Annotated in this window: 55 protein-coding genes (2 of these 55 only partly in view); 36 read left to right on the forward strand and 19 right to left on the reverse strand. The window is 59.1% G+C overall.

Going from position 1 to position 55,812, the window contains the following annotated elements; all coding sequences use genetic code 11:
* The 12 genes in view from ACO06L_RS14635 to nuoN are tightly spaced (at most 49 nt apart) and all read left to right on the forward strand, a layout consistent with a single transcriptional unit that may run on beyond the window.
* Positions 1 to 41 carry the end of a NuoB/complex I 20 kDa subunit family protein gene (locus ACO06L_RS14635; protein WP_202346311.1) on the forward strand. The gene continues 637 nt to the left of window position 1, outside the view, so the window shows 41 of its 678 coding nt (coding positions 638–678); the start codon falls outside the window, past its left edge; the stop codon is at positions 39 to 41.
* 49 nt (positions 42 to 90) lie between these two features.
* Positions 91 to 1,851 (forward strand): NADH-quinone oxidoreductase subunit C/D, encoded by a 1,761-nt coding sequence (nuoC, locus tag ACO06L_RS14640; RefSeq protein ID WP_202346312.1) that lies wholly within the window; start codon positions 91 to 93, stop codon positions 1,849 to 1,851.
* On the forward strand, positions 1,848 to 2,363 hold the full coding sequence (gene nuoE / locus ACO06L_RS14645; RefSeq protein ID WP_202346313.1) for an NADH-quinone oxidoreductase subunit NuoE: 516 nt from the start codon (positions 1,848 to 1,850) through the stop codon (positions 2,361 to 2,363). Before nuoC ends, nuoE begins: the two co-directional genes overlap by 4 nt.
* Positions 2,360 to 3,760 (forward strand): NADH-quinone oxidoreductase subunit NuoF, encoded by a 1,401-nt coding sequence (nuoF, locus tag ACO06L_RS14650; RefSeq protein ID WP_202346314.1) that lies wholly within the window; start codon positions 2,360 to 2,362, stop codon positions 3,758 to 3,760. Before nuoE ends, nuoF begins: the two co-directional genes overlap by 4 nt.
* A 9-nt stretch (positions 3,761 to 3,769) precedes the next feature.
* Positions 3,770 to 6,562 carry an NADH-quinone oxidoreductase subunit NuoG gene (gene nuoG, locus ACO06L_RS14655; protein ID WP_202346315.1) on the forward strand — a complete coding sequence of 931 codons (2,793 nt, stop codon included), beginning with the start codon at positions 3,770 to 3,772 and terminating at the stop codon, positions 6,560 to 6,562.
* Positions 6,559 to 7,542 carry an NADH-quinone oxidoreductase subunit NuoH gene (gene nuoH, locus ACO06L_RS14660; RefSeq protein WP_064229351.1) on the forward strand — a complete coding sequence of 328 codons (984 nt, stop codon included), beginning with the start codon at positions 6,559 to 6,561 and terminating at the stop codon, positions 7,540 to 7,542. The genes nuoG and nuoH overlap by 4 nt, the downstream gene beginning before the upstream one ends.
* A 13-nt stretch (positions 7,543 to 7,555) precedes the next feature.
* Positions 7,556 to 8,125, forward strand: coding sequence for an NADH-quinone oxidoreductase subunit NuoI (nuoI, locus tag ACO06L_RS14665; protein ID WP_064229350.1), 570 nt, complete (start codon positions 7,556 to 7,558; stop codon positions 8,123 to 8,125).
* 18 nt (positions 8,126 to 8,143) lie between these two features.
* Positions 8,144 to 8,662 carry an NADH-quinone oxidoreductase subunit J gene (gene nuoJ, locus ACO06L_RS14670; RefSeq protein ID WP_202346316.1) on the forward strand — a complete coding sequence of 173 codons (519 nt, stop codon included), beginning with the start codon at positions 8,144 to 8,146 and terminating at the stop codon, positions 8,660 to 8,662.
* Complete coding sequence (gene nuoK / locus ACO06L_RS14675) at positions 8,662 to 8,970, forward strand: NADH-quinone oxidoreductase subunit NuoK (RefSeq protein ID WP_202346317.1); 309 nt, start codon at positions 8,662 to 8,664, stop codon at positions 8,968 to 8,970. Before nuoJ ends, nuoK begins: the two co-directional genes overlap by 1 nt.
* On the forward strand, positions 8,967 to 10,841 hold the full coding sequence (gene nuoL, locus ACO06L_RS14680) for an NADH-quinone oxidoreductase subunit L (RefSeq protein WP_413816170.1): 1,875 nt from the start codon (positions 8,967 to 8,969) through the stop codon (positions 10,839 to 10,841). The genes nuoK and nuoL overlap by 4 nt, the downstream gene beginning before the upstream one ends.
* Entirely contained in the window at positions 10,838 to 12,373 is a 1,536-nt protein-coding gene (gene nuoM / locus ACO06L_RS14685; protein ID WP_202346318.1) for an NADH-quinone oxidoreductase subunit M, read from the forward strand. Before nuoL ends, nuoM begins: the two co-directional genes overlap by 4 nt.
* Complete coding sequence (gene nuoN, locus ACO06L_RS14690) at positions 12,370 to 13,830, forward strand: NADH-quinone oxidoreductase subunit NuoN (RefSeq protein WP_413816171.1); 1,461 nt, start codon at positions 12,370 to 12,372, stop codon at positions 13,828 to 13,830. The genes nuoM and nuoN overlap by 4 nt, the downstream gene beginning before the upstream one ends.
* On the opposite strand, the gene ACO06L_RS14695 is transcribed toward nuoN, so the two are convergent.
* Positions 13,793 to 15,103, reverse strand: coding sequence for an NAD(P)/FAD-dependent oxidoreductase (locus ACO06L_RS14695; protein WP_202346320.1), 1,311 nt, complete (start codon positions 15,101 to 15,103; stop codon positions 13,793 to 13,795). The genes nuoN and ACO06L_RS14695 overlap by 38 nt on opposite strands.
* Before the next feature lie 228 nt (positions 15,104 to 15,331).
* Positions 15,332 to 15,937 carry a TetR/AcrR family transcriptional regulator gene (locus ACO06L_RS14700; RefSeq protein ID WP_202346321.1) on the reverse strand — a complete coding sequence of 202 codons (606 nt, stop codon included), beginning with the start codon at positions 15,935 to 15,937 and terminating at the stop codon, positions 15,332 to 15,334.
* Positions 15,938 to 16,054: 117 nt separating this feature from the next.
* On the opposite strand from ACO06L_RS14700, the gene ACO06L_RS14705 reads away from it, so the two are divergent.
* Positions 16,055 to 16,609: a carboxymuconolactone decarboxylase family protein gene (locus ACO06L_RS14705; RefSeq protein WP_202346322.1), complete on the forward strand. Its 555-nt coding sequence runs from the start codon at positions 16,055 to 16,057 to the stop codon at positions 16,607 to 16,609.
* Positions 16,610 to 16,635: 26 nt separating this feature from the next.
* Here the strand turns inward: ACO06L_RS14705 and ACO06L_RS14710 are convergent, their stop codons facing one another.
* Positions 16,636 to 18,744: a NosR/NirI family protein gene (locus tag ACO06L_RS14710; RefSeq protein ID WP_202346323.1), complete on the reverse strand. Its 2,109-nt coding sequence runs from the start codon at positions 18,742 to 18,744 to the stop codon at positions 16,636 to 16,638.
* 109 nt (positions 18,745 to 18,853) lie between these two features.
* Between ACO06L_RS14710 and yghU the strand changes: the two genes are divergently transcribed.
* Together yghU and ACO06L_RS14720 are read left to right on the forward strand one after the other, a co-directional pair.
* Positions 18,854 to 19,726, forward strand: a complete 873-nt coding sequence (yghU, locus tag ACO06L_RS14715) for a glutathione-dependent disulfide-bond oxidoreductase (protein ID WP_202346324.1) — start codon at positions 18,854 to 18,856, stop codon at positions 19,724 to 19,726.
* Entirely contained in the window at positions 19,723 to 20,283 is a 561-nt protein-coding gene (locus ACO06L_RS14720; protein ID WP_202346325.1) for a TIGR00730 family Rossman fold protein, read from the forward strand. Before yghU ends, ACO06L_RS14720 begins: the two co-directional genes overlap by 4 nt.
* 28 nt (positions 20,284 to 20,311) lie before the next feature.
* Here the strand turns inward: ACO06L_RS14720 and ACO06L_RS14725 are convergent, their stop codons facing one another.
* The 3 genes from ACO06L_RS14725 to ACO06L_RS14735 form a co-directional block, all read right to left on the reverse strand.
* On the reverse strand, positions 20,312 to 20,488 hold the full coding sequence (locus ACO06L_RS14725; protein WP_162841252.1) for a hypothetical protein: 177 nt from the start codon (positions 20,486 to 20,488) through the stop codon (positions 20,312 to 20,314).
* A gap of 102 nt (positions 20,489 to 20,590) precedes the next feature.
* Entirely contained in the window at positions 20,591 to 21,334 is a 744-nt protein-coding gene (locus tag ACO06L_RS14730) for a spermidine synthase (RefSeq protein ID WP_202346327.1), read from the reverse strand.
* A gap of 6 nt (positions 21,335 to 21,340) precedes the next feature.
* Positions 21,341 to 21,673, reverse strand: a complete 333-nt coding sequence (locus ACO06L_RS14735; protein WP_202346328.1) for an ankyrin repeat domain-containing protein — start codon at positions 21,671 to 21,673, stop codon at positions 21,341 to 21,343.
* A 115-nt stretch (positions 21,674 to 21,788) separates the two neighbouring features.
* Between ACO06L_RS14735 and ACO06L_RS14740 the strand changes: the two genes are divergently transcribed.
* The 3 genes from ACO06L_RS14740 (at position 21,789) to ACO06L_RS14750 (ending at position 24,212) form a co-directional block, all read left to right on the forward strand.
* A complete protein-coding gene (locus tag ACO06L_RS14740; RefSeq protein WP_202346329.1) occupies positions 21,789 to 22,412 on the forward strand; it encodes a YbhB/YbcL family Raf kinase inhibitor-like protein in 624 nt (207 codons plus the stop codon).
* Positions 22,413 to 22,591: 179 nt separating this feature from the next.
* Positions 22,592 to 23,443, forward strand: coding sequence for a UDP-2,3-diacylglucosamine diphosphatase (locus tag ACO06L_RS14745; RefSeq protein WP_202346330.1), 852 nt, complete (start codon positions 22,592 to 22,594; stop codon positions 23,441 to 23,443).
* Positions 23,444 to 23,519: 76 nt separating this feature from the next.
* Positions 23,520 to 24,212 (forward strand): TVP38/TMEM64 family protein, encoded by a 693-nt coding sequence (locus ACO06L_RS14750; RefSeq protein WP_202346331.1) that lies wholly within the window; start codon positions 23,520 to 23,522, stop codon positions 24,210 to 24,212.
* A 16-nt stretch (positions 24,213 to 24,228) separates the two neighbouring features.
* Here the strand turns inward: ACO06L_RS14750 and ACO06L_RS14755 are convergent, their stop codons facing one another.
* Positions 24,229 to 25,401, reverse strand: a complete 1,173-nt coding sequence (locus tag ACO06L_RS14755; RefSeq protein ID WP_064229334.1) for an ADP-ribosylglycohydrolase family protein — start codon at positions 25,399 to 25,401, stop codon at positions 24,229 to 24,231.
* A gap of 764 nt (positions 25,402 to 26,165) precedes the next feature.
* Between ACO06L_RS14755 and ACO06L_RS14760 the strand changes: the two genes are divergently transcribed.
* Together ACO06L_RS14760 and ACO06L_RS14765 are read left to right on the forward strand one after the other, a co-directional pair.
* Entirely contained in the window at positions 26,166 to 26,615 is a 450-nt protein-coding gene (locus ACO06L_RS14760) for a cytochrome-c peroxidase (protein ID WP_227716659.1), read from the forward strand.
* Between the two features lie 104 nt (positions 26,616 to 26,719).
* Positions 26,720 to 27,418 carry a DUF6969 family protein gene (locus ACO06L_RS14765; protein WP_082905149.1) on the forward strand — a complete coding sequence of 233 codons (699 nt, stop codon included), beginning with the start codon at positions 26,720 to 26,722 and terminating at the stop codon, positions 27,416 to 27,418.
* A gap of 6 nt (positions 27,419 to 27,424) precedes the next feature.
* On the opposite strand, the gene ACO06L_RS14770 is transcribed toward ACO06L_RS14765, so the two are convergent.
* On the reverse strand, positions 27,425 to 27,691 hold the full coding sequence (locus tag ACO06L_RS14770) for a zf-HC2 domain-containing protein (protein WP_064229332.1): 267 nt from the start codon (positions 27,689 to 27,691) through the stop codon (positions 27,425 to 27,427).
* Positions 27,685 to 28,302 carry an RNA polymerase sigma factor gene (locus ACO06L_RS14775; protein ID WP_064229331.1) on the reverse strand — a complete coding sequence of 206 codons (618 nt, stop codon included), beginning with the start codon at positions 28,300 to 28,302 and terminating at the stop codon, positions 27,685 to 27,687. The genes ACO06L_RS14770 and ACO06L_RS14775 overlap by 7 nt, the downstream gene beginning before the upstream one ends.
* Before the next feature lie 254 nt (positions 28,303 to 28,556).
* Here ACO06L_RS14775 and ACO06L_RS14780 point away from each other — a divergent pair, with 254 nt between their 5' ends.
* From ACO06L_RS14780 to ACO06L_RS14815, 8 genes are all read left to right on the forward strand, one after another.
* Positions 28,557 to 30,746 (forward strand): FAD-dependent oxidoreductase, encoded by a 2,190-nt coding sequence (locus ACO06L_RS14780; RefSeq protein ID WP_202346332.1) that lies wholly within the window; start codon positions 28,557 to 28,559, stop codon positions 30,744 to 30,746.
* Entirely contained in the window at positions 30,733 to 31,704 is a 972-nt protein-coding gene (locus ACO06L_RS14785) for a radical SAM protein (protein ID WP_202346333.1), read from the forward strand. The genes ACO06L_RS14780 and ACO06L_RS14785 overlap by 14 nt, the downstream gene beginning before the upstream one ends.
* 444 nt (positions 31,705 to 32,148) lie before the next feature.
* The gene (locus ACO06L_RS14790) at positions 32,149 to 33,552 is read left to right on the forward strand and encodes a sodium:solute symporter family transporter (RefSeq protein ID WP_202346334.1); all 1,404 of its coding nucleotides are present in this window, start codon (positions 32,149 to 32,151) and stop codon (positions 33,550 to 33,552) included.
* A 4-nt stretch (positions 33,553 to 33,556) separates the two neighbouring features.
* On the forward strand, positions 33,557 to 34,507 hold the full coding sequence (locus tag ACO06L_RS14795; protein WP_202346335.1) for a hypothetical protein: 951 nt from the start codon (positions 33,557 to 33,559) through the stop codon (positions 34,505 to 34,507).
* Positions 34,508 to 34,656: 149 nt separating this feature from the next.
* Entirely contained in the window at positions 34,657 to 35,172 is a 516-nt protein-coding gene (ectA, locus tag ACO06L_RS14800) for a diaminobutyrate acetyltransferase (RefSeq protein ID WP_099618130.1), read from the forward strand.
* 207 nt (positions 35,173 to 35,379) lie between these two features.
* A complete protein-coding gene (gene ectB, locus ACO06L_RS14805; RefSeq protein ID WP_202346336.1) occupies positions 35,380 to 36,648 on the forward strand; it encodes a diaminobutyrate--2-oxoglutarate transaminase in 1,269 nt (422 codons plus the stop codon).
* A gap of 50 nt (positions 36,649 to 36,698) precedes the next feature.
* Positions 36,699 to 38,141, forward strand: a complete 1,443-nt coding sequence (locus ACO06L_RS14810) for an aspartate kinase (protein WP_202346337.1) — start codon at positions 36,699 to 36,701, stop codon at positions 38,139 to 38,141.
* A gap of 138 nt (positions 38,142 to 38,279) precedes the next feature.
* A complete protein-coding gene (locus ACO06L_RS14815) occupies positions 38,280 to 39,278 on the forward strand; it encodes a sigma-70 family RNA polymerase sigma factor (RefSeq protein WP_202346338.1) in 999 nt (332 codons plus the stop codon).
* Between the two features lie 33 nt (positions 39,279 to 39,311).
* Here the strand turns inward: ACO06L_RS14815 and ACO06L_RS14820 are convergent, their stop codons facing one another.
* From ACO06L_RS14820 to pdxH, 5 genes are read right to left on the reverse strand one after another with little or no spacing between them, the layout of a single operon-like run.
* Positions 39,312 to 39,770 (reverse strand): DUF3429 domain-containing protein, encoded by a 459-nt coding sequence (locus ACO06L_RS14820; protein ID WP_202346339.1) that lies wholly within the window; start codon positions 39,768 to 39,770, stop codon positions 39,312 to 39,314.
* A complete protein-coding gene (locus ACO06L_RS14825; protein ID WP_064229322.1) occupies positions 39,767 to 40,072 on the reverse strand; it encodes a DUF6482 family protein in 306 nt (101 codons plus the stop codon). The genes ACO06L_RS14820 and ACO06L_RS14825 overlap by 4 nt, the downstream gene beginning before the upstream one ends.
* 57 nt (positions 40,073 to 40,129) lie before the next feature.
* Entirely contained in the window at positions 40,130 to 40,711 is a 582-nt protein-coding gene (locus ACO06L_RS14830; protein WP_202346340.1) for a DNA-3-methyladenine glycosylase I, read from the reverse strand.
* 33 nt (positions 40,712 to 40,744) lie between these two features.
* A complete protein-coding gene (locus tag ACO06L_RS14835) occupies positions 40,745 to 41,503 on the reverse strand; it encodes a 4'-phosphopantetheinyl transferase family protein (protein ID WP_064229320.1) in 759 nt (252 codons plus the stop codon).
* Positions 41,472 to 42,107 (reverse strand): pyridoxamine 5'-phosphate oxidase, encoded by a 636-nt coding sequence (gene pdxH, locus ACO06L_RS14840; protein ID WP_064229319.1) that lies wholly within the window; start codon positions 42,105 to 42,107, stop codon positions 41,472 to 41,474. Before pdxH ends, ACO06L_RS14835 begins: the two co-directional genes overlap by 32 nt.
* A 165-nt stretch (positions 42,108 to 42,272) precedes the next feature.
* Between pdxH and ACO06L_RS14845 the strand changes: the two genes are divergently transcribed.
* Both ACO06L_RS14845 and ACO06L_RS14850 read left to right on the forward strand, forming a co-directional pair.
* On the forward strand, positions 42,273 to 43,628 hold the full coding sequence (locus tag ACO06L_RS14845) for an MHYT domain-containing protein (RefSeq protein ID WP_227715686.1): 1,356 nt from the start codon (positions 42,273 to 42,275) through the stop codon (positions 43,626 to 43,628).
* Between the two features lie 79 nt (positions 43,629 to 43,707).
* Entirely contained in the window at positions 43,708 to 46,533 is a 2,826-nt protein-coding gene (locus ACO06L_RS14850) for a DUF748 domain-containing protein (protein WP_202346565.1), read from the forward strand.
* A 2-nt stretch (positions 46,534 to 46,535) separates the two neighbouring features.
* Here the strand turns inward: ACO06L_RS14850 and ACO06L_RS14855 are convergent, their stop codons facing one another.
* Positions 46,536 to 47,360: a transporter substrate-binding domain-containing protein gene (locus tag ACO06L_RS14855; protein WP_320407617.1), complete on the reverse strand. Its 825-nt coding sequence runs from the start codon at positions 47,358 to 47,360 to the stop codon at positions 46,536 to 46,538.
* Between the two features lie 106 nt (positions 47,361 to 47,466).
* Between ACO06L_RS14855 and yfbR the strand changes: the two genes are divergently transcribed.
* The gene (gene yfbR / locus ACO06L_RS14860) at positions 47,467 to 48,060 is read left to right on the forward strand and encodes a 5'-deoxynucleotidase (protein ID WP_202346341.1); all 594 of its coding nucleotides are present in this window, start codon (positions 47,467 to 47,469) and stop codon (positions 48,058 to 48,060) included.
* Positions 48,061 to 48,073: 13 nt separating this feature from the next.
* Here the strand turns inward: yfbR and ACO06L_RS14865 are convergent, their stop codons facing one another.
* Entirely contained in the window at positions 48,074 to 49,108 is a 1,035-nt protein-coding gene (locus ACO06L_RS14865) for an SPFH domain-containing protein (RefSeq protein ID WP_202346342.1), read from the reverse strand.
* A 2-nt stretch (positions 49,109 to 49,110) separates the two neighbouring features.
* On the reverse strand, positions 49,111 to 49,569 hold the full coding sequence (locus ACO06L_RS14870) for an NfeD family protein (RefSeq protein WP_008176913.1): 459 nt from the start codon (positions 49,567 to 49,569) through the stop codon (positions 49,111 to 49,113).
* Positions 49,570 to 49,774: 205 nt separating this feature from the next.
* Between ACO06L_RS14870 and ACO06L_RS14875 the strand changes: the two genes are divergently transcribed.
* The 3 genes from ACO06L_RS14875 (at position 49,775) to ACO06L_RS14885 (ending at position 52,626) form a co-directional block, all read left to right on the forward strand.
* On the forward strand, positions 49,775 to 50,590 hold the full coding sequence (locus ACO06L_RS14875) for an SDR family NAD(P)-dependent oxidoreductase (RefSeq protein WP_202346343.1): 816 nt from the start codon (positions 49,775 to 49,777) through the stop codon (positions 50,588 to 50,590).
* A gap of 101 nt (positions 50,591 to 50,691) precedes the next feature.
* Complete coding sequence (locus tag ACO06L_RS14880) at positions 50,692 to 51,792, forward strand: GGDEF domain-containing protein (RefSeq protein ID WP_064229313.1); 1,101 nt, start codon at positions 50,692 to 50,694, stop codon at positions 51,790 to 51,792.
* 48 nt (positions 51,793 to 51,840) lie between these two features.
* Complete coding sequence (locus ACO06L_RS14885) at positions 51,841 to 52,626, forward strand: class II glutamine amidotransferase (protein WP_202346344.1); 786 nt, start codon at positions 51,841 to 51,843, stop codon at positions 52,624 to 52,626.
* Between the two features lie 128 nt (positions 52,627 to 52,754).
* On the opposite strand, the gene ACO06L_RS14890 is transcribed toward ACO06L_RS14885, so the two are convergent.
* Positions 52,755 to 53,660 (reverse strand): metal-dependent hydrolase, encoded by a 906-nt coding sequence (locus tag ACO06L_RS14890; RefSeq protein ID WP_202346345.1) that lies wholly within the window; start codon positions 53,658 to 53,660, stop codon positions 52,755 to 52,757.
* Between the two features lie 225 nt (positions 53,661 to 53,885).
* Between ACO06L_RS14890 and ACO06L_RS14895 the strand changes: the two genes are divergently transcribed.
* Positions 53,886 to 54,992: a helix-turn-helix domain-containing protein gene (locus ACO06L_RS14895; protein WP_202346346.1), complete on the forward strand. Its 1,107-nt coding sequence runs from the start codon at positions 53,886 to 53,888 to the stop codon at positions 54,990 to 54,992.
* A 368-nt stretch (positions 54,993 to 55,360) separates the two neighbouring features.
* Positions 55,361 to 55,768: an NINE protein gene (locus ACO06L_RS14900; protein ID WP_202346347.1), complete on the forward strand. Its 408-nt coding sequence runs from the start codon at positions 55,361 to 55,363 to the stop codon at positions 55,766 to 55,768.
* A 10-nt stretch (positions 55,769 to 55,778) separates the two neighbouring features.
* Here ACO06L_RS14900 and ACO06L_RS14905 read toward each other — a convergent pair whose 3' ends face one another.
* A protein-coding gene (locus ACO06L_RS14905; protein ID WP_202346348.1) for a WS/DGAT/MGAT family O-acyltransferase crosses the window boundary here: on the reverse strand, positions 55,779 to 55,812 show its 3' end. Its footprint extends 1,334 nt past the window's final position; the window shows 34 of its 1,368 coding nt (coding positions 1,335–1,368); its start codon lies off the right edge, out of view; the stop codon is at positions 55,779 to 55,781.

Here is a 55,812-nt window from a genome sequence, read left to right on the forward strand (position 1 = left end):
GAATCCAGGCCACGGAATTGAGGAGCCCAGACAAGCTTTAAAGTTGCTTGCCGTCGTTTACAACTGATTGTCAGGAGTCAAACCACGAGCATGAGCAGTAGCGCAGATAATGTCGATATTGAGCTGGTCGAAGCCCTGCAACGGGACTTCGGCGAGGCTGTGCTGTGCTGCCAGCAGACCCGTACCGGCATGCCTGTGCTCTGGGTGCTGCGTGCGGCACTGACCGATATTCTGGGTTACCTCAAGCAACTGGGTGCGCCTTACGATCTTTTGTACGACTTGTCGGCGACAGATGAGCGGCTGCGTGGCAATCGTCAGGGCTTGCCGGATTCGGATTTCACCGTTTTCTATCAGCTGATGTCCATTAACCGCAATCGGGACATCATGCTCAAAGTCGCTCTGGCCGAGGAAGACCTGAGCGTCCCCACCGCTACCGGGGTGTTTCCGGCGGCCAACTGGTATGAGCGGGAAGTCTGGGACATGTTCGGCATCAGCTTTTCCTGCCACCCGCATCTTGAACGCATTCTGATGCCGCCCACCTGGACGGGACACCCCCTGCGCAAGGATTACCCCGCCCGGGCAACGGAATTCGACCCCTACACGCTCACGTTGGAGGGCCAGGAGACCGAGCAGGACGCCCTCCAGTTCGTACCCGAAGCCTGGGGCATGGCCAGAGAGCGGGACGGCGCGGAGTTCATGTTCCTGAATCTTGGTCCCAACCACCCCTCCGCCCATGGTGCCTTCCGTATTGTGCTGCAACTGGATGGTGAGGAAATTATCGACTGCGTCCCGGATATCGGCTATCACCACCGGGGTGCGGAGAAAATGGCCGAGCGCCAGTCCTGGCACAGCTTCATCCCCTACACCGACCGCATTGATTACACGGGCGGGGTGATGAATAACCTGCCCTATGTGCTGGCGGCCGAAAAGCTGGCCGGCATCGAGGTGCCGGACCGGGTGAAGACGATTCGGGTGATGATGGCGGAAATGTTCCGCATTAACAGCCACCTGCTGTTTCTCGGGACCTACCTGCAGGACCTGGGTGCCATGACGCCGGTGTTCTACACCTTCAGCGACCGTCAGCGTGGCTACAAGGTGATTGAGGGAATCACCGGCTTCCGAATGCATCCGGCCTGGTACCGTATCGGCGGTGTGATGCAGGATCTGCCCCAGGGCTGGGAGAAACTGGTGCAGGAATTCCTCGACTGGATGCCCCCCCGTCTGCGGGAATACGAGCGGGCCATGATGGAAAACGCTCTGGTTCGGGACAGGACCCGCAACGTGGCCGCCTTTGATACCGTCCAGGCGCTGGCCTGGGGTGTCACCGGCCCGAATCTGCGGGCCACCGGGTGCAATTTCGATCTGCGCAAACAGCGCCCCTATTCCGGTTACGACAACTTCGAATTCGAGGTGCCCCTGGGTGACCGCGGTGATGTCTTCGACCGGGGCCAGCTCCGTATCGAGGAAATGCGCCAGAGCCTTCGGATTATCCAGCAATGCGTGGATCACATGCCGGCCGGGGACTATAAGGCGGACCACCCGCTGACCACACCGCCACCCCGTGAACGGATGCTGGAACACATTGAAACCCTGATCACCCACTTTCTGCAGGTGTCCTGGGGGCCGGTGCTCAAACCCCAGGAGTCGATGCAAATGGTGGAAGCCACCAAGGGCATCAACAGTTACTACCTGACCAGTGATGGCAACACCATGAGTTACCGGACCCGGATCCGGACACCCAGTTTCCCTCACCTTCAGCAGATTCCCAGCGTGATGCGCGGCGGCTTCGTGCCGGACCTGATCGCCCACCTGGGCAGCATCGATTTCGTAATGGCCGACGTGGACCGATGACGATGGAAACGACACCGACACTACAGACCATCACCACCGACGGCTTCCGGCTCCATCCGGAGGACGAAGCCGCCATGCGCGCGGAGGCCAGCCACTACGAGCAGCCCCAGGCCGCGTGCATTGAAGCGTTGAAGATCGTCCAGCGTCGCCATGGTTGGGTCCCTGATGATGCGATTCCTGCCATTGCCCGGGTGTTGGGCGTGGGGCCGGCCAGTGTCGAAGGCGTGGCCACCTTTTACAGCCTGATCTTCCGGCAGCCGGTTGGGCGTCATGTCATCCTGGTGTGTGACAGCAGCTCCTGTTTCCTGACCGGTTCCGACCAGCTGCGGGAGAAGCTGACGGACAGGCTCGGTATTGGCCTGGGCCAGACCACGCCCGACGGCCGCTTCACCCTGCTGCCGGTTTGCTGCCTGGGCGCCTGCGATGGCGGGCCAGCCATGATGATCGGCGACGATGTCTATGGCCCCGTGGATGAAGAGGATCTGGCGGACATTCTGGAGGGTTACCCGTGAACAGCCAGCGCCAGTCCCCACTGTACAGAAGCCGTCTGCTGCAACCGGGTGCCGATCGGTCGCCGGACACCCATCCGCTGACCTGGCGACTGCGGGATGATGGTCAGGTGGTGGGCCTGAAAGAGTACGAATCGAAAGAAGGCTATCGGGCAGTCTCTCAGGTTCTGAACGGACACGATCCCGGCGCTGTCATCGCCGCCATGAAGGAGGCCAATGTTCGGGGTCGCGGTGGTGCGGGCTTCTCCGCCGGCCTGAAATGGAGCCTCACCTTGCAGGGGGACGACATTCCCCGGGGCTACATCGTCTGCAATGCCGATGAGATGGAGCCGGGTACCTTCAAGGATCGCCTGCTCATGGAGCAGCAACCTCATCTGTTGATTGAGGGCATGATCCTGGCGGCCTTCGCCAACAACGCCCGATACGGCTACATCTTCTTGCGCGGAGAGTACGTCGAGTCGGCCAGGGTTCTCACCGCGGCCCTTGCCGAAGCCCGGGAAGCCGGCTGGCTTGGCCCGGACATTGCCGGCAGCAGCTTCGATTTTGATATTGCCCTGCACACCGGGGCCGGGCGCTACATCTGTGGCGAGGAAACCGCCCTGCTCAACTCGCTGGAAGGCCACCGGGCCAATCCCCGGGCCAAGCCTCCGTTTCCCGGCCAGTCCGGGGCCTGGGGTAAACCCACGGTTGTGAACAACGTGGAAACCCTGTGCAACGTGCCGGCCGTGATGCTTCGTGGCGCGGAGTGGTATCAGGGGTTGTCCGGGGATCGCACCGATGACGGCGGAACCAAACTCTACGGCGCCTCCGGGCTGGTGAACCGCCCCGGACTCTGGGAATTGCCCATCGGCACCACCGGCCGGGAGCTGCTGGAACTGGCCGGCGGCCTGCGAGAGGGCAGGAAGCTGAAGGCCTGGCTGCCCGGGGGCGCCAGTACCGGCTTCCTTTTGCCGGAACACCTGGATCTGCCCCTGGATTTCGACACTGTGGGCAAGGAAGGCAGCCGCCTGGGTACCGGCCTGATTACGGTGGTGACCGAGGATCAGAGCATGGTCGCGCTGATGCGCAACCTGGAAGAGTTCTTTGCCCGCGAGTCCTGCGGCTGGTGCACGCCCTGCCGGGATGGACTGCCCTGGACAGTGAAGCTGTTGCTGGCCCTGGAGCGGGGCGAGGGTGAAGCCGGCGATGTGGAGCTGCTGGACAAGCTGGCGGCCGACTGCGGCCCGGGCCTCACCTTCTGCGCCCATGCGCCCGGCGCGGCCATGCCCCTTCAGACCGCGCTCCGGCATTTCCGGCGTGAATTTGAGCAGGGCGTGCGCTATCCGAGGGGGAAGGCCCATGCCGATCCGATACCGGCGGGGGGGAGTATGAAACGATCACTGGCGGCGAACAGGGAGTAAACTGGCACCATGGCAACCATCCACGTGGACGGCCAGAGCTACGAGGTGAACGGGGCAGACAACCTGCTTCAGGCCTGCCTGTCCCTGGGCCTGGATATCCCTTATTTCTGCTGGCATCCGGCCATGGGCAGTGTCGGTGCCTGCCGCCAGTGTGCCGTGCGCCAGTACAAGGACAGCGAGGACGACAGGGGCATGCTGGTGATGTCATGCATGACGCCGGCCGCCGATGGCACCCGCATTGATATTGAGGATGAAGAAGCCCGCGCCTTCCGGGCCAGCGTGGTGGAGTGGCTGATGATCAACCACCCCCACGACTGCCCGGTGTGCGAGGAAGGCGGCCACTGCCACCTGCAGGACATGACCGTGATGACCGGCCACGATCGCCGCCGTTACCGGTTCCGCAAGCGCACCCGTCGCAACCAGTACCTGGGCCCTTTCATAGCCCACGAGATGAACCGCTGTATCACCTGTTACCGCTGTGTGCGCTTTTACAATGACTACGCAGGCGGGACTGACCTGGGGGCCTTCGGTTCCAAGGACAATGTCTACTTCGGACGGCACCAGGAAGGCACCCTGGAAAGTCGCTTCGCCGGCAACCTGACCGAAGTCTGCCCGACCGGTGTCTTCACCGACCAGAGCCACTCCGATCATTACACCCGCAAGTGGGACCTGCAGTTCGCGCCGGGCATCTGCCACCAGTGCGCGGTGGGGTGCAACATAAGCCCGGGCGAACGCTACGGCGAAATCCGGCGGATCGAGAACCGCTACCACGGTGAGGTAAACGGGTTTTTCCTGTGTGATCTGGGCCGTTTCGGCTATGGCTATGTAAACCGGCAGGATCGGCCCAGAGTACCTGAGTTCCGGTCGGGCAAGGAGTGTGAACAGGGGGGTGAACAGAAGCGTGAACCGGCGCAGGAGCCGGAGCAGCTCGGGGTGGATACGGCCCTGGCCCGGATAACGGAGACTCTGCGCCACGCCCGGCGGGTCATCGGCATAGGTTCGCCCCGGGCCAGCCTGGAAAGCAATCATCAGCTCCGGGAATTGGTGGGTGAGGCCAACTTTTCCACCGGCATCAATGAGAACGAGCAGACCTGCCTCGACCTGATGGATGAACAGGGCCGCAGTTGCGGGCTGTCAGCGCCCACCCTGCGAGACCTGGAAGGGCACGATGCCGTGCTCCTGCTTGGCGAAGACCCCATGGAAAGCGCAGCGCGGCTTGGTCTTTCCATTCGTCAGGCGATTACCTCGCCGCCGGCGGAGTACGCGGCCAGGCTGGGTATTCCCCGCTGGCATGCCGATGCCATGAAAACCCTGGCCCAGGATCATCGCCAGCCGCTGTTTATTGCCTATCCGGCTGAAACCGAGCTGGACACCCTTGCCCGGAGCCGTCTGGCGCTTGCCCCTGAGGACATCGCCCGGCTCGGATTTGCGGTGGCCCACGCCATCGATCCGACCGCCCCGGACGTGCCCGATCTCGACGCGACGCTGCGGTCCCGGGCCTCCGAGATTGCCCGCGCATTGCTGGCCGCTGAACGGCCGCTGGTGGTCAGCGGTGGGGCGCTGAATTCCCCGGCCATCATCCGGGCTGCCGGCAACATTGCCCGGGCATTGGCCCGACGCGCCAAACGGGGCGGGCTGCTGTTTGTTCGCCGGGAAGTGAACAGCACCGGTCTGGCATTGCTGGGCGGTCAGCCCCTGGAGTGGGCGCTCGACCAGCTTGTAGACGGAAGCGCCGATGCGGCGGTGATTCTGGAAAATGACCTTTATCAGCGCCTGCCGGAAGCCCCGGTGGACGCGGCCCTGGCGAGGGTGGAAGCGCTGGTGGTGCTGGACCATCAGCGCACGCCCACGCTGAACCGCGCAACCTTCTCGCTGCCGGCAGCCAGCTTTGCCGAGGGTGATGGCACTCTGGTCAATCTGGAGGGGCGGGCCCAGCGCTTCTTCCAGGTATTTGAGCCGGGCTATCTTCGCCCGGAAGCCCGGATTCACGAAAGCTGGCGTTGGCTGCACGGTCTCTCGGCCAAACTGAACGGCGAGATACCGGGGGACATCACCCTCGACCAGGTAACCTTGGCCTGCAGCCGGGCCTGCGCGGATCTTGCATTGATTACCGCGGCCGCCCCTGATGCCGGTTTCCGCATCGAGGGTCTGCGGCTGGCCCGGGAACCCCATCGATACAGCGGCCGGACGTCCATGCGTGCCGACCAGAGTGTCAGCGAGCCACGGGTACCCCAGGATCCGGACACCGCACTGGCCTTTTCCATGGAGGGGTACAGCGGTTTCCGGCATCCTCATCAGCAGGTGCCCTTTGCCTGGGCGCCAGGCTGGAATTCGCCCCAGGCCTGGAACAAATTCACCGATGAAGTTGGTGGCCATTTGCGCGGGGGCGACCCGGGTATCCGGATACTTAATCCCCGGCCCGGCCAGTATCACTACGAGCATGATATCCCGGCGGCCTTTCAGCCGTCGGACACCGATTACCGCGCCATCGTTCTGCCCCGCCTCTTCGGCGGCGAGGAAACCTCGGCCCTGGCAGAGCCCATTCGCCGGCGGATGGAGACACCGGTGCTGCTGCTTTCGGAAGCCGACGCCACTTCACTGGGGGCCGAGCTGGGCGGGCTGGTCACTGTCACTGGCGAGCAGGCTTGCGTGACGCTGCCGGCCCGTGTCCAGGCGGACTGGCCCCGGGGGCTGGTGGGCCTGCCGGCCGGCAGTGTTCCGATGGGTATCGCTGATGGTCCGGTCACGCTGACCGCGGGGCCGGGTTCCACGCCGACGCCCGGCGAGGAGGTGCGTCCATGAGCTGGCTGACACCGGAATGGCAGACCATTCTCTGGGCCATGTTCCAGGCCCTGGTGATTCTGCTGGGCGCGGTGCTTCTGGGCGCTGCCCTGACCATTGTCGAGCGTCGCCTGCTGGGGCTCTGGCAGGACCGCTATGGTCCCAACCGGGTCGGGCCGTTCGGCACCCTTCAGCTGGTAGCGGACATGATCAAGATCTTCTTCAAGGAAGACTGGATTCCGCCGTTCGCCGACCGGCCACTGTTCCTGTTGGCGCCGGTGATTGCCTTTGCCTCCCTGCTGCTCTCTTTCATCGTGATTCCGATTACACCCGGGTGGGGCATTGCGGACCTGCACATCGGATTGCTGTTTTTCCTGGCCATGGCAGGCATCAATGTCTACGCGGTGCTGCTGGGGGGCTGGGCCAGTGGCAACAAATACGCGCTGCTGGGGGCCATGCGCTCGTCCGCCCAGACGGTTTCCTATGAGGTATTCATGGGGCTGTCACTGATGGGCGTGGTCGCCCTGGCAGGTTCCTTCAACATGCGGGAGATCGTCGCCGCCCAGGAAGGCTTGTGGTTCGTCGTGCCCCAGTTCTTTGGCTTCTGTACCTTCCTGATTGCCGGTATCGCAGTCACCCACCGCCACCCCTTTGACCAGCCGGAGGCGGAGCAGGAGCTGGCGGACGGTTATCATATTGAATACTCGGGCATGAAGTTCGGGCTGTTTTTCATTGGCGAGTACGTGGGCATGGTTCTGGTGTCTGCGCTGATCGTCACCCTGTTCTTTGGTGGCTGGCACGGCCCCTGGTTGCCGCCGGTGCTCTGGTTTGCGATCAAGACCGGCTTCTTCCTGCTGTTGTTCATCCTGCTGCGGGCCTCCCTGCCCAGACCCCGCTATGACCGGGTGATGAACTTTGGCTGGAAGGTATGCCTGCCCCTGACCCTGATCAATCTGCTGGCAACCGGCGCGGTGGTACTGCTGGTTGCCCCGGAAGGCTGAGGAGGACCCCGTTATGGAGAAGGAAAAGGTCCCGTTCATAAAGTCCGTGCTCTGGCTGGTGCCGGCGACATGGAGCCAGCTGCGAACCCTCGGCATGGTGTTCATGCACAGTTTCCGCAAGCGGGAGACGGTCAACTACCCGGAAGAGGCGGTCTACCTGCCGCCCCGTTACCGGGGCCGCATCGTGCTGACCCGGGATCCGGACGGCGAAGAACGCTGCGTGGCCTGCAACCTGTGCGCGGTGGCCTGCCCGGTCGACTGCATTTCCCTGCAGAAGGGCGAGCAGGAAGACGGGCGCTGGTACCCGGAGTTCTTCCGGATCAACTTTTCCCGCTGCATTTTCTGCGGCATGTGTGAGGAGGCCTGTCCCACCTCGGCGATCCAGCTGACGCCGGACTTCGAGATGGGCGAGTACGACCGGCAGCAGCTGGTCTATGAGAAAGAGGACCTGCTGATCAACGGCCCGGGCAAGGATCACGATTACCACTTCTACAAGGTGGCCGGCATGGCCATCGGCGGCAAGGACAAGGGCCAGGCTCTGAACGAAGAGGAGCCTGTGGACGTGCGTTCCCTGTTGCCATAAAGCGGGAGGTAAAGACCCATGGAACTGGCGTTTTATCTGAGTGGCCTGGTGGCGGTACTGGCGACGGTCGGTGTGATTACCGGCAGCAATCCGGTGCATGCCGTGGTGTATCTGATCGTCTCGCTGATTGCCGTTGCCCTGGTGTTCTTCGCCCTCGGGGCGCCCTTTGCCGGCGCGCTGGAAATCATCGTCTACGCTGGTGCCATCATGGTCCTGTTCGTGTTTGTGGTGATGATGCTCAACCTCGGCCCGGACCAGGACAGCGACGACGCAGGCTGGCGCCATCCCAGGCACTGGCTGGGCCCCTCGGCTCTTGCCCTGGTGCTGCTGGGCGTGCTTTTCCACCTGATTGCCGGGGGCGAAATGGCCAGGGTCATTGATGGCGAACTGCTGACCGCGCGGGCGGTAGGGCTGACTCTCTTCGGGCCCTGGCTGATGGTAGTGGAACTGGCGGGCCTTTTGTTGCTGGGGGCGCTGGTAACTGCCTCCCATGTGGGGCGTCGGTGGAATCCGTTGCGGCAAAGGAGGCGGCCCTGATGGCGGGTATCCCCATGGAGCACGGCCTGATTCTGGCTGCCGTCCTGTTTGTGCTGGGCCTGGTGGGCCTGATGCTGCGCCGTAACATGTTGTTTGTACTCATGAGTCTTGAGGTGATGCTGAACGCAGCGGCACTGGCGTTCGTGGTCGGCGCCACGGCCTGGAACCAGCCCGATGGCCAGGCCATGTTCCTGCTGGTGATCACCCTGGCAGCCGCCGAAGCGGCCGTGGGCCTGGCGCTGATGATTCAGCTCTTTCAGCGGGCCAGGTCCCTTAATCTCGATCTGGTCAGCAGGATGCGCGGATGATGGAGCTGGCGGTTACTCTGTCGTTTGTCATGCCGCTGGTGGGCACCCTGGTGCTGGCCCTTTCCGGCGGTCGCCTGGGGCCCAAGGTCGGCGCGGTCATCGGCGTTGCCAGTGTCGGCCTCGCTGCCCTGGCGACGGCCTGGGCCATTGCGCTTTATGCGGGCGGCGATGGTGCCGTTCATTTCACGCTCTGGACCTGGATCCAGGTTGGCGCATTCCAGCCAACGATCGGTCTGGCGGTGGATGCCCTGGCCCTGGTGATGATGGCCGTGATTACCGGCGTCGGTTTCTTCATCCATCTGTTTGCGGTCTGGTACATGGGCGGTGAGGCCGGCGTTACCCGATTCTTCGCCTGGATGAACCTGTTCGTATTCAGCATGCTCATCCTGGTACTCGGGGACAACCTGCTGCTGCTGTTCCTTGGCTGGGAAGGGGTTGGTCTGTGCAGTTATCTGCTGATCGGCTACTACTACCAGGACAGTGCCAACGGCCGGGCAGCGTTCAAGGCCTTTTTGGTCACGCGCATCGGCGACGTGTTCCTGGCTCTGGGGCTGTTCCTGATCTTCCGGGACCTTGGCACCCTGGATATCCAGCAGGTGATGGTCCGGGCCGCCGAGGTCTGGTCAGTGGGCGACCCCACGGCAACCCTCGTTGCCTTGCTGGTACTGGGCGGAGCCCTCGGTAAATCCGCCCAGGTGCCGCTGCACACCTGGCTGCCGGACGCCATGGCGGGGCCGACGCCGGTCTCGGCGCTGATCCACGCCGCTACCATGGTCACGGCCGGGGTTTACCTGATTGCCCGGCTCAACGGTGTCTTCCTGCTTGCGCCGGACGTCTTGTGGCTGGTCGGGGTGATCGGTGCCGTCTCGTTGCTCCTGGCGGCGTTCGCGGCCCTGGCCCAGACCGATATCAAGCGGGTGCTGGCCTACTCCACCATGAGCCAGATTGGTTACATGTTCCTGGCCCTCGGGGTCGGCGCCTTCGATGCCGCCATTTTTCACCTGGTCACCCACGCGTTTTTCAAGGCGCTGCTGTTCCTGTCGGCCGGTGCGGTGATTACCAGTTGCCATCACGAGCAGGACATGGCGAATCTCGGGGGGCTCAGAAAGCGCCTGCCTGTGGCCTATGCCGGTTTCCTGGTGGGCGGTTCTGCGCTGGTGGCCCTGCCGCTGGTAACGGCGGGGTTTTACAGCAAGGACGAGATTCTCTGGCAGGCCATGGCGGCAGACCAGCAGGGGCTTCTTCTGGCGGGGCTCCTGGGCGCGTTCCTGACCTGCCTGTATACGGTTCGACTGATTCTCGGCACTTTCCACGGCGACTGCGGCAGCGACAAGGCCCGGAACGCGGAACCGGGCAGCCATCTGCTGACCCACCACCTGCCCCTGGCGGTGCTGGCGGTGCTGTCCACCTTTGTGGGCGCCATGCTCTATCCCCACCTTGGCGGCCTGTTCCCGGTGGCACCCGGTGAGCGAACCGACGCGGGCCATACCTTGTTGCAGCTGCTGGCCAGTGGCACCGTGATTGCCGGTCTTGCGGTGGCGGGCTGGCTGTTCGTGAAGCGGCGCGACTGGCTACGCGAGCAGGTCACCAGTGGCCCGGGCGCCTTCCTCTGGACTCTCTGGCACCGGGCCTGGGGGTTCGATGCGCTGTATGACCGGCTGCTGGTTCGGCCGTGGCAGTTGCTGGTGCGCATGCTCCGCCATGACCTGATCAATCTCACCATCAACCTGTTGGCAGTGCTCGCCCGTTTGCTCAACAGCGGTCTGGTGCGCGCCCAGAATGGCCGGATTCGGAGCTACGCCACGGCCATGATTGTGGGGGCAACCCTGATTCTGCTGGCTCTGGCCATCGGCCCGGGAGGTGTCGCGTGATCCTGGTGTGGTTGATCGTGATTCCGTTTCTGGGTGGTCTGCTGTGCTGGCAGGCGGATCGCTGGGGTGAGCAGGCACCGCGCTGGATTGCCCTGGGGACCATGCTGTTTGTTCTGGTGATCAGCCTCTGGCTCTGGGTAACCGGCGATTTTGCCCTGCCCTCGGGAGCGGACACGCCCTGGCTGCTGGAATGGCGGGCCGACTGGATTCCCCGGTTCGGCATTGAAATCCATCTGGCCATGGATGGACTCTCGCTCATTCTGGTCGCGCTCACGGGCTTTCTCGGCGCCCTTGCAGTGCTCTGCTCCTGGCATGAAATCGGGCACCGCATCGGCTTTTTCCACCTCAACCTGCTGTGGATCCTTGGCGGTGTGGTCGGCGTGTTCCTGGCCCTGGATCTGTTCCTGTTCTTCCTGTTCTGGGAAATGATGCTGGTGCCCATGTACTTCCTGATCGCGCTCTGGGGGCACAGCGGTTCGGCCGGCCAGACCCGCATTCGGGCCGCCACGCGTTTCTTTATCTACACCCAGGCCAGTGGCCTGCTGATGCTGGTGGCGATCCTGGCGCTGGTGTTTATCCATTTCGGCAACACTGGCGAGCTTTCGTTCAGCTACGAGGTTCTGCTCAATACCGAGGTGCCGGAGGCCATCGCTCCCTGGCTGATGCTGGGCTTCTTCGTGGCGTTTGCGGTAAAACTGCCGGTGGTGCCTTTCCACGGCTGGCTGCCCGATGCTCATGCCCAGGCGCCCACGGCGGGCAGTGTGGATCTGGCGGGCATACTGTTGAAAACGGCCGCCTACGGCATGCTGCGTTTTGCACTGCCATTATTTCCGGAAGAGTCTGCTGCCTTCGCCCCGGTGGCCATGGTGCTCGGGCTGGTAGGCATCGTTTACGGTGCCGTTCTGGCCTGCGGTCAGCAGGACATCAAGCGGCTGATCGCCTACACCAGCATCTCCCACATGGGCTTTGTCCTGATCGCCATCTACTCCGGCTCGGAACTGGCCATCCAGGGTGCGGTGGTGCTGATGGTGGCCCACGCGTTCTCTTCCGCTGGCCTGTTTATCCTCAGCGGCCAGCTTTATGAGCGCATCCATACCCGGGATATGCGCATCATGGGTGGGCTCTGGGGCCGGGTACCGACGTTGCCCGGGTTTACGCTGTGTTTTGTCGCTGCGTCCCTGGGGATGCCGGCCACTGCCAATTTCGTGGGTGAGTTCATGATTCTGTTCGGCACCTTCCCGAGCGCGCCGGTGGTGGTGATTATTGCCAGTACGGGGTTGGTGATGGCCGCCATTTATTCGCTGATCCTGATGCAGCGGGTACATTTCGGGCCCGCTTATCGTGACGGCGCGCTCGCCGGCCCGGACTGGCGTGAGTACGGCATGATGCTGGCCCTGTTGGCCCTGGTTCTGCTCATCGGGCTTTACCCGCAACCATTGCTGGATACCACGACTGGCATGTCCGGTCGCGTGGTAGAACTGTTTGCTAGTGGTGTTCAGAGCCTGGCGGCCACCGCAGGGGAGGTGCGCTGATGCTGACAGCAGCGGACCTTTTGACATTGCTGCCATTGATCATCGTGGGCACGACCGCGGTGGTTGCCATGCTGGTCATTGCCTGGCAACGCCATCATGCCGTTACGGCCCTGATCGCCGGTGCCGGCCTGATATTGGCACTCCTGATGTTACCGGTCGCATCCACAGGCTCCCCACCGCTCATGGAAGTGGATGGACTGGCCCTGATGGCTGCGACGCTGATTCTTCTGTCGGCCCTGGTTACTGTAATCCTGAGTCATCACTACCTCACCGGCTACATCGGTCCGCAGGAGGAATTCTACCTCTTGTTGTTGTGCGCCACGGCAGGTGCCCTGGGACTGGTGGCAAGCGACCACCTGGCCATGCTGTTCATCAGCCTGGAACTGCTGTCGATGCCCCTGTACGGCATGCTTGCCTACAGCTTCCGGGCGGAACGGTCGCTGGAAGCGGGCATCAAGTATTTGCTGTTGTCGGCCGCTGCCACCGCCTTCCTGCTGTTTGGCATGGCGCTGATCTATGCCCGCACCGGCTACCTCGATCTGACGGGGATCGCGGGCGCACTGGGTGGCGCTCCTGATATCTGGATGCTGGCCGGCGGCGCGCTGATGCTGGTGGGTCTGGGTTTCAAACTGTCGGTGGTGCCGTTTCATCTGTGGACGCCGGATGTTTACCAGGGTGGCCCGGCGCCGGCCACGATTTTCCTGGCTACGGTCAGCAAGCTGGCGGTCTTCGTGGTGCTGTTGCGGCTGGTACTGGCGGCGCCGGTTTTCCAGAGTGACTGGTTGCAAACGGTGATCACGGTGCTGGCGCTGGCGACCATGCTGGGGGGAAATCTGCTGGCGCTGTTCCAGTCGAACCTCAAGCGTCTACTGGGCTATTCGTCCATTGCCCATTTTGGCTACCTGCTGGTAGCCATCGCCGTAGGCAACGCACTGGCCGTCGAAATCACCGGGGTTTATCTGGTGACCTATCTGGTGACGACGCTAGCGGCATTCGGCGTGGTGGCTCTTGTCTCCAGCCCGTTCGGAGGCGAGGACGCTGATGGCTTACCGCTCTATCGCGGCCTGTTCTGGCGGCGTCCATACCTGGCGGCGGTGATGACGGTCAGTTTCCTGTCGCTGGCTGGGATTCCCCTGACCGCCGGATTTATCGGCAAGTTCTATGTCATTGCGTTGGGTGTCGCCGACAGCCGGTGGTGGCTGGTGGGCGGTGTTGTCGCCGGCAGTGCTATTGGTCTGTATTACTACCTGCGGGTGATGGTGACCCTGTATCTGCCCGAACCGGGGATGCGGCGCCGGGATGTAACCAACGACTGGGGCAGCCGCCTTGGCGGCATGACCCTCGTCACCCTGGCGGTTGTCATTCTGGTACTGGGCATCTACCCCGCCCCGATGATCGACTGGGTGCAGGGGCTGAGCGTCAGTGCAGCTTCAGTCTCGGATGCATGGCGCGGCTGATCCGGTCCATCAGCCAGATGATCCCGGTGCGGAACATGCCGTGCAGAGCCACCTGATGCATCCGATAGAGGGACAGATAGAACAGCCGGGCCACCTTGCCCTCGATGTACATACTGCGGCCGGACAGATTGCCCATCAGATTGCCAACGGTGGTGTAACGGCTGAAATTGATGAGCGAACCGTGGTCGTTGTAGACGAAGGGCACCGCCTCGCCCTTGTCCAGGCGGTTGCAGAGAGTCTTGAACAGGGTGTCGGCCTGCTGGTGCGCAGCCTGGGCCCGGGGTGGTACCGGCCGGTCGGAATCCGGCTGCGGGCAAGCGGCGCAGTCGCCAAAGGCAAAGATGTCCGCATCCTGGGTGGTTTGCAGGGTCTGTTCCACCACCAGCTGATTGCTCCGGTTCACTTCCAGGCCCTCAAGCTCGGCCAGGAACGCCGGAGCCTTGATGCCCGCTGCCCAGATGGTCATTTCCGAGGCTAATTCGGTGCCGTCTTTCATCACAACCGTATTCGGCCGTACCTCACTGACTGGCTGGCCGGTCAGTACGTTCACCCGCTGGTGTTCCAGCTCCCGTGTGGCCGCTGCAGACAGCCGGCCCGGCAGGGCCGGAAGAATGCGGTCGGCGGCCTCAATCACGGTAATCGAAACGTCTGAGGGCTGGAGATGGTTCATGCCGTATACCGGCAGCTCCCGGGACGCCAGCCGCAGTTCTGCTGCCAGTTCCACTCCGGTGGCACCGGCTCCGATAATGCTGATATTCAGGGTGTGTTCAGCACCCTGCAACGCCTCATGATTCTTGCGCAGAAAGGCATTGAGCATGAGGTTGTGGAAACGCCTGGCCTGCTTGAGGCTGTCCAGGAACAGGCAATTGTCCTGAGCGCCAGGGGTGCCGAAATCGTTGGCGGTGCTGCCCACGGCAATCACCAGTGTGTCGTACTGGATGTGCCGCTCGGGAACCACTTCTGTGCCATCGACATCGTGAAACGGGGCAATGACCACTTGTTTGTTCTGGCGGTCCAGACCGCTCATACGGCCCAGCTGGAATTCGTAATGGTGCTTGCGGGCATGGGCGCGGTAGTTGATCTCGTTGGCGCTGGCATCCAGAGAGCCGGAGGCCACTTCGTGCAAGAGGGGCTTCCAGACGTGGGTCAGGCCGGCATCCACCAGCGTGATCCTGGCCTTGCGTTTTTTACCCAGTTTGTTGCCAAGGCTGGTAACCAGTTCGAGACCGCCGGCGCCACCGCCGACCACAACAATGTGATGAAGGTTTTCCATACCAATCAGACCTGTAAGTGAAGAGAGCCAAACACTCTTCGGGCGAGAATGCTTGGCTGTCCTCACTGGTAACCAGACTTGCAGCCGGGGTTGGGCAAGGAAACAAGGCAGGGTCTGAGCCGGGTGCTAATGTTAACGCGGCCCGGGCTGTGGGCACAATTCTACGGAAGTGCTGGTACCTTCAGCCCCGGCAGGCACTCTTTCACCGGGGCTCAGGAAGGGGCAGGTTCAGTGCTGGGTGCGGTACCCGTCCAGAATAGCGGCCATGTCATCACCCAGATCGCGCATGATTTGCGGGTCCAGATTGCGTTCACCCATGGATCTCAGACCCATGATCTGCGCCTGGAGAAGCCTGGCAAGTCGCCGGCTGTCTACGGACTGCATCAGCTCTCCATTCACCCGTGCCTGCTCAACAAGGTCTGCAATGGATTGCTCAATGGCAGCGAGAATGCTATTGGCCTGGTCCGCCAGGGCGGGGTGGGTATTGCTGGATTCCAGCAGCGTTTTCACAATCATACAGGCCCGGGAAGGCGCTGCGTTTTCGTCCCCGCAACTGCAGGCGATGCCGCGCAAATAGTCCTGGAGACCTTCAACAATAGAGTCAAAACCTTTGAGGTGTATGGCCAGCTCTCGGCCACCTTGTTCCGCATAGGCGGCCAGTGCTTCTGAAAACAGGCCATCCTTGCTGCCGAAGGTGGCGTAGATACTGCCCGGTCGCATGTCGAGGGCCTGCTCGATCTGCTTCATGGAGCTGCCGTGATAGCCCTTCTCCCAGAACAGGCCAACGGCCTTTTCCAGGGCGGTTTTCCGGTCATAGCGTGCGTGTCTGGCCATAACAACAATTCACCATTGCCGTGATTTGAATGACCGCTCAATTATATCTTGAATGACCGCTCAATAACAGTTAGCCTGAAGTAGTAATTGAGTGATCATTCAATAAAGGAGTTGGCAATGACAGATTTTCCCTTGCACGACAAAGGCACGGCACCGGAGAAATCCAGGCCCCTGCTGGACAACTCGCTCAAGGCTTTCGGCATGATCCCGGGCCTGCACGCGGTAATGGCGGAAGCGCCGGGCATCCTTGAGGGTTACCAGCAACTGCATCAACTGGTGCTGGACAGCAGCTTTGATAACGATGAGAAGACCGTGGTTTGGCAAACCATCAACGTGGAAAACGCTTGTCATTACTGCGTCCCTGCCCATACCGGGATTGCCAAAATGATGGACGTGTCCGACGACATTACCAATGCACTGCGGGACGAAACGCCGCTGCCGAGCGACAAGCTTGAGGCGCTGAGAACCTTTACCCTCGCTGTCATGCGTAAACACGGCAATGTCAGCAAAGAGGACCTGGACGCGTTCTATGAAGCCGGATACCAGCACCGCCAGGTACTGGAAGTGATTCTGGTGCTGTCCCAGAAAGTGATGAGCAATTACGTCAACCACATTGCGGAAACGCCGGTTGACGAGCCGTTCAAGAAGTTTGAATGGCAGAAAAAACAGTAATCCGGGCTTTGGGGCAACGGAGCGGGTCAGCCCGCGTCCGTTGCCAGTATGTGCGCCTGTCTTGACCGTTTTTTGGTCTCGAGCCGTTTGTCGACGCACCGGGTGTCATCTTCGAGAATAACGACGCACTCCAGGCACTGAATGCACTCGTCGTAGTCAATCCGGCCATCCTTGCGAATGGCATTGATGCCGCATTCGTTTTTACAGTGCTGGCAAGGGTTGCCGCAGAGCTCGACCCGGTCCAGCCAGCTGAACAGTCTGAACCGGCCAAGCACTGCAAGGCCGGCGCCCAACGGGCACAGATAGCGGCAGTAGAATTTGTGGATGAACATGCCTATTACCAGCAGGCCGACGGCGTAAAGTACGAATGGCCAGGAGCGAACCAAAAACAGGGTTATGCTGGTTTTGAATGGCTCCACCTCCGCCAGCTTTTCGGCGATGGTCAGGGAGTAGAAAGCAGTGCCCACCAGAGCGAGCAGGATCGGATATTTGAGCAGAATCAGGCGCCGGTGCCAGTGCTCGGACACCTTGATCTGGCGGAATTTCAGTTTCTGGCCAAGCCAGGCGGCCACTTCCTGCAGGGCCCCGAACGGGCAGAGCCAGCCACAGAACAGGCCGCGACCCCAGATGAACAGGGTTATGAATGTGTAGACCCAGAGAATAAAGATGATCGGATCCAGTAAGAAGACATTGAGAGAGAAACCGTCCCAAATCGCCAGGAACAGGGTGTAGATGTTAACCACCGAAAGCTGGCCCTGGGCGTAGAAGCCGATAAAGAACAGGGTGAAAAACAGGAATCCCCAGCGGAACCGGTGTACCAGCTTCGGGTTGCGGCTCAGGGCTTTCTGGCGGGCGAAGAACACGGTCAGAACGGTCAGGCCGATTACCAGCAGGGAAATCTGCCACCAGCGTTCTTTCCAGAGCCCGATCCAGACCGGTTGACGGGTGTCCTCGGGGTTGGGAGCAACCTCGACGGCTTCAAACAGTTCTTCGTTGAACCGAATCGGGATATCCAGGGATGTGCGGTCCACCATCAGGTGGTTACGGGCCAGTTCAACGTTGAGCTTGAGGTTGGCCTCCGCCCCCGGGTTAAAGCCGGCGTTGCCGCCCACCCGAAACAGATTACCGGCCTCGAACGAGGGCATGCCGGCGGCGCGGAACTCGAGATTCTGGTCGAGCAGGTTGAGATCGCGCATTTCCACGGCCAGGTTGTTCTGGGAAAGGCCGACACGGTCGGGAGAACTGCCAGGCACGAACTCGCGGGAAACATGGGGAAAGGCGCCCCGGGACATGACAGCCAGAACCTGCGCGCCGTCGTCGAGTCGTTCCATGAGGCGCTGGTAGCCGTCGTCTCCTAGCAGGTTGCGCCCCACCATGGGCGAATTGATGTAGGCGAAGAACAGTTCGGTAAAGGGCTCGCCCTCTGCCGGCTCAATGTTCATGGGGTAGTCAGACAGAGGTCGGCCCAGTTCGGCTTCGATGGATTCACTGGCGATCTGCCAGTGCCCAATGTAACCGCGCTCGACCAACTGCTGCCAGGACACCGGCTGGTAGAAATCCGGCTTCGCCCGTGTGGGGGCGCTCTGGGCGAACCCCTCGAGTTTTTGGCGGGCCACTTTCAGGGCAGAGGACAGCACGGTGTCGTTGATGATCAGCACAGAGACCGTGGCCTTGCTGACACCGTCAAAGTGAACCACATTGCCGTCACTGGTTCGCCCGGAACGGCTGGAGTTGGAGGTGCTGACAATAATCTGCTCTTGTAACGAATGCCCTTCGTATTGGTCTACGAATTCGAACAGGGGCTCTTCGCCGAGGCCATGCAGAAACACCGGCTCGTGGTGATTCAGCACCTTGATGCCGGTGAAGCGCCCTTTAGTATCCAGGCCGATCAGCATACTGATCGGTTTGCCGGCAAAGCCCTGGAGCCGGCTGTGGTCTATGGTTTCGTAGGCATAGCCAAGCAGTTCCTGGAGTTGATACACGGGATACACCGGGAAGTCCGGCAGCTTGTCTTCAATGACCGTTGCCGAGGGAAACAGCTCCTGGATCAGCGCTCGCTTGCTGTCTGACAGCTCGGCCTGAACCTGGGGCATTACAAACAGACAGGCAAGAAGGAGCACAATGCGCCCTGCCATGGGGTACTCCTGTGGTTCTTTTTGTTTGATCTTCCATGCTAGAGTTTTCGGCCCCGGGCTCAATGCGACCTCGGAGCCAGCTGAATGCTACTTTGTGAGGAGAAATGCCATGACCGACGCTACCTACACGCCACCCAAAGTCTGGAAATGGGACTCCGAGAGTGGGGGTCGGTTTGCCAGTATCAACCGCCCGATCGCCGGTCCGACCCATGACAAGGAGCTGCCGGTTGGCAAGCACCCGTTGCAGCTTTATTCGCTGGCGACGCCCAATGGCGTCAAGGTAACGGTGATGCTGGAGGAGCTGCTGGAACTGGGTATTAAAGAAGCCGAGTACGATGCCTGGCTCGTCAAAATTACCGAGGGCGACCAGTTTGGCAGCGGTTTTGTGGAGGTGAACCCTAACTCCAAGATTCCCGCCATGATGGACCACAGTGTCAGCCCTTCTATCCGCCTATTCGAATCCGGCTCCATCCTGCTCTATCTGGCGGAAAAGTTTGGCGCTTTCCTGCCCAAGGACACCGCAGGGCGTGCCGAAACTATGAACTGGTTGTTCTGGCAGATGGGCAGCGCACCTATGCTCGGTGGCGGCTTTGGCCATTTCTACGCCTACGCGCCGGAATACTACGAGTACCCGATCAACCGCTACACCATGGAAGTCAAACGTCAGCTGGATGTGCTCGACCGGCAGTTGGCCAATAACCGCTACATCGCGGGTGACGAATACACCATTGCCGACATGGCCATCTGGCCCTGGTACGGCGCCCTGGTGAAAAACAAGGTGTATGATGCAGCCGAGTTCCTGGAAGCCCACACCTACACCAACGTCATTCGCTGGGCTGATGAGATTGCCCAGCGTCCGGCAGTAAAGCGCGGCCGGATGGTCAACCGGGCCTGGGGTGAGCCGAGCAGCCAGCTGCACGAGCGCCACGATGCCAGCGATTTCGAGACCCAGACCCAGGACAAGATCGGGGATGGCGAATGAAGGTTGCCGTCTATTGCGGCTCCCGGTCAGGCAACGATCCGCTTTATGCGGAGAAGGCCCGGGAGCTGGGTGACTACTTCGGTCGCAATGGCATCGAGCTGGTGTTTGGCGGTGGCCATGTGGGCCTGATGGGCGTCGTGGCCGATGCGGTATTGGCCGCCGGCGGCCGGGTTCACGGGGTGATCCCCGAGCATCTGCGGGACCGTGAGCTGGCCCACTCCGGCCTTACCGAGCTGCACGTGGTTAAAAACATGCACGAGCGCAAGGCCATGATGGCGGATCTGGCCGATGGTTTCGTTGCGCTGCCAGGCGGGATTGGCACCCTGGAAGAGCTGTTTGAGGCCTGGACCTGGGGCCAGTTAGGGTTGCACCAGAAGCCCTGCGCCATCTACAACGTCAACGGATTTTTCGATCCGTTGCTGGTGATGGCGCAAACCATGGAGCGGGCCGGGTTTCTCAAGCAGCAATACATCGACATGCTGATCCGGACCGACCAGCCAGAGACGCTGCACCGGGCCGTCCTGGATTATCAGAGCCCCGGAGAAAAATGGACCTGATCAGACCAGGGCCCGGCGCAGTCGGGCCTTATTCTTTCTCTTCCTTGGCTTTCTGAATCGCTTCCAGCTTCTCGTGCAGCAGGGCTTCAAGCTTGATGAGCTTCTCCCGGTTTTTTTCGTTGGGCCGGTTCGTGTATAGATCGACGTAGGTCTTGGTGACCTCGCTCAGTACCGGATGCAGCTTTTTATAGTCTTCCTCACTCATGGTCAGCACTCCTTTCGAACGCAGTGGATTCCATACCAGTAACTATGGATCATCCCCGGTAATCATCAAGGACCCAGATCAACTCTGAGACGGTTTTCCGCCTCACTCCATCCGGCTGACTTTAGCCATCAAACGACGCCAGTCTATTGGCAGCCGGTTCTCCAGTTCTGCCAACACCGGGTCTTTGGGATGGACCGACTGAAAGTGCTGTTTGCTGGCATAGACCACGGTGTTGTTGCTTTTGCTTCGGAAGCCCAGAAGCACCGCAAAGTGCCTTTTGAGCCTACGAAAGTAGGCTCCTTCGACATCCGGGGTGCGGTGGTAGTTCAGCACCAGCCAGCCGTCTTTGGTCAGCACCCGGGCGCACTCATCCACGAACTGCTTCTGGGCCTGGGCCGGGCTCATCCGGTCTGCGTTATACAGATCGGCAAGAATCATGTCCGTGCTCGCTTCCGACAGCTTTTCCAGCGCATCCCGGGCATCAGCAATGGTCACCTCCAGGCGCTCACTATCCGGAAGGTCAAAAAACTCCCTTGCCGTATCCAGTACCGCCTGACGAAGTTCGACGGCGTGTATCCGGCATTCGGGATAGAGATGGTGAAATGCGCTAGCCATCACGCCGCCGCCCAGGCCCAGAATGGTGACGTGGCGTGGGTTGGCAAATACCGCCGGCAACATCATGGCGCGATTGTACTCGTGCGCGGGCAGATAGGGGTAGCGACGGTCGATCTTGCTCTGCTCGAACACCGAATTGAAGGTAAGCACCCGGTGTTTGCGGTAATCGACCACCAGGATGCTGCCCAGGGCGTCCCGGGTGTGGTGAATAATCTCGCCCTTGTTGAACATGCCGGCTTACCGGCTTTGTTCTTCGAACAGGCGTCGTACGCTGTCGGTTTTTGCCAGCGACTGTGCGGTATTGCCGCGGCTGTCCTTCGCATCGCGATCGGCGCGTTTTTCCAGCAGCAGACGTACCGTTTCCGCGTGGCCGTGTTTGCTGGCCAGGATCAACAGGGTCTCGCCCTCGCTGGTGCGCATGTTCACCGGGACGCCGGCATCAAGCATCACGCTGAGAGGCCCTGCACCGCCGTTGCGGGCCAGTTCGAAAATGCCCTGGGCGAAGGCAACTGCATCCTCGTCTTTCTGGCTTGCGGGCTGTTGCGGCTTGCCGGGCTTCTGTTGGCTCATCGGGGCTCCGTGGTCAGTTGAATCGATTTTGTGTTAAAACCGTATTATCACAGAATGAGACTGTCCCAGACACAGTCCAATGAGCCCAAGGCCAAAAACCACAGGAGGCAACGCCGTGAAACTACAGGTTCAAGGCATAGACGAAGGCCAGCCAATTCCCGAGAAATTTGCATTCGGGGTCTACAGCGAAGAAGACCACATGAGCTTCGGTCCCAACCGGAACCCCGAAATTGTCTGGGACGATGCGCCCGAGGGCACCAAGAGCTTCGTGGTAATGATGTTTGATCCGGACGTGCCCAGTGTTGCAGACGACGTGAACCAGGAAGGCAAGACCGTCTCGAAGAACATCGCACGGGTCGATTTTTTCCACTGGCTGCTGGTGGATGTGCCGGCCGGCACCACCCGGATTCCGGAAGGCGAAGACAGCGATGGCGTGATTCCCAAGGGCAAGGAGCCGGGTCCCGGCCCCATTGGTATCCGCGGCGTGAACAATTACACCCAGTTTCTGGCGGGCAATCCCGACATGAACGGCACTTACGCCGGGTACGATGGCCCCTGTCCGCCCTGGAACGATGAGATTATCCATCACTACCATTTCGAAGTGCACGCACTGGATGTGGATACGCTCGCCCTCGACGGCGAGTTCGATGGTAACGATGTGCGCGAAGCCATGGCGGGGCACGTGTTGGCAAGTGCTCGTGTAACGGGCACCTATACCCTGAATCCGGACCTGCGCTAACCGGTGCCAAACACCGGACAGTGGTATTCCGGTAACCCCGCGGGTTACCGGGTAACGGTTACTTCCTCCCCTGTGACTTCTTTCTGAACGTCATACAATTGTCTCCCCGTTGTCATTTCCCCGTCACCCGAACTTGCCAAAGTGGCACCATCCGGACTGGTTGAAAGACGGGAGACAAGATGCGGAGCTACCGGAGCGTTTTCATTTCCGACGTACATCTGGGCACGGCAGACTGCCAGGCCGAGTACCTGCTGGATTTCCTGAACCAGGTCCGCTGTGAAACCCTCTACCTGGTGGGCGACATTATCGACCTGATCGCGATGCAGCGACGGGTGCACTTTCCCGATTCCCATCAGGCCGTCATCCACAAACTCATTGAGCTGGCGGCCCGCGGAACCCGAGTGGTTTACGTGCCCGGCAATCACGACGATTTCCTGCGCCGGTTCTGCGGCCAGACTATCGCCGGCATTGAGCTTCGATACAAAGCCGTGCACACCACCACTGACGGTCGTCGGTTCATGGTCTGCCACGGTGACCAGTTTGATCAGGTGGTGCGTTGCAGCCCGCTGATGCTTCTGGTCGGGGACCGTGCCCACGGCATCCTGCTGCGCCTGAACCGCTGGTTCAACGCCTGGCGCCGGCTCAAGGGCAAGCCCTACTGGTCGCTGGCGGCCTGGGTGAAGAGCCGAATCGGCAAGGCCCGCACCTTCATACGCCGGTTTGAACTTGCGGCGCTTACGGTAGCGGAAAAGGGCAACTACGACGGTTTTATCTGCGGTCACATTCACTCTGCGGGCTTCCTGCGCAGCGAAGAAGGTCTGTACTGCAATGATGGCGACTGGGTGGAGCACTGCACGGCCCTGGTGGAGCAGGAGAGCGGCAAACTGGAGCTGCTGCACTGGTCAGAATCGCCGATAGTGCTGGCAAAAGAGCCGGACGCCCCGAACCCGGATGTGTGCGGCGATGCCCGGCCGGTGATCGACACCCTGCCAACTGCCTTTGTGGAGCAGGTTAACCGACTGGCCAGCTGAACCTTTCGGGTTCCTGAGGCAATTGCGGACAACGGCTATCGCTTCCTGTTTCCGGGATAGCGGGTAGAATGGCCATATGACCCGTTCGCAGTTGGTTTTCCGTCTCTCCTTTCTGGCTATTGTCGCGCTGCTGATGGCGGCGATCTGGTTGCTGCTGCGGCAACTGGGCATGCCGGCCAGCTTTGCGCCGTCGGTGCTGTCCGACTGGTTTGCCAGTCAGGGTGCACTTGGGCCGGTATTACTGATGCTCCTGATGATTCTGGCCGTCGTGGTCGGGCCCATACCCACTCTGCCGATCAGTGCAGCCTCCGGCCTGGTGTACGGCATGTTCAGCGGAACCGCGATTGCGGTGGTGGGTGCCCTGGCCGGTTCGCTGATTGCGTTCTACCTGGCGCGAGTGCTCGGGCGTGAAGCAGTCCAGCAGAAGCTCGAACATAACCCGGTATTCTCGGCCCGCGGTTCGCAGCGGTTCCTTTTCATCGCGGTATTCCTGACCCGGCTCATTCCCCTGTTCTCTTTCGCCCTGATCAGCTATGCCGCCGGTGTGACGGCCATACACCTGTGGCGTTACTCCCTTGCCACAGCCCTTGGCATGTTGCCCATGACCTTTGTGTTTGCTGGCCTGGGCCATACCTTCGAGCTCAATCCCACCCTGACCGTCTTGGCTGCCGCTACAGTGCTGTTGGTGATGAGCACACTGCCCCTGTACCTGCGGCGGCGCCCGCATTCCCGGCTGTCCCGTTGGCTGCATCTGGATGGGCGGGTTTGAGTTTTACAGTGAATGCCTAGCTGACTAGCAACGATTCGATATCCTGATATAGGGACGCAGCATTGGTAACCTTCGCGAGCCAGCTCAGGGGAATGCCTGTTTCACCGCCAACGCCATGAATAGCCGCCATGGCAGGGCCAATGATCCAGGCGCGACCGCAGGAATCGCCGCCACAATGAATATTGGCTCGAATGGCCTCCGTGTAGCTCCCGGCATGGTTGAGAATGTGAAAAATCACCGGCATGGCCTCATGCAGGTAGCAGGTTCGGCCAAAGGTGTCGCCGGCACCAACGCCGTTCAGTTCTGAGCCCGCGCGGGCATGGTTCAGGGATTTCTGATCCGGCGCCTCGGTGATGGCAGCATCCATGGCTCCAGAAAGGCCTTCTCCCTGGAAGAGCCGATCCAGAAGCAACGCTGCGCATTTCGCCCAGGCTACGGCATCGTCGTTGTTATTCGTGACCCGGACGGCCGCTTCCGTGACTTCCAGAAGATCGCTACTCCCACAGAAGCAGGCAACCAGTGGTGGCAGTTTCGAAACCGCTGGCAGTTGCATATCGTCTGCCCCACTTTCCCGCACCAGATAGCGGTCGATGGTTTCTGCCAGATTGACACCGGCCTCCTGCACTTTCGCTTCTTTGTAGGTCAGGTTGATGGCCTCGCGAACCGGTTGAGCGAGTTGGTCGCCACTCAGCCGGCGGGTATAGGGCATCACTTTTTGCACCAGCACCCGCTTTTGTTTTTCGGTCAGTCCGGCGGGCATGGTGTCCTGCGCCTGCTTGACCGCTTCGCGCTCATTGGCGTTGAAGTTCTCGAGGGTAATGCGCGTGGGATTGTCGATAAATCCCCGCCACTGCCCGCCCGGGCCAAAAAAGGCACGAAACCTGCGTTGATAATCCCGAACATCCAGTGCGGCGTTGTTAGCTAATAAACTGTCCGTCAGAACGCCCGTTGCGGCGCCATAGTGACTCACATCGCCAACTTGCTTACCTTCATGGGCAAAGTAGCCAAACCCCTTCGTATAATAGTCCGCCCTTGGCGGCAGAAATTCCGGTGTCTGGCCGCCAACCTCTGCGATGCGCTCGCTGTTGTAGAGCCAGTGCAAACCCAGGCTCGCCGCGTCCGCGACCCAGCCTCCTGCCAGGGCAGCAGTTATGGCAGCTTTTCTTTCGTGCGGGATTTTGCGGGCCATCGGGGATCCTCAATGTCGGATTTGAATGTATTGTTGAAGCACAAATCTTCTTTCCGCTATATGAATTACGTTGTAACAACGCTTTGGTTCCCGTGTCAGTGTGAGTGAGGTCTTTATTTCGTCCATCGTGTTTCGTGTTGTTCGCCTCTGCATTGTTGGTCGGGTTGTAAACCCCTTGGGTGGAGCTGGGCTCCACCCTTTTTTATGCCTGAAAGAAACGTGGCCCACCCGATTCAGGTTTGCCAGAAAAACTCTGTTTATTTCCTGAATAGGTGTAATAGTTCAGAAACTCATGTGTCTCCTATCTGACCGCTCATCGCAGCGATCACGGGCTTCCAAAGCCCGCCTCAAAAACTCTGTGAACAGGGAGAGAGACCATGTCCACGATACATCCGTTGAGAAAAGCGATTCGCACATCGTATGAACATCGACGCACGACCTGGTGGTCTGCCGCACTGGTGACCGCCATGCTTGGAGCCGGGGGTATGGCTTCGGCTGCCTGCGGTCCCTGTTCTCCTTGCAAGAATCAGTGTAAGGCAGGACAACAGTGCAAGGCTGGCTGTAAAGCCGGGTGCAATCCCTGCGCCGCAAAAAACCCGTGTGCAACGAAAAACCCCTGTGCGTCGAAGAATCCGTGCGCAACCAAAGGTAGTAACCCGTGCGCGGCCACCGGCAAGTGCGGGGCAAAGCCCAATCCCTGCGCCGCCAAAAAGGTTACCCGGCCAGCGGCTTACCAGCCCTACGAGGGCAATCCCTGCAAGCTCATGGCGCTCGGGAAGAAGCTGTTTAACGACACGTCCCTCAGTAGCAATGGGTTGTCTTGCGCGACCTGCCATAACGATGGTGCGGGTTACAACGCAACGTTTGCCAACGCCTACCCACATTCGGTGGCGATGGCCAGAAACATCTTTGGCATGGAGTCAGTGCATCTGGATGAGATGGTTCAGATCTGCATGGTGCGACCCATGGCTGCCGAACCTCTGGACTGGGGCGGCGAGCAGCTTGCGGCGTTAACGACCTACATGGCCAATATCCAGACGCAGCTTTCCGCCAACCCCTGTGCCTTGAAGGGGGGCAAATGTGGTGCTTGCGGCCCGTGCGCTGGTAAGAACCCCTGCGCGACGAAAAATCCGGGCGCTACCAGAAATCCCTGTGCCGCGAAGAATCCCTGCTCGGCCAGTAGTGGTAAGCGAAGGGCAGATGTTGCTGTGTGATCAGTTGAAGGATTGGATCGCGCGGCTTCGGGGGTCTTCCGGAGTCGCGCGGTAAGGAGCAAAAAACTATGCAAGAGCTTCATGTTACGAGGCCGGGAAGCCTCATGGAAAAGCAGTTATCAGACAGTCTCGCGGCCATCCACGAGATCAGGGAGTGCTACCGGGTGCTGAAAAAAGGCGGGCTGAATGTGGTCGGTGAGGTTCTCAAGGGGCAGGGTCCTTTCTATGAGATGGAGCATTACCCGAAGGACGATGTGTACGATCAGGAAACGGCGTCCCAGTATTATTACCACGCTCACCGGGAGGACCACGCCGAGCATGGTCATTTCCATTTGTTTCTGCGCAACGGGGCCTTACCCGAAGAGGCAAAACCACTCATGGGCCCGGTTGCAGAGGATCGGGTGGCACACTTGATTGCCATATCCATGGATGCGTGGGGATATCCCACGGATCTTTTTACCGTAAACCGCTGGGTAACGGATGAGAGCTGGCTGCCTGCCGAGGTGGTCGCGGGTGCGCTGGATCGGTTTGCCATTGACCATGCTCACCCAAGTTGGCCTGTTAACCGTTGGCTGACAGCCATGGTGCGTTGCTTCCGGCCCCAGATCGAAACGCTCCTTTACCATCGTGACGAGGTTATCAATCAGCGGCGGGCGCAAGGTCTGAAGGCGGTGCTTGAAGATCGTTCGCTGGAGATCATTGGAGCTGTACCTGTTGATGTGGAAAGCTGGGCGGTTGAACTGGAAGCGGAGCAGAGGAAACGCCAGGACTGCTATCGGCGGCTTTCAGTCACAGGACACTGAGCTCAATTAGTCCGGGTCCTGGTTTGTGGGGTCTTGAGACCCTTCTTTCAGCGCCAGGGCTACTCGTTCGTCAATCTTGCGGATAAGCTCCTCATCCGCCTGGCCAGAGGAATGTGCGTTTAACATGTCGGTGCTTGCCCGCAGATTGCCAATAAAGGTCCGGCAGTCCTTGCACATCATCAGATGCATTTTCACAGACATGTTCTCGAGAACCGGGAGTTCGCCATCAATGTAATCGCTGGCAATAACTGCGAGATCCCTGCACATCAGCATTCGCCGGTCTCCTGGAAGTTCTCAACCATCAGAAAGATTTTCTGTCTGGCCCGGTGCAACAGCACCCGTAGATTAGAGGCGCTGACATCAAGAATGTTACAGACATCCTCAGATTTGTGCTGGTGGGCTTCGTAGAGCATCAGCGCCGAGCGCTGGGTTTCCGGAAGGGAGGAGAGGTGTTTGTCGAGGCAATCGTTGAGGGCGCCGTTTTCAATCAGGGTATCGGCGGATTCATGAAATTGCAGTTTGGGCGGCAGCTCCCAGCGTCCTTTGGCGTTAAAGCGATGGGCCAGCTCTGGCTCCAGGCTCTCCGAGAAGTCCGTCGGGATTTCCCTGTTAGTCGAACGAAGCTGATTCTTGCAACGGTTGGCAACAACGCGGTGCAACCAGGTTTTTAAACCTGAACGACCTTCAAAGCCATGGATAGCATCAATAACTTTAACCCAGCAATCCTGAACGACTTCTTCTGCACTGGAATGGTCCAGATAGAACCGGGCGACTGCTAACATCCCGGGGGTGTAGGCACGCACTGCTTCCTGAAAAGAGTCATTATCACCAGTTTTCAAGCCCTGAATCAGTTTTATCTCCTTTTCCCGACTTGAGTCAGTCATGACCGTTCCCTTTTATGAGCAATTGTTCAAGAATAGCAGTAAGTTTGGAAATCGGTCGATAAGTTCCCGGCGTATTCGGTAGGCGGTGTAATCAAATTGTTAGATATTCATGAGCAATCGTTGACACAATGCGTTGCCGAACGACGTACAACAACGGTAAGCCGGTAACGAACACTGAGCCCACGGTTTGATGTAACAATTTCGGGGTTGTGGTGTCTCTTCGTTATCACGTTCAAGGTAGAAAGGATTAATTCATGACACTCAAGAAATGGATTCTGGTCGCGTTGATTGCGGCTGTGGTTGTCGGGTTTATTGCCAGTGGCGGTAGCGAGCTCCTGACTCTCGAGAACCTGAAGGAAAACCAACAGTCCCTGGGTAACTGGATCGATCAGAACCTGTTGGTTGCGGTGCTGGGCTTCGTTGTTGTTTATGTCGTGGTAACAGCGCTTTCTCTGCCAGGCGCTACCATCATGACGCTGGCCGGTGGTGCGTTTTTCGGAAATCTCTACGGTCTGGCAGCCGTCTCCGTTGCTTCAACTATCGGTGCGTCGCTTGCCTTCCTGGTGGCGCGGTTCCTGATGCGAGACACGCTTCGAAAACGGTATGGCGAAACCGTGGCGAAGATGGATCGCGGCATTGAAAAAGACGGCGCCTTCTACCTTGCAACCCTGCGGCTTGTGCCGGTGTTCCCCTTCTTCCTGATCAACCTGGCCATGGGCCTGACGGCCATGAAGTTGCGCATCTATGCCCTGGTGAGCTGGATTGCCATGCTGCCCGGTACCTTTGTTTACGTGAACGCCGGCACCCAGCTGGGCCAGATCCAGTCTACCGGCGACATTGTTTCGGCCGATCTGCTTCTGTCCTTTGCCCTGTTGGGGCTGTTCCCGTTGATTGCCAAGTTTGTGGTGGGCTTTATTCGTCGCCGCAAAGTGTACGCCGGCTGGCAGAAACCCGAGCATTTCGATTACAACCTGCTGGTTATCGGCGGTGGCTCTGCCGGTCTGGTCTCTGCCTATATTGCCGCAGCAGTGAAAGCCAAGGTGGCCCTGATTGAAAAGCACAAGATGGGTGGCGACTGCCTGAATACGGGCTGCGTGCCCTCCAAGGCCCTGATTCGCAGTGCAAAGGCAGCGGACACTATGCGTCATGCCAACCGTTACGGACTGGAATCGGTGCCCGTTAAAGGCTCGTTCAAGACCATCATGAACCGGGTCAAGGATGTCATCGCGAAAGTGGAACCCCACGATTCCCCGGAGCGCTACCGCAAGCTGGATGTGGACTGCATTGCCGGCGAAGCCAGCTTCGTTTCGCCCTGGGAGCTTGAGGTCCGGCACAACGATGGCCGCACGGAGCGCCTGACTGCCCGCAGTATCGTTGTTGCCACCGGCGGCAAGCCGGCCGTACCTCCGATTCCCGGTCTCAAGGACATGCAGCCGCTGACGTCCGACAACCTGTGGGAGCTGGAAGAGCAGCCGGAACGTCTGTTGGTGCTGGGCGGTGGTCCGATTGGCTCCGAACTGGCCCATGCCTTTGCCCGACTGGGCAGCAAGGTGACCCAGGTGGAGATGGGTGAACGCCTGCTGGCCAAGGAGGATGAGGATGTCTCCGAACTGGTTCTGAAGCAGTTCCAGGCGGACGGTGTGGATGTCCGGCTGAAACATGCTGCTGCCGAGTTCCGTATAGAGGAAGGAGAGAAAGTTGCCTACTGCGAGCACGACGGTGAGCGGGTACGCATTCCTTTCGACCAGGTTCTGGTTGCTGTTGGCCGTGCGGCCAACACCGCCGGCCTGAACCTGGAGCGGATTGGTGTGGATACCCTGCCGAACGGAACCGTACCGGTAGAGGAAGACATGAGCCTGAGGTACCCGAATGTATTTGCCTGCGGTGATGTGGCTGGTCCTTACCAGTTTACCCACGCGGCGGCCCATCAGGCCTGGTACGCGGCGGTGAACGGTCTGTTTGGTCAGTTCAAGCGATTCAAGGTGGACTACCGGGTGATGCCCTGGGTGACCTTTACCTCGCCGGAAGTGGCGCGGGTGGGGCTAAGTGAAGCCGAAGCCAGGGCGCAGGGCGTGGCCTACGAGGTCACCCGCTATGGGCTGGATGACCTGGATCGGGCCATTGCCGAGAGTGAGGATCATGGTTTTATCAAGGTGCTGACTCCACCGGGCAAGGACAAGATCCTGGGCGCCGTTGTGGTTGGCAGCCACGCCGGGGAAATCCTGGCCGAGTTCACCCTGGCCATGAAGCATGGCCTGGGCCTGAACAAGATCCTGGGCACCATTCACCCGTACCCGACCTGGAACGAGTCAGCCAAGTACGCGGCCGGTGAATGGAAACGGGCCCATGCGCCCGAAGGTATCCTGAAGCTTCTGGAGAAGCTCCATGGCTGGCGCCGTGGGAAAAACACGAATACACCGAGGAGCATCTATGCCCCTGACTGAAACCAGACCGGCCCGCAGTACACGTATTCCGGCCGTGGAAGTCCTGGAACCCCGGGCCCGCGACAGCTGGACCCACACCCGCAACGGTGACCCCCGGGGTTACATTGACGCGGACAAGCTCAAAGAGTTATGGATACACACCGGCACCGCCTGCAACCTGGCCTGCCCCTTCTGCCTGGAAGGGTCCCATCCCGGTGATGGTAGGATTCCGGGCATGAAACTCAGCGACGTGAAGCCGTTTATCCACGAAGCCATCGACATGGGTGTGGAGCAGTTCTCCTTCACCGGCGGCGAGCCCTTTGTGATCCGCGACTTCGTCAACATCCTGGATTACGCCAGCCAGCACCGGCCCTGTTTCGTACTCACCAATGCCACCGAGCCTCTGCTGAAACGCCGGCATCAGGTGCAGCCATTGCTGGATAACCCCTACCCGATCCACTTCCGGGTGAGCCTGGATTTCCCCGATCGCGCCCGGCATGACAAGGATCGCGGTGACGGCAGCTTCGACCAGGCACTGGAGGGCATCCACTGGCTGATCGAACAGGGTTTCAAGGTGTCCATTGCCCGCCAGACCGATCCGGAGGAAATTCCGGCAGATGTCGAAGCCGCGTTCCGTGACATCTTCAGGGAGTGGGGCATTCCAGAGAACCTGGCGTTCACCGCATTTCCGGACCTGGGTACGCCAGGTTCTGAAGACGGCAGCCCGGAGATTACCGAGACCTGTATGGAGAAGTATCCGACTAAAGAGGCTCGCTCCCACTTTATGTGCACCTATACGCGGATGCTGGTGAAGAAGGGCGAACAGGTTCGGGTGTATGCCTGCACGCTGGTGGATGATGATCCGCAGTATGACCTCGGGGGCTCACTGGCCGAGAGCATGGATGAGCGGATTATGTTGCGGCATCACCGGTGTTTTTCCTGTTACCGCTTTGGGGCTAGTTGTTCGGCTCCTGTTTAGGTCTGGCGTTTGTTTCCTGCAGGACTGCTGGCTGGTCATTGGCGGCCTGGGGGGTGACGTTATTTTCCCTTGGGAAAAACAACTCGCTGCGCTCAGACATCTTTTTCCTGGCGGGAAAATAACGTCACCCCCCAGACCGCGGATAAGACTTTGCTATTCGGTTGCTGAGTGGGAAGGAAATGCAAGAAAGGAAAAGAGATTAAACCACCCGCCCGAATGGTTTGACGACCAAGTCCGTTGTCGGGGATACCAGAACTGAGGTTGAACGAGGGGCAGGCCGGTAAGAGGTTCAAAAAATGTGGAGCGCCATGGACGGCGCGACCAAGCCCCCCATGGATGGGTTCACGGGCGTTTTTTTGAACCTCTTACCGGCCTGCCCCGGAAGGCACCCAAACCAGAAACTCCGGAATAAGTCCCGGAACCAGAGAACAAAGGAACGAAAACATGAACTTCACAGAGGCCTCCCTGTTCTGGGGATTCCTGCTGGTCTACGGCGTGGTGATGTACTGGCTGTCGCCGAAGAGCAAGAACGCGAATTCGTTTTATAAAGGCGCCGATGACCAGGGCAACCCTGTGGGCCAGTGGTCTCTGACGGCGAGTATTTTTATCAGCTGGATCTTTGCCAAGTCGGTGACCAATGCGGCGAACCTGGGTGCGGCTTATGGTGTGGTGGGCGGTCTGGCTTATGCCAGTTACTGGCTGTCGATTCCGGTGGCGGGGTATGTGATTTACCTGATCCGGACGCAGACCGGGGCGCGGAGTTTGCAGGATTTTCTGACCTCCCGGTTTGGTCGGCTGGCGAGTCTGGCGTTTGCGGCGGCGATTCTGATTCGGCTTTATAACGAGGTCTGGAGTAACACCGCGGTGGTTGGCGGTTATTTCGGGCTGCCCGGTGAGTGGGAGTATTACGCGGCGGCGATGCTGTTCACGGTGTTTACCCTGGCTTACAGCCTGAAGGGCGGGCTGCGGTCGTCGATTTTCACCGATGTGATTCAGGCGTTCGTGTTTGTGTTCTTTGTGGGGGCGGTGTTGTTCCTGATCATTCCCGCCAACGATACCAGCGCCCTGCTGACCAATGGTGAGTTTCGGCTCAATGCCGGCTTTGATCTCTTGCTGGTGGCGTTGTTGCAGCTGTTCAGTTATCCGTTCCACGATCCGGTGCTGACCGACCGGGGCTTTGTGAACAAGGAAAAGACCATGCTCAAAAGCTTTGTGGTGGCCGGGCTGCTGGGCTTTGTGGCGGTGTTTATCTTCAGTCTGGTGGGTGTCCATGCCCGGCTTAACGGCATAGAGGCCATGGGCAATGCGCCGGCAGCGGTTGGGCAGTCCCTGGGGCTGGCGGCGTTGTTCTTTATGAGTGTGGTGATGATGACCTCGGCGGGGTCCACCCTGGATTCCACCTTCACGTCGCTGGCCAAGTCGTTGGCGGTGGATTTGCCCCGACTCGCAAAGCGTGCATCTGACAAGCTGCCGAGCATGCGGGTGGGTGCGGTTGTGATGGTGATCTTTGCCTTCCTGGGCAACCTGCCCATGTTTGCCGGTACCGATATTCTCAAGGCCACCACTATCTCGGGAACGATGGTCATGGGGCTGGCGCCGGTGTTCCTTTTCTACGGTTTCACCAGGTGGTCGCCCTGGAGTTTCCACCTGAGTTTCTGGACCGGTTTGGGTCTCGGGGTGTTGCTTGCGGTTGGGCTGATTCCGGCAAGCTGGGCCATTGGCGATGGCAAGTACGCCATGTTGCTGGGCGTGAACGCATACGGCTTCCTGGTCTGTACCGCCGGTTTCTTTGCTCCTTTGCTGCTCCGGCGTCTTGCCGGGCGGTCACTGGCGGCGGGGGAGGCCTGAGCCGATGAGCGAAGGCCGCAGCTGTCCGTTGGCGTACCGGTACTCTGCCGAATCGCTTTGCCAGGATCCCCGAACGGTCTCTGAGGACGTGCTGTATATCGTTGGAGGGCTTTACGGGAATCCCTGGGCCCTCGATGAAATCGAGCAGTTGGCATTGGCGGAAGAGCGGCAGGGGCATCGGGTGAAGCTGGTGTTCAATGGCGACTTCAACTGGTTCAACGCCAGCGACAGCCTGTTCCGGACCATTAATAACCGGGTGCTGGATCACACGGTCAGCCTGGGCAATGTGGACTATGAGCTGGCGAATCCCAGTGCCGGCGCCGGCTGTGGCTGCGCCTATCCGGATTTTGTTGATCAGGGCGTGGTGGAGCGGTCGAACCGGATCATGGAACGGCTTCAGGGCATTGCTGGGGAACATCCGGATATCCAGCGGCGGTTGTCCTTGCTGCCAAGGTATCGATGCCTGATCTTTGGAGGCCTAAAGGTTTTGGTGGTGCATGGTGATCCAGAGTCCCTGGCCGGATGGGGGCTGGCTTACGAAGCCTTTTGCAAGGGTAACGATGGCAAGCTCTCGGAATGGTTCCTGGCCTCGGGGGCCGATGTGATTGCCTCCACCCATACCTGCCTGCCGGTACTCTGGTCGGGTCTGGTGGGTGAGCAGAGTTGGGTAGTGGTGAACAACGGATCTGCGGGCATGGGTAACCTGCAATCGGATCCGCGCGGATTGATTACCCGCATTGGCCTCTCCAGCCCTGTCATTGAGCCTGTTGCCGGAATTGAGCGCCAGGGTCTGCATGTTTCTCTGCTGCCGGTATCCTTCCCCCTGGAGGCCTGGCTGTCGGAGTTTGACCGGTTATGGCCGGCCGGCTCGCCCGCCGCTGTGTCCTATCGGAACCGGATTCTGACTGGCACCTCACTGAGTGCAGACGATGTGATTTTCCCTTCACTAATTTAACCATTTTGTCACTGGCGAATGCTTCAATCCGGTCTATTCTGAAAGAGTGAGCTGGGGCCTTGCCGTAGGCGGGTTTTGAGCTGTACTTGAAATATATTTTGTGGTCTATATAATTCAACACTAACTTTTTGCCACGAACTGATCACGCTATGACATCAGAAGGATCGAATACCACCGCCATCACGCTTCGCACACCCGTGAAGGATGATGGCTTCAGGCTCCACCAGCTGGTGGCAGAGTGCCCGCCGCTGGACCCCAACTCGATTTACTGCAACCTGTTGCAGTGCAGCCACTTTGCCGAAACCGGCGTGGCGGCGGAGAAGGAAGGCGATCTGGTCGGCTTTATCTCCGGATACATCCCTCCCCAACAGCCCGATACCGTGTTTGTCTGGCAGGTGGCGGTTCACGAAAAAGGTCGTGGACAGGGCCTGGCCAAGCGGATGCTGAAAGAAATCGTTGGCCGTGATGCATGCAAGAACGTCACCCATATGGAGACGACCATCACCGAAGACAACGAGGCCTCATGGGCGCTGTTCCGTTCATTCGCCCGTGATATGGGAGCCGAGCTCACCTACCACGAGCATTTCGAGAAAGAGACCCATTTCGGCGGGCAGCATGATTCCGAGTTTCTGCTGCGCATCGGGCCTTTCACGAAGCCAGTCTGAGAGCCGCGGTCCAGGATCGGCCCTGTCATGTAATTGCGGGGCTGTGAACGACTGTAAAGCTGTGATTTGAATTAGCCGGCGGACCACTGAGGTAGGTCTGTCACAAGGCTTTAATCAACGCACGGTAGGCCTATCGCGACCGTATCCGCATTTTTTGATAAGCCACCGCGCATCTACCTCGAACCTGACATGCTAAGAGGCAAGACGATGGAAATTTTCGAGTCGACCGAATCCGAAGTACGTGTATATAGCCGTGCGTTTCCGGTTATCTTCAACCGCGCCAAGAACGCGCACCTTTACACCGAAGATGGCAAGGAATACCTGGATTTTCTCGCCGGCGCCGGGTCCCTGAACTACGGCCACAACAACGATATTCTGAAGAAGGCACTGCTTGAGTACATCGAGGCAGACGGCGTGAGCCAGGGCCTGGACATGTTTACCACGGCCAAGCACGACTTCATGGAATCCTACAAGAAGCACATCCTGGATCCCCGTGGCCTGGACTACAAAATGCAGTTCACCGGTCCCACCGGCACCAACTGTGTGGAAGCGGCCCTGAAGCTGGCCCGCAAGGTGAAAGGTCGCAGCGGCATTATCTCCTTTACCAACGGTTTCCACGGCGTGACCATGGGGGCGGTTGCCACTACGGGTAACAAGCATCACCGCGGCGGTGTTGGCACGCCGCTGGGTAATGTCGATTTCATGTTCTACGACGGCTACCTGGGCGACGATGTTGATACCCTGGCGATCATGGACAAACTGCTGAGCGACGGTTCCTCCGGCTTCGAACTGCCGGCGGCGGTGATCGTGGAAGCGGTTCAGGGCGAAGGTGGTCTGAACGCCTGTCGCGCGGAATGGCTGAAGGGGCTGTCTGAACTGTGCAAGAAGCACGATATTCTGCTGATTCTGGATGATATCCAGGCGGGCAATGGCCGCACCGGTGAGTTCTTCAGCTTTGAGTTTGCCGGTATCAAGCCGGACATCGTAACCGTGTCCAAGTCCCTCAGTGGCTACGGTCTGCCGATGGCGCTGGTGTTGTTCAAGCCGGAACTGGACGTTTGGGATCCGGGCGAGCACAACGGCACCTTCCGTGGTAACAACATGGCGTTCATTACCGCGCGGACCGCTGTTGAGACCTACTGGAAAGACGACGCCTTTGCCAACGAGGTAAAGGCCAAGACCAAGGTGCTGGGCGATGCGCTGCAGGCGATTTGCGACAAGTACCCCGGTCAGTTCAAAATGAAGGGGCGCGGTTTGATGCGTGGCATTGAAGCAACCCACGCGGATATCACAGGCCCGATTACCAAACGTGCCTTCGAGCACGGCCTGATCATCGAGACCAGTGGTCCGAACGATGAAGTCATCAAGTGCCTGATGCCGCTGACGACCAGTGAGGAAGACCTGAAGAAAGGGGCAGCCCTGCTGGCGAAAAGTGTGGACGAAATCATGCAGGAAGGGCTTAGCGAGGCGTCGTAAGACGCCCGCACCTCCGGACATTCATGCTGCAGGATAGCAAAGGCAAAACTATGACCAGCCAACAACATACCGTTGAAAAGATCGGCGGTACGTCGATGAGTAACTACGAGGCCGTCCGAGATAACATCATCATCGGTAATCGAAAGAAGGACGACCTGTATCAGCGCATTTTCGTGGTCTCTGCCTACGGTGGTGTGACCAACGAGCTGCTTGAACACAAGAAAACCGGTGAGCCGGGCGTCTACGCCCTGTTTGCGGATGCCGAGTCGGACTGGGCCTGGGGTGACGACCTCACCAAACTGGTCAAGTTCCTGACCGATATCAACGGCGAACTGTTTGAGGATCCGATGCTCAAGCAGCAGGCGGACCAGTTCATCACCGACCGTATCGAGGGCGTTCGGGGCTGCCTGATCGACCTGCAGCGCCTGTGCTCCTACGGCCAGTTCCAGCTGGAAGAACACCTGCTGACAGTGCGCGAAATGCTGGCCGGCATCGGCGAGGCTCACAGTGCCTTCAATACCGCCCTGAAGCTTCAGCAGGAAGGTATCAATGCCCGCTTTGTGGATCTGACCGGCTGGCGCGATAACGAGCTGCTGCCGCTGGACGAAAAGCTTAAGCAGGCCTTCGACGCGGTGGACCTCACCCGTGAGCTGCCCATCGTGACCGGTTACGCTCAGTGCAAGGAAGGTCTGATGCGCACCTTCGATCGCGGTTACAGCGAAATGACCTTCAGCCGGGTAGCTGTGATCACCGAGGCCCGAGAGGCGATTATCCACAAGGAATACCACCTGAGCTCTGCCGATCCCAACATCGTCGGCGCAGACAAGGTGGTGCCCCTGGGGCGTACCAATTACGACGTTGCCGACCAGCTTGCCAACCTCGGTATGGAAGCAATTCATCCCCGTGCTGGTAAGGGCATGCGCCAGAACGAGATTCCGCTGCGGGTAATGAATACCTTCGAGCCGGAACACACAGGAACCCTGATCACCGGCGATTACGTCAGTGAGAAGCCTCAGGTGGAGATCATCGCTGGCGCCAAGGGTGTTTTTGCCGTGGAAGTGTTCGATCAGGACATGCAGGGCGAGCCGGGTTCCGACCGTCGTATTCTGGATGTATTGAGCCGGTTCAAGGTTCGGTTCATGTCCAAGGACACCAACGCAAACACCATCACCCATTACGTGGGCAGCACCCTGAAACACGTCAAGCGGGTGGTCAAAGCGTTGAAGGAAGAGTTCCCCAACGCCGAAATCAACACCCGGAAGGTGGCCGTGGTTTCCGCTATCGGCAGCGATATGAAGGTTCCGGGTATCCTGGCCCGTTCCGTCAAGGCCCTGGCCGATGAGGAAATCAGCATTCTGGCACTGCACCAGTGTATGCGTCAGGTGGATATCCAGTTTGTGGTGGACGAGGACGATTACGAAAAGGCGATTGTTGCTCTGCACGGCGTTTTGATCGAGCCCCACAACCACGAGTACGCCATTGTCGCAGCCTGAGTCGCTGCAGCCTCGCAAGTAATGCCCGCAGGCCGACCGCTCGTGTCGCCTGCGGGTTTTTACTGACCCTCCCCCGGTAAATCCATCAGCAACAGCACGTCGTATTCCTTGGTGTAAATTCTGACCGGTACCTTAGCCATGCGAACGACCGAAAGGCTGGGACCGTCTCCGACAACGCCCAACGATGGTGAAAGGGATTCCCTGGTCGGGCTGTACTTCAGGGATGCGTCCCGGTATGAACTGCTGACAGATGAGGCTGAACGCCGCCTCTCCCGCAAACTGACACTGTGCTACCGAATCATCAGTACCGAACTGGCCTTGCCGGAGGAGACTCCGCAGACGTTCCGGGAAGTGATTGGTAGCCTTGGAGACGCTTGTGCGTTTTCCTCCCGATGTCGTCGGGCTTTCCATCTGGCGACCGCCTGTCGTCGCAAGCTGATCCAGAGCAACCTGCGCCTCGCGGTGCACATTGCCCGTCGTTATGGTCAGCACGGTATCCCCATGTCAGACCTGATTCAGGACGCCAACGTTGGCCTCATCAAGGCCGTGGAGCGTTTCGATCCTACGAAAGGCTTCCGGTTCTCGACCTACGCTTACTGGTGGATCAGTGAGGAAGTGAAGCGCTGTCTGCAGCGTGGAACCCGTTTGGTGCACACACCAGAGAATGTGGTGGACGAGATTCGTCAGCTGCACAAGGTGTCACTGAGAATGCATCAGAGCCTCGGCCGCACACCCTCGCAATCCGAGCTGGCCCGGGAGATGGAAGCCAGTCCGTCCAGGATTGGCGAATTGAGAGCGCTGGCGACCAGAGAACTGTCCACGGACGTGCCTTTGGTGGAAGATGGCTCAGTCACCCTGGGCGACAGCCTGGATGCCGGTGATCAGATGGCGCCGGATCACCCGATGTCCGACAGGGACCGGCGGCGGACCCTTAAATCCATGCTCAGCGAGCTGAGTGATCGGGAAAAGGATATTCTGTCGCGCAGGTACGGTCTGGGCTTGCCAGAGCCGGAGACCCTGCAGGTAATTTCCGATGACCTTGGTATCAGTCGTGAACGGGTGCGACAGATCGAGAAAACAGCGTTGCGGAAATTGCAGAGCCGCTTTGAAACTCCCGAAGATGCCTTTGGAGCCTGATAATCCATCAGGCTCCTGATTGCCCTGAAAGCATCAATGTGCGGCGTGGAGAAGGAAGAACCAGGCGGCCGCGGTGAGCTGGCAGACCAGTACGACCGAGGTAAGAAGAAGTCGAAGCCGCAAATACCAGGCCGGCCAGTAGACCCTCATCCAACGTGCGTCCACCAGGTAGAGTGCCAGATAGGCGCTGGTATAAAGCACAATCTGGCCGGTAACAGGCAGAAGGAGACCGACGCCCGCGGCCACAAAAAACACCTGACTGAGTAACATGGTAATCAGAGGCGATAGGGGGTAGCAGCAGTTATCCAGCTGCATGGCAATGGGCCAGTAGACACCGGCCATGAAGGCGAGAATACCTGCGCTGTAAAGATAGAAATAGCCAACCAGTGCCACGCTGTACTGGGGCATGAAAAACAGCCCAGCCAGAAGGCCGATAAAAGGAATCAGTCCGGCAATGCCGACCAGGATGGCGAGTCTTGCTACTGCGATCACGGTTTCTGCCTCTGCACCCTGATTCGCATGGGTTCAATCTCTGAGGGATCCATGCCAACCATTTCATGGTAGGCGGAAGGGTGCACCACCTGGGTTTCCCGGATATCGAAGGAGGCCAGGGTATCCTGTATCTGCCAGGCACTCCGGAACAGGCTGGTAGTCCCGTTTTTATCGGACAGAAGAAGCAGCTGACCGTCCATACTCAGGCGGGCCATGTAATGTTGGCCCTCAAGCGAGAGGATCTCAAGCAGGTCGATAACAGGGCTCTGCAGGCGTCTGAGTTGGTCGAGGGTGATTCGCACAGTAAAGCTCCGGGGTTTGAAACACTCCAGAACTTACGACCCCCCGGCCTATTGAGATCATTGGCTCAGTAAATAGCATTGCCGGTGCTGCGGGCACTGCACCAGGTGATCGTTCACCATGCCGGTGGCCTGCATGAAGGCGTAGACAATGGTGGGGCCCACAAAGGTAAACCCGGACCGCTTCAGAGCCTTCGACATGGCCTCTGATTCGGGGGTAGTGGTGGGAACCTCGGAAAATGAACGCCAATGGTTCTGAATCGGCTGGTTCTCGACAAAGGACCAGAGGAAATTGCTGAAGCCAATACCTCTGTCCAGCAGATCCAGATAGCCTCGGGCATTCTTGATCACCGACTGTACCTTCAATCGGTTGCGGATGATGCCCGGATCGGACAGCAATTCCTCGACCTTTGCTTCATCGTAGCGGACGATCTTTTCGGGGTCGAAATCGTCGTAGGCGGCGCGGTAATTGTGCTGTTTTCGAAGGATGGTGATCCAGCTCAGACCGGCCTGCTGGCCGTCCAGGCAGAGTTTTTCGAATAATGCGAGGTCATCGTATTCAGGGCGTCCCCATACGGTATCGTGATAATGCACGTATAGTGGGTCTTCGCCACACCATGGGCAGCGTTCCGGGTAATCCATAATCTGACCTGTGTTATCTGTGTCTGGCCCGAATCACGGGTTTTTGCAACGGATAGTGCGCTGGAACAGCGGCTCCCAGGAAGCCTCCATGGACTCGGCATCCACCAGGCCAAAGTCGTGTGGCGGCGGCTCAAGCAGGGTGATTTCAGGCCACACCGGCCGGCTTCCTCGAAACACCACGGTTACCAGATAGCCCTCAATGTAGCAGCAGGTGGCCTGCCAGTCCTGTTCAGGCTGGTCGCCGTACATCTCAAAGTTCTTTCGCACCTCCAGAGTCTGCAGATTGCCGGCAATGCCGCGCCCGGTCGCTTTCAGCCAGGCTTCTTTCAGGGTCCAGACCTTGAGGAAGGTATTGGAGTCGTCTTCCCGGAACAGCCATTCCTGTTCGACCGGGGAGAACCAGCGCTTCACAACCTTCTGCCATTGAGGGTGGCGCTGGCAGGGTTCCAGATCCAGTCCAATGGGTGATCCTGCATAAGTGGCGCAGGCAGAAAGACCCTGGCTATGGCTTAGAGACAGTCGCCAGCCTTCCGGTGCGCCGGACGCATTGGGGCGCCCGGATACCGGGCAGCAGAGCTCTGGCGGCATCTGGGCTGACTTGCCGATGGCCTGACGAATCAGCCAGCGGCTGGAAAGGTATTCGCGTTCCCGGGGGCCGCTGAATTTGCTCGCCGTCTGGCGTTCGTATTCTGTTAGCCAGGGCGGGTGCGCAATCTCGGGCCCGTCTGTCTGGTGGCATAGCCAGATGGCCGGCCGTGATTCAGGGCTGAAGTCGTTGGATGAGCCAGCCATCGCCGTCCCTCACATATTCAAAGCGGTCATGAAGCCGACTGGGCCGGCCCTGCCAGAACTCAATACGGTCGGGGACGATGCGATAACCACCCCAGAAGCTGGGCAAGGGCACTTCTCCATCGCTGAATTTGCGCTTGATCTCAGCCACCTTCTGTTCGAGCAGTCCTCGGGAGGTAATGGCCTTGCTCTGCTCGGAAACCCAGGCGCCAATCTGGCTGCCCCTTGGTCGCGATGCAAAGTAGCGCAGGGATTCGGCCTTGCTCACTTTCTCGACGGCGCCCTGGATCCGTACCTGTCGATTCAGTCCGATCCAGGGGAAAAGCAGGGCCGCCTGCGGGTTCTCTTCCATTTCCCGGGCCTTCCGGCTGCCGTAGTTGGTGTAGAAGACAAAACCCTGGTCGTCGAAGTACTTCAGCAATACCGTGCGCAGGTCCGGCATGCCATCCCGTCCCGTGGTCGCCAGCGACATGGCGTTGGGTTCGAGAATGCCCGCCTCCCGTGCATCTTCAAACCAGCTTTGGAACTGTCTGACCGGATTACTGTCCAGCGCATCGCGATCCAGCCCCTCGCTCTCGAAATCACGACGCATATCGCCGATGTCCATAATTCTTCCTCTAGTTCGAGTTGTACTGGCACGGGATAAATACGACTCCGAAGCATATCGGGTTCAGGCCTGCCTGTCAGCGCTGCTTATGTCTGAATCGCTTACATAAATCCAACAAAAAAATGAGACCCGGTTCACAGCTGACTCGTATTTCTCCGGACGTTGATGCAGGTCAGTACCGAGCAACGGGGAAAGCTGGTCTGTTCGTACACACTGATAAAAGGTCTGAAAAAAATGATGTCCGAATACGATCTGCCCCTTGTTGTCGCGTCCTTTCTGGTCGCCGTGCTGGCTGCATACGCTGCCCTGTTTTTTGGCGCCAGGTTGACCAACGCCAAGGATAGCGAGCGTCGAAAATGGCTGTCCGCTGGCGCCTTGTTGATGGGCACGGGTGTCTGGACCATGCACTTTGTCGGGATGCGGGCCATGCCGATGGAAGTCGCAATGTCGTTCGATGTCCTGATGACGGCGATTTCCTGGCTTGCCGCTGTGGTTGCCTCCGGCGTTGCACTGCACATCATCGGGCGTGACCGTCTGGGTGCGGCCCTGTTCATCGGTGCGACGCTGTCCATGGCCGGTGGCATCGTTGTCATGCATTACCTGGGAATGTATGCGATGCGAATGTCAGCGCCGCCGACATTCAATATCGGATTTCTCATCGTTTCCATCGTGATTGCTATTGTCGCTTCCGGGGCCGCACTCGCCCTTTGCCGCAAGTTGCAGCACATGGATGGTTCCCGATCCCTGGCCATTCAGTTTGTGGCAGCCCTGGTCATGGCCGCTGCGATCTGTGGCATGCACTATACCGGCATGATGGCGATGACTTTCCCTGAAGGCGCTGTACCGGCGGCCGACAATGGTCTGCGAGGCGGCTGGATGGGCATACCACTGGCCGTTTTCTGTATTGCGCTGCTCGCTGTCGCGTTGGTGGTCACTGTCAGGGATGTGAAACACCAGCGTGAACTTGCGGTGTTCAAGGCAGAAGAAGACCAGCGGGTGGCAGAACTTGCTTTCACCGATGCTGTCACCGGGCTGCCGAATCGTTCAGCGCTGGAACAACGGCTGCTGGATATCCTTGCCCGGGACAACGCAGGTGGCAACCCGTTTGCCCTGATTTATCTGGATATTGCCAACTTCCGTGAGCTTTCCACTGGCATGGGTGACGAATCGTTGAATGCGGTGGTCAGGGAAATCAGTGCAGCACTGCAGGATCAGATGTCGGAACAGGTGTTCCTGGCCCGGTACTCGGCCAGCGCCTTCTTCGCCCTGGTGCCGGATCATGAGGACAGTCAGCACGCGTTCATGTACAAGCGGCTCCGGCAGATCGATGAGCGCATCGGGACTCCGTCGATGCCGGTTACCTGGCGCGCCGGCCAGTCCGCTTATCCGATAACTGGGAATTCGACGCGTAAGCTGATGCGTGCAGCCATGGTGCCGAGAGACCTGAACGAGATTGGCCAGTTTACAGACATGGTTTCTGACCCGGAACTGGTTTTGCCGGGTCATAACCGCCACAGCTGACAAAATGGCACCAGGCCGACTATCCTTGTGAACAGGCAGGTGGGCAAGATTGCCCCGGGAATCCGCCGTTTATAAGGAGATGTCCGTGGCTCAGAGCCGTAAGCGCAGTCGCATGTCCAGGAATCTGTTGATTGGATTCCTGGCGCTTCTGATTTTGTACACCCTGGCAGGTTTCCTGCTTCTTCCCTGGTGGCTGGAGCGGCTGGTGCCGGAGCAGCTGGACCAGCGGATGGGCTGGCAGGCAGAAATTACCGATATCCGTACCAATCCCTTCACCCTGCGGGTCGAAGCACTGGGCCTGTCTGCGGCCGACACGGATGGCGAGCAAGTAATTGCCTTTGATCGGCTGATGGTGGACATGAATTTTTTCCAGCTGGTTCGTGGTATTGCCGGTTTTGAAGCAATTCAACTGGACGAGCCTTACGTTCGGGTGGATCTGCTGGAGGACTACAGCGTTAATTTCGCCAGGGACTGGCAGGCGGCCAATCCGGAGTCTGCTCAGGAAGAGCCGGCCGCGGCGCAAACGGAGGAAAACTCTGGTCCACCCAGGCTCTATTTTGAGCAAATTGCGCTGAACGGCGGCGAAATGCTGTTTCGGGATTTCACCAAAGAGGAAATGGCGGAGTTTCGGATAACCCCACTGGACCTGACCCTGAACGACCTCGCCACCTGGCGCCGGGAGGGACAGGATAGCGACTATTCCCTGCTGGCGGCTTTGGGTAGTCAGACCATTGAGTGGCAAGGTGATCTGAGTGTCGCACCCTTCTACTCCAACGGTACCCTCAAGGTGTCCGCCGTGGGTTATGAAACCCTGGCCCATTTTCTCGCGCCGTTTTTCCCCTATGACCTGCGTGGTGGCAGCGTCACCCTCAGCTCAGACTATGAAATCCAGGCCGGTGACGCCTTTTACCTGGAGACAACCAATGGTCAGCTGCAACTCGACAATCTCGCAGTCGCCCTGGATGAGCAGAGTGAACAAGCCAGGTTGAACAACGGCATGCTGTTTGTGGATGCCATCGGTTTTGACCTTAACCGGCGGGAAGTCCGTATTGGCCAGGTTTCTCTGGACAACCTGGATCTCGCCATGGCGCGGAGTGCGACCGGAGAGATCGACTGGCTGGCGCCGCTGGCATCCGATGACGGTGAAGCTGCAAGCAACGGCGAAGCTTCTTCCGGCGGCGAGCCGTTCCGTTGGTCAGTAGCGGGTATCACGCTCTCCGGAGGGCGGGTTCTCTGGCAGGACAGTCAGCCGGAGACTGCGGCTGAAATTGCCCTTGAACAGCTCTCGGTTTCAATTGGCGAACTCAGCCATCAACTTGAGGAGCCGGTAACCTACAAGGTGGCCGGAAGGCTGGCCAGTGGCGGGCAAGTTTCACTGAACGGCCAGGTAACCCCTACGCCGTTTACGTTGGAGGCTGCCATTTCCGGTAGCGATGTGTCTCTGGCTGCCTTCGAGCCTTACGTTCAAGAAGGCGCCAATCTTGCCATAACCAACGGCACTCTGGGGCTGGATGGCAACCTGGATCTCGACGGTCAGCAGGACCCTCTCACCGGCACCTTTAGCGGTACTGCGGAAGTGGCCGGCCTTGACCTGAAGCTGCCTGACAGTTCCGGATCTCTGGTGTCATGGCAAACCCTGCGCCTGGCGCCGATTGAATACAACGTCCATCCCGCTCGGCTGGAAATCGGCACTGTGACCCTGGCACAGCCGGTTATCAACATCGTCCGAAATACCGACAGTGTCCATAACGTGGAGCGTATTGCCAGGACAACCGGGTCCGCCGAAGAACAAGCGCCGGCAACGGGCGCTCAGGGCGCGGGCGATTCCGAGCCGGAGTTCATTTTCCGGATTGGCCAGCTGATGCTCGAAAATGGCCAACTGGCATACACCGATCGAACTCTGGACCCGGCCTTCACCACGTCGTTTGATGAGCTGAATGGCAGCGTTACCGGGCTGAGTAACATTTCCCCGCAGCAGGGTAAGGTCTCCATCCGGGGCCGGGTCGGCGGCGTGGCCGATCTGGACTTTGAAGGCACCATTGGTACCCTCGGCACCGAGGACGTCAGCGACCTCCAGCTGATGATGCAGGATGTTTCGCTGCCGGCGCTATCGCCTTATTTCGGACGGTACCTGGGCTATGGCGTGGACAGTGGCAAGCTGAATCTCAATTTGGATTACGAAATTGCCGGCTCACGAATTGATGCAACCAATATGGTGGTGATGGATCGGCTTGAGCTGGGGTCCGCCATAGCCAGCGATCAGGCCGTCAATGCTCCGGTCAAGCTGGGTCTTGCCCTTTTGAGGGATAGCAAAGGCGTGATCGAGGTGGACCTGCCCATCAGTGGGGACCTGTCCGACCCGGACTTCAGGGTTGGCCAGGTGGTGATGCGGGCCTTTGTGAACTTGCTGGCAAAAGCGGCGGCGTCGCCGTTCAGTATGCTTGGATCGATTGCCGAACTGGCCGGCCTGAGTGGTGAAGAGCTGGGCAAGGTGAGTTTTATTCCCGGCAGTATCCAGTTGGCTGAAGGCGAGGCGGAAAAGCTGGCGGCATTGGCAGACGCGCTGCTGGAACGGCCGGACCTGTTGCTGAACATTCGGGGCAACGTTGAGCCCCAGGCAGACGGACTTGCGCTATTGCGGGACGATCTGACCGCCGGCGGTAAGCAAGAACTGTCTGAGGAGGCATGGCAGGAGGCCCGTGAAGCTTACCTGGCCGGTGAGCGCTCACTGGCGCCAGAGGCGTTGAGCAACCTGGCGTCCTCGCGAGGCATAACCCTGCGCAATGTCCTGCAGCAAACCCACGGGGTACCCGCGGATCAGTTATTCCTGCTGGATCCAGCCCGCAATGCGGAAGTGGGAGGTGAGGGTAACGTTGTCGTCGCGTTCAACCTGGATGTTCGTTGAATTCAGGGGGCCTCGAAACCGGTCAGAAAACCGGCCGGCAACTGCAGCCCCCAGTTTTCAACGAGTTGCCGGTATCGACCGTTGTCCACCAGCGGCGCCAGCAGTCGCAGCATCTCGTCTGCGCTCGCAGCCCCGTCCTTGCGGGCGATGATGCTGAGCTGATAGCGCTGGTCCGGTTCATTTGAGATCAGTAATTTGTCCCAGTCCTCCGGATGCCGGGCCAGGTGCCGCTGCAGGTAGGAGTAGCTGACGATGGCGACCTCCGCAACGGACGGCCGGTCTGCCTTGATCAGCTTGATGTTACGGGTGTGGCTGTCGGAAAACTCGATGTTGAATCTCTGCTCCAGCACGGAATTGTCGGTTTCATACCCGGTAAAACCATAGTGATAGCCTGAAATGGCGACGATAGATCGGCTTTTCAGGTCGTCAAAGAATGAGGAATCTCTACCGGGCTTCTTGAGAGCGACATACAGTTCTTCGTCGGCCAGGATCGGGCGGCTGATGTCCACCTCCTTCTCTGTCCAGCCCCAGTCGGGGCTTTCAAAGAAGATGACGTCGTAGAGGCCGGCATCGAAATCCAGGTATCGTCGCTTGGGTGAGGTGTGAAAGACCCGGAAGGATACCGTTGGGTGGGCTTGCTCGAGTTCCTGCAGCAGGTCTCCGAGCAGGCCTGTGGCTTCACCGCTGTTGCCAACACTGGCGATTGGGGGAAAGTGGTAAACGCCCACAGTGATTTCGGTTTCTTTTGCATAAACCGGTGCCGTTGCCAGCATAATAGCTGCAGCAAGGATGGCCAGTAGTTTCCGAATATGGGCTTTGGTGGACACGGTATCCCCGGTTATGTAACAAATGAATACGCATTCAGAATAGCACGGGGATTTTGTGCACCTGAAGCAAAAGATTATGAACCTATGCAAAACAGGTATGTAAGTGATGGGTAGCGTTGCCAGCCATTTTTTCGCCTATGTTTCCCGCCTGCGCTGGATCAAGCGTTGGGGGCTGATGCGAAATGCAATTGAGGAAAATGTGGCCACCCATTCCTGGGAGGTGGCGACCCTCGCCCACGCCCTTGCGATAATCCGCAATCGGCATTTCGGTGGCCAGGTGAACACCGACCGCATTGCGGCGGCAGCGCTCTACCATGATGCGACGGAAGTAATTACCGGCGATATGCCAACACCGGTGAAATACCATTCGAAGGTGATGCGTGAGGCGTTCGGGGATATCGAGCACAAGGCCGAGGCCGAATTGTTGGCACTGCTGCCGGAGGATCTGCGGGAGGATTTTTCACCCTACGTTCGGGAATCGCAGCTACCGGCAGAAGACAAGGAACTGATCAAGGCCGCCGACAGGCTGTCGGCGTGGCTCAAGTGCCAGGCGGAGATCCGCGCCGGCAACAAGGAATTCGAGCCGGCCGCCCGGCAGATCCGCCAGCGGTTGGACGCAGACGGACTGCCAGAGGTTGCCTATTTCCTGAAGGTGTTTGCCCCCAGTTACGAGCAACCTCTGGACAACCTGCTGGGGTGAAAGCTGTCAGGGCTTAACTGTTACCTGCAGATCCAACGAGCCCGCCACGCAGACCATCGCGCTGCAAATGCTGGCGAACGGTGTCCTCGGGGTTGCCGGCCAGTTCCCGGAACATGCCCATGGAGCCCAGCAGCGCTGAGGATTCATAGGGCACGAACACCCGCTCTCCCTCTTTCGCCATATTCGGCAGAACCTTGATGTAGCTCTGGCCCAGCAGGTAGCCAATAACCGTCTGTTTGTTTTCCTCGGAGTCACCCATGGCACTGAGTACCAATCGAATGGATTCCTGTTCGCCCTGGGCGCGGAGAATGGCCGATTCCTTGTCGCCCTGGGCGTTGAGAATGGCGGACTCCCGCTGGCCCTGGGCCATGGCGATGGCTGCTGACTTTTCACCCTCGGCCTCGGTCACCGTGGCCCGGCGCTTGCGCTCCGCAGCCATCTGCAATCGCATGGCTTCTTCCACTTCTTCCGGCATGCTGATGTCCTGAACCTCCACCCGGGTGAGTTTTACACCCCACTTGGAAGCGGCCTCTTCCATCTCGGCCTGGATCGCGTTATTCACCTCGCTGCGGGATTCAAACAGCTTGTCCAGTTCCATCTTGCCGACCACCGAGCGCAGGGTGGTCTTGGCCAGCACTTCCACCGCCTGGCTCATGTTGGCCACTTCGTACACGGCCCGGCGCGGGTCGATGATCTGGTAGTAGAGGGCGCCGTTGATCTTCACCGTCACGTTGTCGGTGGTCACCACGGGCTGTCCCGGAAAGTCCATGACCGTTTCCCGGCGGTCGATGCGGGTTTCATCGCTCATCACCGGATGATAATCCTCACCCATGCGTACATAGCGGATCATGGTGATCGGCCGTGGGCGCTCGATGAAGGGAATAATGATGTTCACACCGCTTTCGAGGATCCGGTTGAACGACCCCAGGCGCTCAATCACCATTACCTCCGACTGGCGCACGATGACCAGACCCTTGGCAATGATGAAAATGCCAATGGCGACTACGATCAGACTGATAACCAGTCCGGGTGAAAGATACTGTTCCATGCTTACTGTTCCTTGTGTGTGATCGTCTCAACAACGGCGGTCGTGCCGTCAAACTGTTTGAAAATGACGTCGGTTCCTTCCGGAAGGTCGGTTTCTCCGGTGTCAGTCACTCGCAGGCGATAGAAATCACCATTGACCTTGATGCCCGTGGCTCCATCGAAATCCCGCTTCAGGGTCTGATAACGCCGGCCTTGCTCAACGCCGGTACCGGTTGTGCCATATGCCACACCTTTGGGTGAGAAGCGCGGACGGATCCAGCGAATGGCGACAGGTACCAGAATTCCCGAGAACAGCCCCATACCGGCCAGCTGCCATTCGAATGGTGCTCCCAGAAAGGCCAGCAAGGCGGTCAGCGCGGCCGCAATGCCCAGGGCCAGAAGTAACAGGACACCTGAGGCCAGTTCAGCCAGGCCCAGCACCAGCGCCAGGATCAGCCAGAAATGCGTAAGACTCCATTCCATACAGAAAATCCACAGATTCGGGGGAGGTAGAGGGCCGGTGTCGTGCACCGGCCAACGGCAAGGGATTGTACCGGAAACCGGGTGCCGCGTCAGAGGGTGGCCGGAATGCCATGTGGCCTGGTTCACTAAAGCCATATCCCGCAAGCAGGCAATTGTTAGAGTATCTGCTTTAATTGATGTGCCTACAATTAAGAGGTCTGTGACCATGAAAAATCTGAAGAACAAAGTTGCCGTTGTTACCGGTGCCGGTTCGGGTATCGGCCGCGCGCTCGCCAAATCGCTGGCGGACCGGGGCTGCCGGCTGGCGCTGTCTGACGTCAATGAGGCAGGCCTTGCGGAAACCGCGGAAGGGCTTGAAGGCGCCGATGTAAAGACCTACCGGCTGGATGTGTCCGATCGTGATGCGATCTTTGCCCATGCGGAGGAGGTTGTGAAAGATTTCGGTCAGGTCAATCTGGTCATCAACAACGCGGGCGTTGCCCTGTCTGCCACGGTGCGTGAGATGACCGACGAAGACTTCAAATGGGTCATGGACATTGATTTCTGGGGCGTTGCCCACGGCACACGGGCGTTCCTGCCCCATCTGATTGCCTCGGGCGATGGCCATGTGGTGAACGTGTCCAGTGTGTTTGGCCTGATCGGAGTGCCCAAGCAGAGCGCCTACAACGCCGCCAAGTTTGCGGTGCGCGGATTCACCGAAGCCCTGCGCCAGGAAATGAAGCTGGAGAACCAGCCGGTGGCAGTAAGCTGCGTGCACCCTGGCGGCATCCGCACCAACATTGCCAATGCAGCGCGCATGGGCAAGTCCGAGAACGCGGTCGCCCAGCGTAAAGGTTTCGATAAACTCGCCATGACCACGCCCGAGAAAGCCGCAGAAACCATTGTAAAAGGCATCCTCAAGAATGAGTCCCGTATTCTGGTAGGCCCGGACGCCTGGGGTATTGACGCGATCAACCGCCTGCTGGGTTCTGCTTACCAGCCGCTGGTGGAGCGTTTCTCCCGCAAGAACCTCTATATCTGAAGACTCGATGCGTGCGGCGGGCCTGAAGCTTGGGCTCGCTGTACGTTTTACAAACAGTTTTTCGGGGCTATACTCGGAAGCTGATCCAAGGAAGAGTCAGCATGAATACGCCTCACCATTCTGACCTGGGGGCCACTCTGGAACAGAGCCGCTCGGGTCTGCGCGACAGCCATCGCCGCTCGCTGATGCGGCTGCTTTTTCTGATCACCGGCTCGGCTCTGGTGATTTTTGCTTGCCTGCAGTTTCTCAATGGCTACCCCTGGGTGGCGGTTGCTGAGCTGTTTGCCAGCACTTTGCTTTTTTTCGGCGTCTGGCGCCTGAAATCCACTCCTCATCTGCAGCAGTGGGTCTATGCCTATCTGGTGCCTTTGTTCGCGTTCTTCCTGGTGATCATGCTGTTACCGGAAGCCTCGGTGTCCGCTTTCGTCTGGGTGCTGATGATGCCGGTTCTCGCCTACCTGTTGCTTGGCAAGAAAGAAGGCATGATTCTCAGCGCACCCTTCATGCTCGTCGGGGGCGTTATCTATTACATTCACCTTGGTCAGGTCGGCAGCCCCCACGCGATGATCGATCTGCTCAACATGGTGTTGTGCGGTGCACTGATGCTGGCCTTCATTCACCTGTATGAGGTGCGCCGCGAAGAGTCCGAGCAGCGCCTGGTGGACATGGCCCAGACTGACGCACTGACCGGCCTCGCCAATCGCAGCAACTTCCAGGGTACGTTGAATCGCACCATTGCCGAGTGCGATCGCAGTGGAGCCGGTTTTGCCCTGGTGGTGATGGACATTGACCACTTCAAGGTCGTTAACGACACCCTGGGCCATGAGGCAGGAGACTTTGTTCTGAAGAACATCAGCCGATGCCTGACCGAACGGCTGAGAAGCACCGATTTTGTCGGCCGCCTGGGTGGTGAGGAGTTCGGCCTGATCCTGAGGGATGTGAAGCCGGCCGATGCGTTTGTCCTGATGGACGAGCTGCGCCAGCGGATCTCTGATCGGGAGCTGCCCTATGGCGATGCCCGCATCCGGGTAACCGCCTCCTTCGGGATTGCCCAGTGGCCAGACCATGGTCGCGAGGCCGAAAGCCTGTTCCGGGTTGCCGATCGGTGGCTATACAGTGGCAAGCGAGCGGGGCGGAATCGGGTTGTAGGGGCTGGCCATAACCCCCGTCAGCTTGAGATTCTGACTGTCGAAGCCGGCTGATTCCGGTATTCTTGAGACAGTCATTCTCCTGCAAGATTGAAGTAGCCCATGTGTGAACTGCTGGCCATGAGCGCCAATACGCCCACCGACCTGTGTTTCAGTTTCACCGGCCTGACCCGTCGGGGTGGGCAGACCGGCCCCCACAAGGACGGCTGGGGAGTGGCCTTCTACGAAGGCAAAGGCGTGCGGGCCTTCCACGATGCCGATGCCAGCGCCAATTCCCGAATCGCCGAAGTGGTCCAGACCCACCCGATCAAAAGCGAAGTGGCCATCTGCCACATTCGCCAGGCCAACGTCGGCGACATCTGCCTGGCCAACACCCACCCTTTCATGCGCGAACTCTGGGGCCGCTACTGGGTGTTCGCCCACAACGGCCAGCTTTCCAGCTTCCGTTCAAATCCGGGGTTCTACGAGCCGGTCGGAACCACCGACAGCGAAGCCCTGTTCTGCGATATCCTCAATCATCTACGAACGCACTGTGACCGCAATACCGGAACCGATGAAATCATCGACCGCCTGGTCCGGTTGTCGGTCGCCTACGCCAGCCAGGGCGTTTTCAACCTCCTACTGAGTAACGGCGACTGGCTGTTCACCTACTGCACCACCAAAATGGCCAGCATTACCCGACGGGCTCCGTTTGGTCCTGCCCGTTTGAAAGACGCCGATGTAACGGTGGACTTTGAATCGGAAACCACGCCCAACGACATTGTCAGTGTAATTGTGACGGAACCGCTGACCACCGACGAAAAATGGGATGTCTACCAACCGGGCGAATGGCGGTTATGGAAGAAAGGAGAAGTCATTCGATCCGGAGTGGCCAAAGCGGGCTGCTGATCTCTGCCAGATCAAGCGGATGAGTGGGTGGGGAGGCCTTTGTGCAGGGAAAAAGATGTCTGAGCGTAGCGAGTTGTTTTTCCCGGAACAAAGGCCTCCCCACCTGCTTGTCCGCGTAACTCCGAAGATTACTGCAGAGTTCGGCGATTACCCTTCTGATACTGCGGTGCAATATGCGCCTGGATTTCTTCCTTGAAACGGGCAATCAGGTCGCTGTTGTCGTGATCCCAGGGATGGAAGCCGGGTTTGAAGTACTCCAGCCATGTGGGAATCAGGCTTGAGAAGGTGCCGTTTACGCCCCAGAGGCGCCAGAGACCCGTGGCGGTGTCTTTCAAAGAAAAGTTCTTGCGGTCGTTCAGCATCATCCGGCTGGTAAAATAGGTGCTCATCACGCCCAGAGCGGCGGTGCTGAAGGCGAGATAAAAGGTTCTCTCGGCGTAGGTGCCGCCGGCCGCCTGGAATACATCGTAGGCAACCGCCTTGTGCTCGGTTTCTTCAATCGCGTGCCAGACCCACAGCGGGCGCATGGATTCATCCATGTCCTGGCGCACGTCGTCACGCTCCAGCAGCATGTCGGCCATCATGGCGGTCAGGTGCTCCAGAGCACAGGTGATGGCCAATTGGTGGCGTTTGGGCAGTTTCTTTGCGATTCCCAGAACCACTTCCAGGTGTTTTTCCAGTTCCTCCACCGGCATGCCCTGGTCACGAACGTGCTGGTTCATGGCGATGTGCTCCAGGGAGTGCATCGCCTCCTGGCCGATGAACCCGCGTATCTCCTCTTTCAGCTTGGGATCGGAGATCTGGTCCCGGAACGCTCTTACCGAATCCACGAAGAACTGCTCGCCCTGAGGAAACAGCACCGAGAGCGCATTCATGATGTGGCTGATGGTGTAGCTGTTGTCGACCCAGTAACGCGGCACCTGCTCACCGAACTCAAAGCCCATGCGCTGGGCTGTGATGGTGACGTTGTCGGGTGTGTTGGAGGCTCTGTTGACCGGAGCCGTCTTCTTTTCTGCGGTTTTGCTGCTCAGCATGTGTGTACTCCTCACTCTGGCTGATGTCATGGCTCCAGTGTGGGGCAGTCAATGTCTGGCAGGAATGCGCAAAGGGGACGGCAGTCGATCAGGATGGGACAAGGGCCGGAAATTGATTGGCCAGGCTGACGGCGACCCGGGTGTGCCGGGCCCCACTGTTCCGGCGGGAGGCATCTGATAGAGTCAGCTGAAGTGCTACAGCCAACTCAATAATAAGGATTGCCAATGAGCGCACACGGTCCGGACAAAGAACGGCAGATGCTGGGATTGTTCCTGGTGCCGGGCGCTTACCTGCGGGTTCTGGCCGAGACCGTCCGGCAACTGGGCTATAACGACCGGCTGCTATATGAAGGCCTGGATGTCAGCCCGGACGATCTCAAGTCCAACGACAGCCGGGTGTTTGTCACCGATGCCATCATCATGGCCAAGCGGGCAGTGAACCTGGCCGGTCAGGACGGTCTCAGCTTTATGCTGGCCCGGGAGTTGCGGCTGACAATCCACGGGACCCTGGGCTTTGCGGCCCTCACCAGCCCCACTTTCGCCGATGCCCTGGATTCGGTGCGCCGATACCTGCATCTGAGAGTGCCTTTCCTCAGCATGAGCCAGTCCGAAGCGGGCGATCAGGTGCTGGTAAAACTCTGCACCGAATTCGAAGTGCCCGGCCTCTATCCGTTTCTGGCCGAGACCGTCAGCGCCACCCTGATCCTGCTGACCGAACAACTCCTGGACCGCGAGGACGCCGCCAAACACGGCTTTGCCCTGGAAGACGGCAAACTGCCGGGTGTCACCGTTCGCCTGAGCGCTCCGGAGCCGCCCTGTTACCAGCGGTTTGCCGACCAGCTTCCCGTTCGGTTCGAGTACGGCCAGCCCGACGAAATGATGGTGTTCCCCCGGGAGCTTCTCGACGTGCGCATGCGCCTGGCCGATGCCGAAGCCTCCCGAATGGCCCGTGACCAGTGCGAGTTCGAGCTGCAGAAGGCCCTGAAGGAACAGGGTGACATCGTCCTGGCGATCCGCAACATGCTCCGAATGATGCCCGGGCCGTTGCCGTCACTGGAAGCCATGGCCGAACGTTTCTGCGTCTCGTCCCGAACCCTGAAACGCCGACTGGCCGACCGGGATACCAGCTATCGGGAGATCCTCGAAGCGGTGCTGAAAGACCGGGCGATCCAGTTGCTCCGGTATACCAACCAATCGGTCAGCGAGATTGCCTACGAATTGGGCTATGCCGACCTTTCCAACTTCAGCCGGGCGTTCCGCAAGTGGACCGGCAAGTCGGCCAGCGAGTTTCGTGAGGGTGGTCCGGATCCGGCGCCTGAGGTTGGTCCCTGATTCTTTAGGGCCTCCTGGTTTGGAGCGTGGTCGCAGGGCGGGGCATAAATTTTTCAGGTAAAAAGCAACTCGCTTCGCTCAGACATCTTTTTCCCCGAAAAAATAATGCCCCACCCCACGCCCTGCTTACAGAAGAGATTGCCGTCTTAATTTTTTGTTGCTCTGTCTTAATTTGCTTTTCGTTTCCTATGCCACAATGGTTCGACGGACGGGGGGAAGGAATATTTTCCCGACAGGAAAAAGATGTCTGAGCGAAGCGAGTTGTTTTTCCCGAGGGAAAATATTCCTTCCCCCCGGCCAGCCCCCAAAACAACCCGGCTAGGGCCATAATTGAAACCGGACACCAACCCAAAAGGATGAAAACGAACATGACCCAAAGGCCAAACACCCACAGTAAGCTGATCGGCTACCTGCTCTGGATCTTCGGATTCCTGGGTTCGCACCGGTTTTACTACGGCAAACCCGTTACCGGCACCATCTGGTTTTTTACCCTGGGGCTGCTGTTCATCGGCTGGATTATCGATTTATTCCTGATCCCGGCCATGGACCGGGAGGCGGACCTGAGGTTCCGGGAAGGCGAGGTCAGCTACAACATAAGTTGGATCCTGCTGACCTTCCTCGGTGTGTTCGGGATTCATCGGATGTACATGGGCAAGTGGGTTACCGGCATCATCTACCTGTTTACCGGCGGCCTGTTCCTGATCGGCGTGCTGTATGACTTCTGGACCCTGAACAACCAGATCTCCATCCGGAACGAGGAGCGCCGGTTCGGTTGATCGGTTTTGCCTAGAGGCCGGCGGCAGTTTCCAGTTCGACCAGG

The sequence above is a fragment of the Marinobacter sp. genome (assembly GCF_965229985.1).
In the GTDB taxonomy this organism is placed as follows: Bacteria; Pseudomonadota; Gammaproteobacteria; order Pseudomonadales; family Oleiphilaceae; genus Marinobacter.

Excerpts from the sequence above, each read along its gene's own strand:
- ACO06L_RS14810 (WP_202346337.1), top strand. The coding sequence starts at position 36,699 with ATGACCAGCCAACAACATACCGTTGAAAAGATCGGCGGTACGTCGATG.
- ACO06L_RS14880 (WP_064229313.1), top strand. The coding sequence starts at position 50,692 with ATGAATACGCCTCACCATTCTGACCTGGGGGCCACTCTGGAACAGAGC.
- ACO06L_RS14745 (WP_202346330.1), top strand. The coding sequence starts at position 22,592 with ATGCGGAGCTACCGGAGCGTTTTCATTTCCGACGTACATCTGGGCACG.
- nuoG (WP_202346315.1), top strand. The coding sequence starts at position 3,770 with ATGGCAACCATCCACGTGGACGGCCAGAGCTACGAGGTGAACGGGGCA.
- ACO06L_RS14730 (WP_202346327.1), bottom strand. The coding sequence starts at position 21,334 with ATGTTCAACAAGGGCGAGATTATTCACCACACCCGGGACGCCCTGGGC.
- ACO06L_RS14755 (WP_064229334.1), bottom strand. The coding sequence starts at position 25,401 with ATGGCCCGCAAAATCCCGCACGAAAGAAAAGCTGCCATAACTGCTGCC.
- yfbR (WP_202346341.1), top strand. The coding sequence starts at position 47,467 with ATGGGTAGCGTTGCCAGCCATTTTTTCGCCTATGTTTCCCGCCTGCGC.
- ACO06L_RS14695 (WP_202346320.1), bottom strand. The coding sequence starts at position 15,103 with ATGGAAAACCTTCATCACATTGTTGTGGTCGGCGGTGGCGCCGGCGGT.
- nuoJ (WP_202346316.1), top strand. The coding sequence starts at position 8,144 with ATGGAACTGGCGTTTTATCTGAGTGGCCTGGTGGCGGTACTGGCGACG.
- ACO06L_RS14815 (WP_202346338.1), top strand. The coding sequence starts at position 38,280 with ATGCGAACGACCGAAAGGCTGGGACCGTCTCCGACAACGCCCAACGAT.
- ectB (WP_202346336.1), top strand. The coding sequence starts at position 35,380 with ATGGAAATTTTCGAGTCGACCGAATCCGAAGTACGTGTATATAGCCGT.
- ACO06L_RS14875 (WP_202346343.1), top strand. The coding sequence starts at position 49,775 with ATGAAAAATCTGAAGAACAAAGTTGCCGTTGTTACCGGTGCCGGTTCG.
- ACO06L_RS14845 (WP_227715686.1), top strand. The coding sequence starts at position 42,273 with ATGCAGGTCAGTACCGAGCAACGGGGAAAGCTGGTCTGTTCGTACACA.
- nuoK (WP_202346317.1), top strand. The coding sequence starts at position 8,662 with ATGGCGGGTATCCCCATGGAGCACGGCCTGATTCTGGCTGCCGTCCTG.
- nuoI (WP_064229350.1), top strand. The coding sequence starts at position 7,556 with ATGGAGAAGGAAAAGGTCCCGTTCATAAAGTCCGTGCTCTGGCTGGTG.
- ACO06L_RS14835 (WP_064229320.1), bottom strand. The coding sequence starts at position 41,503 with ATGGCTGGCTCATCCAACGACTTCAGCCCTGAATCACGGCCGGCCATC.
- ACO06L_RS14765 (WP_082905149.1), top strand. The coding sequence starts at position 26,720 with ATGGAAAAGCAGTTATCAGACAGTCTCGCGGCCATCCACGAGATCAGG.
- ACO06L_RS14885 (WP_202346344.1), top strand. The coding sequence starts at position 51,841 with ATGTGTGAACTGCTGGCCATGAGCGCCAATACGCCCACCGACCTGTGT.
- ACO06L_RS14780 (WP_202346332.1), top strand. The coding sequence starts at position 28,557 with ATGACACTCAAGAAATGGATTCTGGTCGCGTTGATTGCGGCTGTGGTT.
- nuoH (WP_064229351.1), top strand. The coding sequence starts at position 6,559 with ATGAGCTGGCTGACACCGGAATGGCAGACCATTCTCTGGGCCATGTTC.
- ACO06L_RS14710 (WP_202346323.1), bottom strand. The coding sequence starts at position 18,744 with ATGGCAGGGCGCATTGTGCTCCTTCTTGCCTGTCTGTTTGTAATGCCC.
- ACO06L_RS14865 (WP_202346342.1), bottom strand. The coding sequence starts at position 49,108 with ATGGAACAGTATCTTTCACCCGGACTGGTTATCAGTCTGATCGTAGTC.
- ACO06L_RS14785 (WP_202346333.1), top strand. The coding sequence starts at position 30,733 with ATGCCCCTGACTGAAACCAGACCGGCCCGCAGTACACGTATTCCGGCC.
- ACO06L_RS14735 (WP_202346328.1), bottom strand. The coding sequence starts at position 21,673 with ATGAGCCAACAGAAGCCCGGCAAGCCGCAACAGCCCGCAAGCCAGAAA.
- ACO06L_RS14870 (WP_008176913.1), bottom strand. The coding sequence starts at position 49,569 with ATGGAATGGAGTCTTACGCATTTCTGGCTGATCCTGGCGCTGGTGCTG.
- ACO06L_RS14895 (WP_202346346.1), top strand. The coding sequence starts at position 53,886 with ATGAGCGCACACGGTCCGGACAAAGAACGGCAGATGCTGGGATTGTTC.
- ACO06L_RS14850 (WP_202346565.1), top strand. The coding sequence starts at position 43,708 with ATGTCCGTGGCTCAGAGCCGTAAGCGCAGTCGCATGTCCAGGAATCTG.
- ACO06L_RS14705 (WP_202346322.1), top strand. The coding sequence starts at position 16,055 with ATGACAGATTTTCCCTTGCACGACAAAGGCACGGCACCGGAGAAATCC.
- ACO06L_RS14750 (WP_202346331.1), top strand. The coding sequence starts at position 23,520 with ATGACCCGTTCGCAGTTGGTTTTCCGTCTCTCCTTTCTGGCTATTGTC.
- nuoC (WP_202346312.1), top strand. The coding sequence starts at position 91 with ATGAGCAGTAGCGCAGATAATGTCGATATTGAGCTGGTCGAAGCCCTG.
- ectA (WP_099618130.1), top strand. The coding sequence starts at position 34,657 with ATGACATCAGAAGGATCGAATACCACCGCCATCACGCTTCGCACACCC.
- ACO06L_RS14725 (WP_162841252.1), bottom strand. The coding sequence starts at position 20,488 with ATGAGTGAGGAAGACTATAAAAAGCTGCATCCGGTACTGAGCGAGGTC.
- ACO06L_RS14760 (WP_227716659.1), top strand. The coding sequence starts at position 26,166 with ATGGCGCTCGGGAAGAAGCTGTTTAACGACACGTCCCTCAGTAGCAAT.
- nuoL (WP_413816170.1), top strand. The coding sequence starts at position 8,967 with ATGATGGAGCTGGCGGTTACTCTGTCGTTTGTCATGCCGCTGGTGGGC.
- ACO06L_RS14775 (WP_064229331.1), bottom strand. The coding sequence starts at position 28,302 with ATGACTGACTCAAGTCGGGAAAAGGAGATAAAACTGATTCAGGGCTTG.
- ACO06L_RS14770 (WP_064229332.1), bottom strand. The coding sequence starts at position 27,691 with ATGCTGATGTGCAGGGATCTCGCAGTTATTGCCAGCGATTACATTGAT.
- ACO06L_RS14720 (WP_202346325.1), top strand. The coding sequence starts at position 19,723 with ATGAAGGTTGCCGTCTATTGCGGCTCCCGGTCAGGCAACGATCCGCTT.
- ACO06L_RS14790 (WP_202346334.1), top strand. The coding sequence starts at position 32,149 with ATGAACTTCACAGAGGCCTCCCTGTTCTGGGGATTCCTGCTGGTCTAC.
- yghU (WP_202346324.1), top strand. The coding sequence starts at position 18,854 with ATGACCGACGCTACCTACACGCCACCCAAAGTCTGGAAATGGGACTCC.
- ACO06L_RS14830 (WP_202346340.1), bottom strand. The coding sequence starts at position 40,711 with ATGGATTACCCGGAACGCTGCCCATGGTGTGGCGAAGACCCACTATAC.
- ACO06L_RS14890 (WP_202346345.1), bottom strand. The coding sequence starts at position 53,660 with ATGCTGAGCAGCAAAACCGCAGAAAAGAAGACGGCTCCGGTCAACAGA.
- ACO06L_RS14795 (WP_202346335.1), top strand. The coding sequence starts at position 33,557 with ATGAGCGAAGGCCGCAGCTGTCCGTTGGCGTACCGGTACTCTGCCGAA.
- nuoE (WP_202346313.1), top strand. The coding sequence starts at position 1,848 with ATGACGATGGAAACGACACCGACACTACAGACCATCACCACCGACGGC.
- ACO06L_RS14700 (WP_202346321.1), bottom strand. The coding sequence starts at position 15,937 with ATGGCCAGACACGCACGCTATGACCGGAAAACCGCCCTGGAAAAGGCC.
- pdxH (WP_064229319.1), bottom strand. The coding sequence starts at position 42,107 with ATGGACATCGGCGATATGCGTCGTGATTTCGAGAGCGAGGGGCTGGAT.
- ACO06L_RS14900 (WP_202346347.1), top strand. The coding sequence starts at position 55,361 with ATGACCCAAAGGCCAAACACCCACAGTAAGCTGATCGGCTACCTGCTC.